The sequence below is a fragment of the Vibrio lamellibrachiae genome (assembly GCF_050337265.1).
GTDB lineage: Bacteria > Pseudomonadota > Gammaproteobacteria > Enterobacterales > Vibrionaceae > Vibrio > Vibrio kyushuensis.
This window is the reverse complement of sequence record NZ_JAKJSU010000004.1, coordinates 634,385-692,055: the sequence shown is the minus strand read 5'-3', so window position 1 is coordinate 692,055 and position 57,671 is coordinate 634,385. Positions and strand designations below refer to the sequence as shown.

Sequence of the window (57,671 nt, the reverse complement as noted above, 5' to 3'; positions counted from 1 at the left end):
AAGAACTAGGTGAAGGTGAACTGCACGATGCTTTTACCATCGTCACTCGAATGTTTGAAAGTACCGGTGAGGCGTCTGCATTTCGTGCAAACAACGCCATTAACGAACTGGTTAAACAGCGACTGATCAGCCGCTTTACTAGTGAAGTAACGGATGGAGCAAGCATATATCGCTTATCATCGCTTGCCATCGGTATTACTGATTACTATGTCCGTCACCGAGAATTCTCCAAGTTAAAATTATCGATCCAACTTTCCATGGCAGCTGATGAAATGGCTAAAGCCTCAAAGGCCGCGCATGAAGGTGGAAATTCGGCGCATTGGAAAAAAAGTGTTTACGGAGTTTTAAAATATTCTGTTGGTGAAATCTTTGATCAAATTGATCTCAACCAACGCGTAATGGATGAACAACAACAAAGTGTAAAAATCCAAATTGCAGAGCTGTTGAATAAAGATTGGCGAGAAGCTATCAACAACTGTGAATCGTTATTATCTGAAACATCCTCAACGCTTAAAGAATTGCAAGACACTCTACAAGCCGCAGGTGATGAACTTCAAACTCAGATCCTTGATATTCAAGGTCTCATATATAACGACTCAGAGCATGAAGAAGTTGAAGAGACACTGTTTAACTTACAAACAAAGTTAGATCGAATTATCAGCTGGGGACAACAAGCAATAGATCTCTGGATTGGCTATGACCGCCATGTACACAAGTTTATTCGTACCGCTATTGATATGGATAAAAACCGTGCATTTAGCCAGCGATTACGTCAGTCAGTTTCCGACTACTTCGATATGCCTTGGTATTTGACTCATGCAGACGCAGAGCGATTAAGCGATCTTCGTGATGAAGCACTTGTACTTCGTGATGACGAAGTCACCGGTCACGTGCCACTAGAGGTGGAATACGAAGAAGTTCAACAAGTTAATGATGAGCTATCGAACCGAATTAGTTCGATGCTCAAGACACATAAAGAGCAGGGCAGCAGTATCGATTTAGGTCAGGTACTAAGAGACTATCTACTCGCTCACCCACAGACTCAACATTTTGATTTAGCTCGAATGGTTATCGATCAAGCTGTCCGTTTAGGTTACTCCGAATCAGACTACAAAGCGGTTCAACCTGATTGGCAAGCAATTAACGATTTTGGCGCAAAGGTACAAGCAAATGTCATCGACCGATATTAATGAATACATGCCAGAAAATCTGGCCAAAGCGATTTCCAATCCACTGTTTCCAGAACTAGACAGTGTATTGAGAATGGGGCGCCACATATCAAGTGAAGACCTTGATAAGCACGCTCTATTAACTGATTTTGAAACAGAATTGGCGCTTTTTTATCAGCGTTATAATGTAGAACTGGTTAAAGCGCCGGAAGGCTTCTTCTACCTGCGTCCTCGCTCAACTTCTCTTATTAACCGCAGTGTATTGACTGAACTCGATATGCTGGTAGGTAAGGTTCTGTGTTTCTTATATTTAAGCCCTGAGCGTTTAGCTCATGAGGGTATTTTTACTAATCAAGAGCTATATGAAGAGCTATTAAATCTAGCTGATGAGAGCAAGCTTATGAAGCTTGTGACTAATCGCGCGACAGGTTCTGATTTAGATCGCGAGAAGCTATTTGAAAAAGTAAGAACGTCGTTGCGTCGTCTTCGTCGCTTAGGGATGGTCATAAACGTTGGCGAGTCTGGAAAATTCCAAATCAGTGAGTCTGTGTTCCGCTTTGGCGCTGATGTACGTATTGGTGATGATGTCCGTGAAGCGCAATTAAGGCTGATTCGTGATGGTGAAGCCGTCGTACATACGCAGCAACCAAGTCAGGGCGAGTTATTGCAAGATAACGAACAATTAGAAGAGACAGAACAGCAGCACGATGATGAACTCATCAGTGATGTAGAAAAAGTAAGTGATGTAGAGAAAAATGAAATGGAAGGTAATGCATGATTGAAAGAGGCAAGTATCAATCACTCACAATGATCAACTGGAACGGGTTTTTTGCACGTACCTTTGATATTGATGACTTGGTGACCACCTTATCGGGTGGCAATGGTGCGGGTAAATCAACGACGATGGCCGCATTTATTACCGCTCTTATTCCAGATCAAAGCTTACTCCACTTTAGAAATACGACAGAAGCGGGAAGTTCACAAGCCTCTCGTGATAAAGGCTTATACGGTAAATTACAGCCAGGCGCGTGCTACGCCGCTCTCGATGTCGTGAATTCAAAAAATCAACGTTTGTTGTTTGCTGTAAAGCTTCAGCAAGTGGCTGGTCGTGATAAAAAAGTTGATATCAAACCATTTGTTATTCAAGGTCTGCCAAGTCATGTGAAACCGACCGATATCCTGATTGAAAGTGTGTCAGAAAATCATGCGCGTGTTCGTCAAATCAATGAAATTAAAGACGTTACGGCTAAGCATGAAGGTGTTCATTTTAAAGCGTTTAGCTCGATAGTCGATTATCACGCACAAATGTTTGAATATGGCGTTGTCCCTAAGAAACTACGCAATACCAGTGATCGTTCTAAGTTTTATCGCTTGATTGAAGCCTCTTTGTATGGCGGCATTTCAAGTGCGATAACACGTTCACTGCGTGATTACCTACTGCCACAAAATGGTGGGGTAAAAAAAGCGTTCCAAGATATGGAATCCGCGCTACGCGAAAACCGTATGACGTTAGAGGCTATCAAGACCACTCAAGCCGATCGTGACTTGTTTAAAAATCTAATCATGGAGTCAACCAACTATGTTGCGGCTGACTACATGCGCCACGCAAATGATCGTAAGAATAAGCTAGATAGTACGTTAGCATTGCGCTCAGAGCTGTTTAGTTCCCGAAGTACCTTAATCGAGCAACATGAGTTGCTGAACAATGTACAACAAGAACTAGAAGCGATTTCAGAGAAAGAATCGGCACTAGAGCAAGATCATCAAGGAGCATCTGATCATCTTCAATTGGTGCAAACAGCGTTAAGACAACAAGAAAAAGTTGAGCGTTATCAAGGTGACTTAGAAGAGCTAAGTGAGCGCCTTGAAGAGCAGTTGATGGTTGTGGAAGAAGCACAAGAACAGTTGATGTCTGTTGAGCAGCAAACGCACTTAGCGGAAGAAGAAGTCGATAGCTTAAAAACACAACTGGCCGATTATCAGCAAGCATTGGATGTCCAGCAAACGCGCGCATTGCAGTATCAACAAGCGGTACAAGCGTTAAATAAAGCGAAACTGCTGCTGAATGATGAAGGCTTAACTGCTGAATCTGCTCCAACAGTGTTAACTCAGTTAAAGCAGCAAGAAGAGCAACAAACAACACAGTTGCTATCGGTTAAGCATAAGCTTGATATCTCTTCTGCCGCGACAGAGCAATTTGAAACCGCGTTAGCATTAGTAAAATCGATTAACGGCGATATTGATCGTAAGGATGCTGCCTCGGTAGCACGGACTACTCTAAAAACTGCACGTGATGCTGAGCAGACAACTCAAAATGAGCAGCAATGGAGGGCTCAATTCCGCGAGGTTGAGCGTCAGGTTGAGCAACAAAAGCAACTGATCGAAACCGTTGCTAACTATCAAAAGCAATATAACGTTGAACTAGTAGATGAAGTTACGTTAGAGCAAGAGCGTGAGCATCACTCTGAACAGATTGATAGTTTGGATTTTGCAATCGAAGATATTCGAGAAAAACGTAGCGAGCAGCGCAATAAAAGACAGATTGTTACTAGCGAAATTAGCAAACTTGAAAGCATTGCGCCGCGTTGGATTGCGGCCAATGATGCACTTGAGACACTTAAAGAACAAAGTGGTGCAGAGCTGCAAGATAGCCAAGCAGTTATGCAGCATATGCAGCAAGTGTTGGAGCAAGAAAAAACACTTACCCTAGAGAAAGACAAGCTCGCTGACAGACGCGCAGAATTGGACAATGAGATTGAGCGCCTTGCTTCTCCGGGGGGGTCTAATGATCCTCGATTAAAAGGTCTTGCGGATACGCTAGGCGGGGTTCTACTCTCTGAGATTTATGACGATATAACCATTGGTGATGCGCCATATTTTAGTGCCATGTATGGTCCAGCTCGTCATGCGATTGTTGTTTCTGATCTAACTGGAATTAAAGAGAAGCTGGTTGATTTAGATGATTGTCCAGAAGATCTTTATATTATTGAAGGCGACATCGATGCGTTTGATGACAGCTCGTTCAATGCGGATGAGCTGGAAGGTGCTGTTTGTGTTCTGCTGAATGAACGTCAGATGCGTTATTCTCGTCTTCCTGAAATCCCACTCTTTGGTCGAGCAGCACGTGATCAAAGATTAGAGCTGTTGCGAGAGCAACGTGAAGATGTGGTTGAAAACCATGCTAAAGCAGCGTTTGATTCTCAGAAATTAGCCCGTCTATATCAAAGCTTCAATCACTTTGTTGCCGCACATATTCAGGTGGCGTTTGAAAGTGATCCTGAAAAAGAACTTAGTAAATATCGTGATACGGATACTAAGATTGCTCGGTTGTTGTCTGAACTCGCTTCTAAAGAGCAGCAATCTAGCGCACAACGTCAGGCCAGTAAGCAAGCACTAACTGTTCTTGATAAGCTTGCCCCAATGATTGCGTTAATCGAAGATACCAACTTACAAACTCGTTTTGATGACTTAGAGACCAAAATCTCTAAGCTGTCACAAGCGAAGGTATTTTTGAATAGCCATAGCAAAGATGTTCAAACGTTATCCAACATTATCAACGCACTTGATAGTGACCCAGAGCAGTTTGATGCGCTGACACAAGAGTACCAATTGGCTGATCATAAACTTCAGCAGCTCAAAAAAGAGATCTTCGCGGTCTCAGATCTTGTGGAACGTAAGCACTACTTTAGTTATTCAGATTCAGTTGATCTGCTTAATAAAAGTAGCGAACTGAGCGAACAACTTAAAGCAAAACTGGTTGATGCTGAGCGAATGCGCAGTCGTCATCGCGAAGAGTACAAACAAGTTCAAGGTCAAATGAGTCAGTATCAACAGGTATTGGCTTCACTAAAAAGCTCACATCAAGCCAAGCAAGAGACAGTGCAGGAATTTAAGCAAGAGCTTAAAGAGTACGGTGTAACAGCTGACGAGGGTGCGTTAGAGCGCTCTCAACGTCGTAAAGACGAACTTCACGAGCAACTGCACGCGACTCGAAATAGAAAGAGTGAGTGCGACAGAACCATCACCGCGACTGAGCTTGAAATGAAAGGTCTTGCTAAGAGACTTAGAAAGGTTCAGAAAGAGTACATCGAACTGCGTACTTTCGTTGTCGCTGCAAAAGCGGGTTGGTGCTCTGTACTTCGTTTGGCTCGTGAAAACGATGTTGAACGCCGCTTACATAAACGCGAACTGGCCTATTTATCGGCAGGTGAACTCCGTTCAATGTCAGATAAGTCATTAGGTGCGCTTCGTTTAGCCGTCGCCAATAATGATGACTTACGTGACGCTCTGCGTTTGTCTGAAGATAATGCGCACCCAGAGCGTAAAGTTCTATTCTACATTGCGGTTTATCAACATCTACGCGAGCGAATTCGTCAGGACATTATCCGTACGGATGATCCGGTTGAAGCTATTGAAGAGATGGAAGTTGAGCTTGCTCGATTAACCGAAGAGCTTACGCTACGCGAAAACCGCTTGGCGATCAGTTCTGACTCCGTTGCGAACATCATTAAGAAAACCATTCTACGCGAACAAAACCGAATTCGAATGCTCAACCAAGGTTTATCGAATATAGGCTTTGGGCAAGTGAAAGGCGTACGCCTTAACGTTAAGGTTAGAGAGAGCCATGAGATTCTTCTCGCGGGTCTATCCGAGCAACAGGCTACGCATAAAGACCTGTTTGAAAGCATGCGATTTACTTTCTCAGAAGCAATGGCGAAGTTATTCCAACGTGTAAACCCGCACATTGATATGGGGCAACGTTCACCGCAAGTATTAGGTGAAGAGCTGCTTGATTATCGTAACTACCTTGAGCTTAGCGTTGAAGTAAACCGTGGGTCTGATGGTTGGTTACAAGCAGAGTCTGGTGCGTTGTCGACAGGTGAAGCGATTGGTACGGGTCAGTCAATCCTGCTGATGGTAATTCAGAGCTGGGAAGAAGAATCACGACGTCTTCGCAGTAAAGATATTGTTCCTTGTCGATTGCTGTTCTTGGATGAAGCAGCTCGTCTTGATACCAAATCAATCAATACCTTGTTTGAGTTGTGTGATCGTCTGGATATGCAGCTATTGATCGCCGCTCCAGAGAATATTAGCCCAGAGAAGGGGACAACCTATAAGCTTGTACGTAAGATCTTTAAAGATCATGAGCATGTACATGTTGTTGGCCTAAGAGGGTTTGGTTCTGAACCTAAGAAGGTGCCCACTGCGGATGATTTTCTTGATTCCGTTGAAGCCAATACTTCAGAAAACCTTGAACAAGAAATCGAAAGAATTGATTAGTTAACTCAAGGTAGACGTATTTCTTCTTCTAAAAACGCTCACAAATTTGTGAGCGTTTTTTATTGCTTAAGATTCCTTCGTCGCCCCCTTCCTATACTGCGAAGGGGAGGTTTGGCTCCACTTACGAAACGCATGTCGGAAGTTGGCATCGTCTGAAAATCCAAGCCGTTCAGATATCTCCTCAACGCTCATTTGAGTCGTTGATAAATAGCGACAGGCGAGGTTATAGCGAACATGATTTAACAGTGCTTGAAAGCTTGTATCTTCAGCCCGTAAGTGTCGGCGTAATGTCCTTGATGACATATTCAGTTGGCTTGAAAGATCTTCAATTGAAGGGAAGCGCCCGGTACATTCAAATAACATTCGAGTGATTTTATTAGACAGCGGTGAGCTTAACTCGGCACTTTGAATCATTTCATCACACGACTTTAAACACATCTTCAATGTCATAGGGTTAGCGGTTGGCAATGGCTTAACGAGATCTTTGGTATTAAATTGCCACTCCATACGATCGCTATCAAAGAATACCGGGCAGCGGAATGTTTCTTCATATAACTTCCAATAGTCAGGCTTGCTATAAGGTAAGTGGATAGCGGTTGAAGGAAAAGGCTGCTGTAACACTTCAGTGCATAGACTTTGAATCGCTGAGAACCAGTATTCCGCACAGAACGGAAGTAATTCGTCTAAGTTGACAATCTGTTCGGCACGAAAATAGCCAGTATCATCATCAACCCACATCTTTTTCCTTAAAACCGGCCCTGCCAAGCGAAGGTATTTGAAGCCAAGAAGAAGGGCATCCAAGAGAGTATTGCTACTCAATACGCCATAGCCGAGTACACCAAAATCACTAAATTTTGCCTGCTGGCCTATTTTTAACCCTAGGCCCGGCTCTGAAGCTTTGCGCAGTGCATTAGTGAATATTGTCGCCTTTTGGGCGAAAGTAATATGAGTTTCAGGCGTTTGTAATTGTTCAAATGACACGCCACTATCGCTAAGTAAGTCTTCTATAGGAAGTCGTTGATCCATATAACGAAATAAAAGCTGTAGGTCGAGAATGCCAAAGACACGGGAGTCTGGTTCATAGCTCGCTTTATATTCCATTATTCCTCCATAAAGCCGGTTCGGTACTGGCTGCAATATAATGAGTTTTGATAATGGTAACGTACTATTGTCCGAATATCACCGGAATGTGTCTATTTTCAACCTTCTTCAGACTCTTTGCCAATGGTGAAATACAGAGAGTTAAATAATGGAGAACACGATATGGGCGCTTCCCAATCTATAGACCTAATGAAACAGCAAGAAGAGAAACAATATTCCGATTTAGAAACAAGATTTGAAGCATTAAAAGTCGCTTCAATGGCTGAACCTTATCCGAGTTTTTCTACACGACAAGTTCAATTGAAACGGTTGAAACATCAACTTCGTCGTTACCAAGATGTCTTATGTGATGCGATGAATGAAGATTTTTCCGGTAGGGCTCATACCGAGTCTATGCTGGCCGATATTCTTGCACCGACTTTAGATATCACCCATGTGCTCAGTAAGCTTCGTAAGTGGATGAAGCCTCAGCGACGAGCAACTGAGTGGCTATTCAAAACAAATAAGCTCGAAGTTCGCTACCAGCCAAAAGGTGTTGTAGGCATTATTTGCCCGTGGAATTTCCCACTTTATTTGTCGTTAGGCCCGATGATTACCGCTATCGCTGCTGGTAATCGATGCATGATCAAAATGCCACCAAACTGTCCATCGACAACGTCAGAGTTAAAGCGCATGTTATCGGAAGTTTTTACTGAAAATCAGGTGTGTGTCATTTCAGGTGATCACCCCGAAGCGATGGAAATATCGAATTTACCTTTTGATCATCTTGTCTTTACTGGCTCACCAACCAGTGGCAAAGCCATCATGGCTAATGCGGCCAAAAATCTAACACCGGTGACACTTGAGCTAGGTGGGAAATCACCTGCAATTGTATTGGAAGATTATGATATTGAAAAAGCTGCAACTCGTATTGCACACGGTAAAGGGTTCAACGCGGGGCAGATCTGCATTGCACCTGACTATGCGCTCGTGCCACAAGAGAGTGTTGCTCAGTTTGTCGAGGCTCTTAAGTCAGCCAGCCGCAGGATGTATTCCAACGCTGTGAAAAATGAAGACTACACAAGTCTTATTGATGATTCCCAACGCCGCCGATTCAAACAGCTTCTTCAAGATGCTCGTGATAAAGGAGCGAAGATTGTCGAATGTTCATCTCAGGGGAAAGGTAGGAGAGAGCCTTTCTACATAGCGACAAACCTAAGCGATGACATGAGGATCTGTAAAGAAGAGATTTTTGGTCCGCTGCTACCTGTGCACGGTTATAGCTCGATAGAAGAAGTTCAACGCTATGTTGTAGATAGGGCAAGACCATTAGCTTGTTATATTTTTGGTAATGATAAACATCAAGTAGAGAAGCTGTTAACAGATACCCATAGTGGTGGAGTGACGATTAATGACTGGGGTTGGCATGCACTTAACCACTCTGTTCCTTTTGGTGGAATAGGGAACTCTGGCTTTGGTAATTACCATGGAGAGGAAGGGTTTCGAGAGTTAAGTCACTCACGCTCAGTATTACGAGTCAATTCGTGGTTCCCCATTCATTTATTTGCTCCCCCGTACGGCACTAAGTTTCAACAATTCGTTATGAACACATTTGTCGGAAAAGCTGACGAAAGCTTAAGTAGAACGAAGCTTAAGTAGAAAAAGCCGTAGTGCATCATTAGGCGTGTTTACTCTTAGCTGTTCCAACCTGAAGGTTATGGTTTATCTATTTTAAGAAGTAGGGAGATATAGATGAAAGATATAAAAAAGAAGTACTTAATATTCTCGTTTTTCGCAGTAATGCCGATTGCTCTGGCGTATGGAATATCCCCTAACTGGTTTGCTTCCACTTTTCTTGGCATCAATACATTGGATATAAACATTGCACATATTTTGAGGGCCATCATGTGCCTTTATATTGGCTTAGGTGCATTCTGGTTATATGCCGCGTTCCATGAAGCGTATCGAAACCCAGCACTGGTTACGGTAATAATATTCGCTGGTGGTCTTGTTATCGGTCGTTTGATTAGTGTGTTGGTTGATGGTCAACCTAAGCCTATCTTACTATTTTACATTGGGCTCGAGTTTCTATTTGTACCGTTAACTTGTTGGGTACTTCGTTTGAAAGAGTGAATCGTCTAATGATTTACATTGATGGCTTATACAAGTGACATGCTATCAATAAAATACAGTTTAAACGCAATAAAAAAGCCCGCTTAGTGCGGGCTTTTTTGCTTAGAAGCAATTCTACTTTTTTATCTCTTTAGCGAAAATACCAAACTGCTTAGCAGCGTAGGCAACACGCTCTGCTGGTTTTGGGTATTCAGCGGGTGTCCCCAAGCTTTCAATATGTTGCAGCCTTGGTAGCAAACCCGCACCGTTGGCGATCTGAATAGCCAAACCAGGTCTTGCGTTTAGCTCTAGAACCATTGGGCCTTCTTCTTGGTCTAAGACCATGTCAGTGCCCATGTATCCAAGACCTGTCATCTCCCAAGCGCTAGAAGCGAGTGTTAGAAGCTTCTCCCAGTGAGGGACCTGAAGCTGACTCAGCTCTTGATCAGTATCTGGGTGTAGAGTAATTGGTTTATCGAACTGCACAGCGCGAACAGCTCGTCCGGTCGCAATATCAATACCAATACCTACAGCGCCTTGGTGGAGGTTCGCTTTGCCATCAGAGGCAGCTGTAGAGCAGCGCATCATCGCCATTACAGGGTAGCCTTTGAATACGATGATACGTACATCAGGCACACCTTCAAAGCTATAACCATCAAAGCATTCATCAAACTTAATGAGGTTCTCTACTACGGCAACATCATTTTTACCACCGAGAGAAAAGAGCCCTGCAAGCGCGTTACTTATGTGACGCTCTACATCTTCTTTTCCTACCGTATCTCCAGAAGGTTTGGTGTAAACACCATCCTTATGAGAAACGATAACTAAGATGCCTTTACCGCCACTGCCCTGTGCTGGCTTGATAACAAACCCAGGCCAGTTTAGAACCATTTTGTGGATGGTTTTCACTTCGGCTTGATGCCCAATAACACCGATCAAAGCTGGGGTAGTACACCCTGCTTGCTCTGCAATGATTTTGGTTTTAAGTTTGTCGTCCACCAAAGGGTATTTAGAGCGATCATTGTAACGAGCAATATAGCTATGGTTACGCTGATTCATTCCCATGATGCCTTTGTGTCGCAACTTACCCGGAGACGTAAATTGTGAAAACATATTTAGTCCTCCGCTAGTGGTTTAAAGCGACGAAGCTCTGTCAATCGGTAACCTGTGTATGTACCAAGTAATAGAATAGCGGCTAATACAATCAGCTGTAGACCGATAAAGTTAAAGGTTAAGTGCTGAATGTAGCTGTTAGTCATTGCTAAGTAGACTAGAACGGCTGTTAATAGAGAGCCACCACCTTGTAGTAGGACTTCTTTAGGACCTTCTTCTTCCCAAAGAATCGACATACGTTCGATAGTCCATGAAAGAATGATCATTGGGAAGAACGTAATAGACAGACCTTCGGTCAGGCCGATATTAAATGCGATCACGGTAAAGGCTGAAATAATCATAATAACGGTGATGATTACCGCAGATATCCGAGAGACGAGTAGTAGGTTGAGCTTCGACAGATAGCTTCGAATTACCAAGCCAGTACCCACAATCAGTAAGAAGCCTACAATACCAGTGACAAGCTGAGTCTGTACAAACGCAACGGCAATCAGTACTGGCATAAACGTACCAGATGTCTTCAGACCGACAATAACACGTAGGAAAACAACCAGTAGTGCACCAATTGGAATCAGCATGATGGTTTTAAACATCGCTTGCTCTTCCAGCGGTAAGCTATGAATAGATATATTTAGCAGCCCATCAGCTTGCACTTTATCGTTAGTTGCTTGCTTGGCTGAAACGTCTTGCGCAATCATCGAAAAGTGTACTTGGCTATTTTGGCCGCCCACAATATCGAGTAGCGATACGTTTGATTCATCCCAAATCAGAAGATTAGCTTGAGTTTCAGGCGTGCCAGACGTTGGGTTAAAGAGTTCCCATTTATTACCATTCCACACTTGGTTCATATGCTGAATGCTTTGACGTCGACGACCATCTTCTAGCTCAATAACGCCAACAACTTTACTTGGGATTTGTGCGTAGGCGAGTAACTTATCAACCGCTTCAACTTTAGAAAGTCGATTGAGAACTAAGGCTGAGTTTTGGCTTTCACTGTCGTTGAGAGTTTTGATTAACTCTCTTGTGAAGGTCACGTCATCAGCAGAACGTTTGTTTGCTCGCTCAATCAGTGCGTTTGCAGCGGCTTCCATCGGGCCATCAAATGTTGGTTTAGTGATTTCTCCGCTCGGCTCTACATCATTAAAAACTGCTTGTGGGTCGACCAAAAATTGAGTTTTGTAGTAAATGGTTTGAGAACCACTCGCTTGGCGAATAGACCATTCAGCACGACGCCCAGAATCGGTATTAATGTAAGAAACGCCATAACCAGGTGACGAAGCAGACTCGTTAATTAGAGTGTAACCAGATTGAGTTAGCGGCGCCGCTAAGGAGGCTTTTACCGGTTTATTTTGAGCCGTAAATTCAACACGGGCTTCGATATCCCAAACTTGACGGCTCTCCCCCGGGGTCCAAGGCACACCGTAAGTATCATGTCTCAATACGCTGAGTGCAATCCCTGCAACTATCAGCAGAACAACTGATAGGTAAAATGGTATTTTTGAAGTCATAAACTACCTATTATTTTTGTGTGATTTCCGTATGTATATACTTGCGGCTAATATCAACTACCGCGATGTCTCGAATGAACTCGCGTCCTAGTAAGATAGGATGACTCATTTGAGACCTGTCTGCCAAGGTAAATTGAGCTTTTTCATGGATTTTGCCAACTCTGACCCAAAGTTCTACCACAGCGCGTCTTTCAACCGTATCACTGGTCGATTGGCGAATTTTTACAAATCGGACAATAGGTAGTTCAATCCAGTTATCATCATTGAGTTCTGTTACCCCATCAGCTAGGTGAAAACGCACCCAATTGCTTCCGTTTCGTTCAAATTGCTGAATATCAATCGCATTTAGTGATGAGGTTGCGGCTCCAGTATCAATACGAGCATCAAAGGTTTGCTTGATGGCGTCAATGACAACATGTTCAATTTCACCCAATACGATGCTTTGTGTTGCAGGTACAGGTTGAACGACAAGCGGTTGAGTCTCTTCCTCTTCAGTTTCTGCTGGAGTCGATGACAATGAAATTGCCGCGTATTCAAGCTGTTCCTGCAAGGAAATAATTTCTGACTCAAGACTGTCGATATAGTCAGTCTGATTGCTAACAGATAACGCAATATTATTGAGTCTATTGGTGAGATGTGTGTTCGATTCCTCAATCGCGGAAATGGTTTCTTGGTGAAATTGTTCGCTATTGGTTTGAACACAGCCTGAAAGTAAGCCAAGGGCGAGGGCTGGGGCTAATCTTTTAAACATTGAAAACCTTAAAAAACTATTTAATCGTTATTATTTAGGTGTTTAGAATATAGGAGATAGCACTTTTGGCATTTCTCCTATATCAGCGGAAGAATATCTCATCACTTGAAATACAAGTTAGAGTATTGTCAATTATGGCTTATTTGCGATTAAAATTGCACGGCGCGGTGCAGGATGTCCTTCGCGGGTTCTACTTGGGTCATTTGGGTCCAAATAATCAGGCAACGAATTGTGCTTCATCCACTCGGTAGTACGCTGCTCGCCAGTGGTTGTAGTATTTTCATCAACGATTCGAACGTTTTCAAATCCAACTTGTTCTAGCCATACTTTAAGTGCAAGTGCAGACGGGAAGAAATAGACATTTCGCATTTGTGCGTAACGATCAACAGGTACAAGTACAGTATTCTCATCGCCCTCAATAACAAGCGTTTCCAACACGAGTTCTCCACCTGCGACAAGTTGGTCTTTTAGTTGAATTAGATGATCAAGTGGTGAACGACGATGGTAGAGAACGCCCATACTAAATACCGTATCAAACGCTTCCAGTTTAGGGAGCTGTTCAATGCCTAATGGAAGTAGATGCGTGCGTTGGTCATCCCCCATTAACTTTCTAATCGCTTCAAATTGAACCAAGAAAAGGTGAGAAGGGTCAATACCAATACATAGACGAGCTTGTTCGCCGAGCATTCGCCACATGTGATAACCATTACCGCAGCCGACATCCAGCACTGAACGGTTCTTCAGTGGTGAGATATGGGGTAAAACACGATCCCATTTCCAATCACTGCGCCATTCAGTATCAATGTGAATATCGTGGACTGTGTAGGGACCTTTACGCCACGGGTGAAACGTCATCAATAAGTTTTCTAGCTTCTTGATTTCGCCCTGAGGCAGTGCAGAGTGGTTTGATAAAGAAACAGACTCTTTTAGCTCAATATTCTCGGGTTTGCCTGATTGGATTTTTTTGAGTGCGCGCAACCAGCGTTCGAAATCGCCGTGTTCTGCATTTTGCCAATCCGTTAGCTGCTGTGGAAGCGTATTGAGCCATGGCTGAAGACGATCATCTTTAGCTATGAGTTGATAAATGTTTGCAAAATCGAACATGCATGTGTTCCTGTAAATAAATCTGGTGTTCTATAAGTAATCAATAAGCCTTTATGCTTTAGCCAAGGCGATATTGATTGAACAGAATAAGGCACGACGATGAAGATAAAGTTCCATGTCATGCCAATATAAAATTAAGCTTACTTGATGACGAACAGTTATTTTATGGCGAACATTGAGCCGAAGTTAAAGCATTGAAACCATACTTCGCTACTTGTAAAGCCAATGTCATCAAAGCGCTGCTTGTGGTCTGGAATTGAATCAGGACGCATGACATTTTCAATTGCGCTACGTTTTTGGCTGATTTCTAATTCGCTATAGCCATTTGCACGTTTAAAATCGTGGTGAAGATCGATCAATAACTCGTTTGCTGTGCTGTCATCAAAGACGTATTTCTCTGACAAAATTAATATTCCACCGGGGCGTAACCCTGCGTGGATTTTTTTAAGCAGGGTCAATCTGTCGTCAGGCGAGAGAAATTGCAGGGTAAAGTTCAGTACTACAACGGATGCATCGTTAATGTCGATTTCTCGGATATCTGCTTCCAATACTTCTACTGGTGTATCTGAACGATAAGCGTTGATATGCAGTTTACAGCGCTCAACCATCGCCGCTGAGTTATCGACCGCTATTATTTGGCAGCCTTCTTGATTGATATGACGACGCATAGATAACGTTGCAGCTCCCAATGAACAACCTAAGTCGTAGACTTTAGAGTGAGGCTTTGCAAAGCGTTCTGCTAGCATCCCAATGGCTGAGATAATATTGCTGTAACCGGGTACCGAGCGTTGAATCATGTCAGGAAAAACCTCCGCAACACGTTCATCAAAAGTAAAGTCACCCATCTTTTCAATTGGCGCTGAAAATATTGTGTCTTTGTTGCCCATAGGTTTCTCTCGTGGTTGTAAGCAATAGGGATGGCATCTGTCATACCCAATAAAAGGGGGCGTATTTTACGTAATTATTGCTCTTATGTCACGAATTCATCCGCGCTCTTATTGAGCGTCAATTGACTTGTAAATACCCGTGCTTTTAAGTGATGGCTAGAACATGGAAATCTGTTGGTTTCCGCGCATAGAAGGGAATTCAGCTAATTGGGTTAGTGATACTTTAGCGGCTAGCTCTTTGTATAAACGTACTGCAAGTTGAGGTGCTTCTACGTTGTCTGGCGTATGAATCATCAAGTAGGGCTGTTTTCCTTGGTCTATCCACAACGGTAACTTGTTCAGCCAAGGTTCGAAAAAGCCCAAGTTGGCTTCCTGAACGGGGTGTCCAATAAAACGAATCATTGGGTTATTTGCTGTTGCTATAGCGTGAACCGGAACTTTGGGTTTGTTGTGGTGAGCGTCTATCACGGCTTCTGTAGTGGGAGGTGCAGAGAAAACAGGGCGACTGTCCATGATGGTTCGGTTGATGTCGTTTTCAACGAGCCAATGATTAAATCGTTTTTCTTCGTCACCCTTATTAAAAAAGCCTAAATGACGAACTTCGACGCCAAGTTTCATCTCTTTTGGGAAATAGGTGCAAAACTTTTTCAATACGTCTAAAGATTGCGGGTCAAATTGATTAGGTAACTGGATTGTCCATTGGCCAATACGAGAGTGCAGTGGGGTCATGACGTTGAGAAAGTCTTTAAGCTCTGCTTGGCAATGACGCAATTTCTGCTGGTGGGTAATCGATCTTGGCAGCTTAAATGTGAAGCGGAAATCTTCATGGGTTGAAGCGCGCCAATTTTGTACCGTGTTTAGCGAAGGCGTCGCGTAAAATGTGGTGTTTCCCTCTACGCAATGAAATACAGACGCGTATTTTTCAAGTCGTTCAGCTGGCTTGGTGCCTTTTCCATAAAACTGAGATTGCCATTCTGAGTGCGACCACATAGTTAAACCAAGACGTAACGGTAAATTGTTCATGAAACCCCAAACGTTCATTCAAATTATTGGATGAAAAAGTACTGTACGAGACTTTTGCCGAATTAGGTACTTTCGAGATATAATTATCGCAATTTTTTTGGTTTTGCTGAATATTTACACGCTTGGTGTACTAAAAAGCAGCAAAGCTAGATAAAACACAATAAATTCGAGTGTGGAAGGTCGATTTTAAGCGAGTTTCCGCGTATAAATATTCCTTTGCTTTGTAGGTCGGAAATGTCCACCTTCAGCTTGGAAATTAGTAAATAATTAAGAGATTGGGAAATTCATTATGCGTACCCATTACTGTGGTAACCTGAACAAGTCCCTGGCGGGACAAACTGTAGAATTGTGCGGCTGGGTAAATCGTCGCCGTGATTTAGGCGGTCTTATCTTTATTGATATGCGTGATCGCGAAGGCGTTGTTCAGGTAGTTGTCGACCCAGATATGAAAGATGTCTTTGAAGTCGCTAGCCAACTGCGTAATGAGTTCTGTATCAAATTTACTGGTGAAGTACGTGTTCGTCCGGAAAGCCAAGTAAATAAAGATATGGCAACAGGTGAAGTTGAACTTCTAGCTAAAGGCCTAGAGATCATCAACCGTTCTGACGCACTTCCACTAGATTTCAATCAAACGAACTCTGAAGAGCAGCGTCTTAAATATCGTTATATCGATCTACGTCGCCCAGAAATGAGTGACCGTATCAAGCTTCGTGCTCGCGCTTCTAGCTTTGTTCGTCGTTTCCTAGATGAGAACCTGTTTCTCGATATCGAAACACCAGTACTAACTAAAGCAACACCTGAAGGTGCTCGTGATTACCTAGTGCCAAGCCGTGTTCATAAAGGTAGCTTCTACGCACTTCCTCAGTCACCACAGCTTTTCAAACAGCTTCTAATGATGTCTGGCTTTGATCGTTACTACCAAATCGTTAAATGTTTCCGTGATGAAGATTTACGTGCTGACCGTCAGCCTGAATTTACTCAAATCGATATCGAAACTTCTTTCATGTCAGCGCAAGAAGTGCGTAATGTAACAGAGCAGCTTGTTCACGATATGTGGAAAGAGCTTCTAGACGTTGAACTGGGTCAATTCCCAGTAATGCCTTTTGCTGAAGCAATTCGTCGTTTTGGTTCTGATAAGCCAGATCTACGTAACCCTCTAGAGCTTGTAGACGTAGCAGATTTAGTGAAAGACGTCGATTTCAAAGTCTTCTCTGGCCCTGCAAACGATGAAAAAGGTCGTGTTGCTGTTATCCGTGTTCCAGGTGGCGCTAAGCTTTCTCGTAAGCAAATTGACGAATACGGTAAGTATGTCGGCATTTACGGCGCGAAAGGTCTTGCTTGGATGAAAGTAAACGATCGCGCTGCTGGCTTTGAAGGCGTTCAGTCTCCAGTTGCTAAGTTCCTTAACGAAGAAGTCGTTAACGGCTTATTAGAGCGTACTGAAGCTGAAACGGGCGACATCATCCTATTCGGTGCTGATAAAGCAAACATTGTTGCTGAAGCAATGGGTGCACTACGCGTTAAACTTGGTAACGATTTAGAGCTTACAGATACATCAGCTTGGGCACCACTTTGGGTTATTGATTTCCCAATGTTTGAAGAAGATGGCGAAGGTAACCTGCACGCGATGCACCACCCATTCACATCTCCTCTAGGTGTTTCTGCTGAAGAGCTTAAAGCAAACCCAGCTGCGGCTAACTCAGACGCATACGACATGGTTATCAACGGCTATGAAGTAGGTGGTGGTTCAGTTCGTATCCACAACGCTGAAATGCAAACGGCAGTATTTGGTATTCTAGGTATCGAAGAGCAAGAGCAACAAGAGAAGTTCGGCTTCCTGCTTGACGCACTTAGATACGGTACACCACCACACGCGGGTCTTGCATTCGGTCTTGACCGTTTAGCTATGCTACTTTGCGGCACTGAGAATATCCGTGACGTTATCGCATTCCCTAAAACAACAGCAGCAGCATGTCTACTGACTAACGCGCCAAGCGTAGCGAACCCAGCTTCACTTGAAGAGCTTGCAGTAACGGTAACAGCAGCGAAGAAAGACGCTGAATAAAGACCGACGTTTAGTGAGTGAACAAAATTAAAAATGCCCCATTGAGTGGGCATTTTTTGTTTGTAGTATTAGTTGGCAGAAATGCTTAGTAGAAAGGAACATAATGACAATTATTTTAGGCATTGACCCAGGGTCACGAATCACTGGTTACGGTGTCATTTCCCAGCAAGGGCGTCATCTACAATATTTAGGCAGTGGGTGTATTCGTACTTCTGAAAAAGAGTTGCCGGGTCGCTTAAAACAGATCTATGCAGGTGTTTCTGAAATCATCACCCAGTTTCAGCCTGAAGTGTTTGCGATAGAACAGGTGTTTATGGCGAAAAACCCAGACTCAGCACTCAAACTTGGCCAAGCTCGGGGTAGTGCTATTGTTGCAGCAGTTAATGCCGACTTACCTGTATTTGAGTATTCCGCACGATCAATTAAGCAAGCGGTAGTCGGGACGGGTGGTGCAGACAAAGCACAAGTTCAACACATGGTGCAGCACATGTTGAAACTACCGGCGAAACCGCAAGCTGATGCCGCCGATGCACTCGGTGTAGCAATTTGCCATGCAAATACCAACAAAACTCTAGCGGCACTTGCCGGAAAGGCGACTGGGGCGAAAAAAGGGCGCTATCGTTAAAGCAGTTTCTTATTGTTGCTCAAAAGTGAGACATATTAAGCAGTTTCAAACTTCCAGTTTGTTGTGTAAATGTTAAATAAATATAGTGGTCGGAGGTCTAATTAGTAATTCACTAGTCAAGGATGATCTCCGATGAACCCTGCTACACTTTGGCGAAAAGCCTGCATGCCTGTAAACCCACAGTGGAACCGTAAACAAAAACGACAGGCGGACATACTGTCTCTATTCACCTTTATTGCGTTTCTTGTTGGTATATACAGCTTTATTAAATGGTCTAAGCACGGTCATGATGCCTTGATTATGACTTCAATGGCATTGATCGCTTTGGAGCTAATATCGGCTGCCACACTACGCTGGTTAAAGAATCCACTTATTGCTTTGAATATTGGGTTCACCGGTATGGCGCTACATGCACTTAATATCATTTATCAAAGTGGTGGCGTTGTTAATTCAACTCAAGCTTTTTGGGTTCCCCTGCTCATTGTTGCATTCTTCCTGTCGGGTACTCGAATTATGGCTCTGACTTGGAGTCTCGTTGTTATCTCTCTTTCGTCTGTTATGACTTATCTGCACCTTTCTGGTGTCGCATTCCCTATATTAGAGTTAAGTGAGTCTGCTCATCGAATTGAGGTTTGGTCAGGGACAGTTCTACCGTTGATTGTTATCTGTATTGCCCAATCTTTCACCGCAAAACAACGTGATGGGGCGATAGAAATTGCCGAGGCGGCCAAACAAAAGAGTGAAAGCGTTGCGGCTCAAGCGCAGACCGGATCAAATCGGTTAGCGAATGTTCTTGAGCAAGCAAGTACCAATTCGTCTGAATTACAAAATGTATCGGTAGAACTTGAATTACAGTCAAAGCAGTTAGATGGTCAGGTAAATCAACTCAATATAAATTGTGAATCGCAAGCGAGCGCTGCAGAGCAGATGAGCCAACAGGTTCACCAAATGGCGTTGGGAGTGGAAGAGTCGAGCAAATTTGTTGATGAGCTTCATTTAAGAAGCCAACAAGTTCATCAGCAGGCAGCAATGAGTTCTGAGTTGCTAGCGGCTTCAACATCGGCCATCGGGCAAATACTCAGTAGCCATGAAGAGATCACAAAAGTTGCAGATCTCATCACATCTGTGGCGGAACAAACCAATTTATTGGCACTGAATGCAGCGATTGAAGCAGCACGCGCAGGAGAGCAGGGGCGAGGCTTTGCAGTCGTTGCGGATCAAGTGCGTGAACTCTCTGCAAAAAGTAGTAATTCGGCTATCGAGATTCGTTCTCTATTAGATCGTAGCGAGAAAGAGGTGAAGCATGGTCAGGATGTCGTTACATCAAGCGCGGAGCGCATGAACGCAATCATTGATCAAGTCACTCGTATCTCTACAGACGTAAATGGATTAACCGATATAATGGCAAAACAGATGGAATCGCTCAAAGAGCTTGATGAAGCGAGCAGTGATGTGGCGAGTAGTGTTGTAAGTACAAAATCGATTTCTGAAGTTGTTGCTCAAAATGGTGACGCTTTGAATAATCAAGTTGATTCAGTTCGTCGTTTAACCCATCAGCTCGACCAAGTCGTGTCGAACATTTGATTCCAATTTGAATAAAGAACTGGATGTCTATCCAGTTCTTTATTATTCTGTCGCAAATTGTTTTCTAAAGAGATCTCACGTGATTGGACGTCTTCGCGGCTTATTGATTGAAAAGCAGCCCCCAGAATTATTAATTGAAGTAAACGGTATTGGCTATGAAGTACAAATGCCGATGAGTTGTTTTTATGAACTACCGGAGTTGGGTGAAGAAGCGATTATCTATACTCATTTTGTCGTGAGAGAAGATGCTCAACTTCTTTACGGATTCAATACCGTTAAAGAGCGTGCTCTGTTTAGAGAAGTGATAAAAGCGAACGGCGTTGGACCAAAACTTGGTTTAGGTATTTTATCTGGCATGTCAGCAAGTCAATTTGTAGCATGTGTTGAGCGAGAAGATATTTCAACGTTAGTAAAACTGCCGGGTGTTGGTAAGAAAACGGCAGAAAGACTGGTTGTAGAAATGAAGGACCGATTAAAAGGGTGGGGCGAAGGTGATCTCTTTACACCCGCTACTGATGCCGCGCCAATGGACTCATCTGCTGCTCATAACCCTAAAAATGCTCAAGATGAAGCAGTAAGTGCTTTGCTTGCGTTAGGCTATAAACCTGTTCAAGCTTCAAAGGTTGTTTCTCAGGTTGCGCGTGATGATATGACCAGTGAGCAGATCATTCGCGACTCTCTCAAGTCTATGGTTTAACGTGTTTAGTAAAATTGAATGGTTAATAGGATCTAATACTTATTATGATTGAAGCCGATCGCTTAATTGCCCCTGAGAACCCCGTATTTAAAGAAGAAGACGTCATTGATCGTGCAATACGTCCGAAAAAGCTCGCCGATTATAGAGGGCAAGACCACGTTAAAGATCAAATGGAGATCTTTATTAAGGCGGCGCAGTTAAGAAATGAAGCATTAGACCACTTACTTATTTTTGGCCCTCCGGGTCTTGGTAAAACCACATTAGCAAATATCGTTGCCAATGAAATGGAAGTGAATATACGCACAACCTCTGGCCCTGTATTAGAAAAAGCAGGCGACGTGGCCGCGTTACTGACTAACCTTGAAGAGAACGATATTCTATTTATCGATGAAATTCATCGCTTAAGCCCAATGGTTGAAGAAGTCCTTTATCCAGCAATGGAAGATTACCAGTTGGATATTATGATTGGCGAGGGGCCTGCGGCTCGTTCTATAAAAATAGACTTACCTCCGTTTACTCTTATAGGTGCTACGACGCGTGCTGGTTCATTAACGTCTCCACTGCGAGATCGCTTTGGCATCACCCAGCGTCTTGAATATTATAAAGTTGCAGATTTGAAAGATATTGTTCAGCGTAGCGCGAACTGCTTAAATTTATCGATGGAGCCAGAAGGGGCGTTAGAAGTTGCTCGTAGAGCGCGTGGTACACCCCGTATCGCTAACCGTCTATTGCGTCGAGTACGTGATTTCGCTGAAGTCAAAGGTGATGGCCACATCTGTGAAGATGTAGCAGACAAAGCACTGAATATGCTTGATGTTGATGCACAGGGCTTCGATTACATGGATAGGAAGTTACTGTTAGCTATCATGGAAAAATTTGGTGGTGGACCCGTTGGGTTAGATAATATGGCAGCGGCCATTGGTGAAGAGAAAGACACAATTGAAGACGTGTTAGAACCTTATCTCATTCAACAGGGTTATTTGCAGCGAACCCCACGTGGGAGAATTGCAACCGATCGAGCCTATCTTCATTTTGGTATCGATAAGTCATGAACATATAGCCAAGCATTGCTTGGCTTTTTTAGCATCCTTTCTTAGCACTCATATTTTCTTCGATATCTCAAAGCGCGTTTATTTAGCCTCAAAAGAGCATTCTCCTCTTCCGAACATGGGGGGTTACTCGTCCATTGTTCGCATTTCATTCAACTATTTTTTAGTCTTCTACTCAATATCTTAATGATTTACAAAATTTAACCTTTTTAATCGCGATTTAATGGGGTTAATCGCTCAAATTATTTTGATAAGTTTAATTTTCAGGAGTACTATCATGTGGCTCTACATCGTTACGGTGTAACATGGATTTAACAATAAAATAAACTTTACGCAACACCCCGAAGGCGGCCTATTAGTGCGTTGAAGGTTTTAGCGTGCAGAAGAAAGTGCCTTCAGCCGGCACAAAGGAGTTATCAATGTTTGATATCGACGTAGTCGATCTATCGCGATTGCAATTTGCACTAACTGCGATGTATCACTTCTTGTTCGTTCCATTGACTTTAGGTTTGGCGTTTATACTCGCCATCATGGAGTCTCTATATGTAATGACCGATAAACAGATCTATAAGGACATGACTAAGTTCTGGGGTAAATTATTCGCTATTAACTTTGCGTTAGGCGTTGCCACTGGACTAACTATGGAGTTTCAATTTGGTACCAACTGGTCCTACTATTCTCATTACGTAGGCGATATATTCGGTGCCCCCCTCGCTATTGAAGCGCTTGTCGCTTTCTTCCTTGAATCTACGCTTTTCGGCCTTTTCCTATTTGGTTGGGAACGACTATCAAAACGACAACACTTAACGGTTACTTGGTTGATGGCGCTTGGCTCTAGCATGTCTGCATTGTGGATCTTGGTTGCAAACGGCTGGATGCAAAACCCTGTTGGCGCAGAGTTTAACTACGAAACCATGCGTATGGAAATGATCAGCTTCTCGGAAGTTGTACTTAACCCTGTCGCCCAAGTTAAGTTCGTTCATACGGTAGCTTCTGGTTACGTAACCGGAGCAATATTTGTTCTTGCTATCAGCTCTTATTACTTGCTGAAAGGGCGTGATATTGCGTTTGCTCGTCGCTCGTTTGCTATAGCTGCTTCATTTGGTATGGCTTCAATCTTATCGGTGATCATTCTTGGTGATGAATCTGGTTATGAGTTGGGCGATGTTCAACAGGTTAAGCTAGCTGCCATCGAATCTGAATGGCACACAGAGGAAGCCCCCGCAGCATTTACTGTTTTCGGTATCCCAAATCAAGAAACCATGGAAACAGATTTCGCACTTAAGATCCCATACGTGATGGGTATTATTGCAACGCGTTCGCTTGATACGGAAGTAAAGGGCTTACGTGACCTACGTGAAGAACATATTGTACGAATCCGCAACGGTATGGTGGCTTACGAGTTACTGGAAAGAATCCGAGCGGGTGACCGTAGTGAGAAAAACTTAGCAGCGTTTGATGTCATCAAGGTTGACCTTGGTTACGGCCTTCTACTTAAGCGTTATACAGAGAATGTAGTTGACGCAACTGAAGAGCAAATTCAAGCAGCGGCCGATGACTCTATCCCAACGGTATGGCCGCTATTCTGGTCATTCCGTATCATGGTTGCGTGTGGTGTAGTTATGCTGTTTGTTTTTGCGGTGGCATTTGTTCAAACATGTCGTCAAAAAATCGAACAGAAGCGTTGGGTATTAAAAGCAGCGTTGTTTAGCCTGCCTCTACCTTGGATTGCAGTTGAAGCCGGTTGGTTTGTTGCCGAGTATGGTCGTCAGCCGTGGGCTGTTGGTGAAATACTTCCTGTGCATGTTGCTGCGTCTGCGTTAACCGCAGGTCAGATCTGGACCTCGTTGGGCCTCATCATTGCTCTGTATACGGTCTTTTTGATTGCTGAAGTTTATCTGATGCTGAAGTATGCTCGCAAAGGACCTAGCAGCCTTAAAACAGGTCGTTATCACTTTGAGCAAGGTGAGCAATCACTTGAAGATAAAGTTAACCGTCAAGTCGAAGCATAGGTAGGGAATAAGATATGTTTGATTACGAAACGTTACGTCTCATCTGGTGGATACTGATTGGTGTCCTATTTGTTGGGTTTGCAATCACAGATGGCTTCGATATGGGTGTTTGTGCAATGGTTCCTGTTATTGGTAAAACCGATACAGAGCGCCGTGTCATGATTAACTCGATCGCACCACACTGGGATGGAAACCAAGTGTGGCTAATCACTGGTGCTGGTGCTCTATTTGCAGCATGGCCACAGGTTTATGCGACATCGTTCTCTGGGTTTTACTTCGCGATGCTCCTTGCGTTAGCTGCGCTTTGGTTGAGACCTGTAGGCCTTGATTACCGCTCTAAGATTGAAGATCCAAGATGGCGCAAGACATGGGATATTTGTATCTCAATCAGTGGCTTTGTTCCGCCAATCATTTTTGGTGTTGCTTTCGGCAACTTACTGCAAGGTGTGCCATTCCAATTTAATGATTTCTTGATGTCTACGTATCATGGCTCGTTCTTTGGGTTGCTAAACCCGTTTGCGCTACTTTGTGGTGTCATCAGCTTACTGATGTTCTTGTTGCAAGGTTCTGCATGGTTGCAGATGAAAACGACTGACTCAGTGCGTCAACGAGCTCGCGGTATTGCTCAAGTCGCTGGCCTAGTATTAGTTGTGTTATTCATTGTTGGTGGTGTGTGGATTCAATCAATCGAAGGTTATGTTATTACAAGCGTTCTTGATTCAAATGCTCCATCAAACCCGTTGAATAAAGAAGTAATACGCGAAGCGGGTGCTTGGCTGAATAACTTCGAGACTTATCCTCTAATGTGGGCTGCCCCAGCTGTTGGAATTATTGGTGCGTTATGCGCATCTGTGTTCTCTCGCTTGAATAAACCTGGCTTTGGTTTTGTGTCTTCAAGCTTAGCGAACGCAGGTATCATCTTCACTGCTGGTTTAGCGATGTTCCCATTTGTTATGCCTTCAGATTTAGTTCCTAGTCATAGTTTAACCATGTGGGATTCTACGTCGAGTGAGCTTACGCTTAGCCTGATGACAGCGGTTGCATTTGTTATGGTGCCTATCATCCTTGGCTACACGTCGTGGAGCTACTATAAGATGTTTGGTCGCATTGATAACAAACATGTTGAAGACAACAAACACTCACTTTATTAAGGAGCTTTACTATGTGGTATTTTGCATGGATTCTAGGCGTATTACTCGCTTGTGCATTTGGCATCATTAACGCTCTTTGGTTAGAGCACTCAGAAATGATGGATAAAGATAGCGAATAACAAATTGATATACGTTATGGATTCACGATAGTGACATAACTCGATACAATTTTTGCTACCAAATGATGAAATAACATCCAACTTAGCGCTGCCTCTTTGAGGCAGCGCTAATTTTTTGTCTGCGAGGCTTCAAAACCATTGATAGCGCTTGTACTAATAGTGACAAGTTGCGTTATAGTACGTCTAATATTGTTTTTGATAATGGGTATTATTTTGCCTCAAGCTGCCATAGCTTTTCATTGGCCGGTCACGGTTTATTACGAAGATACTGACGCTGGTGGAGTGGTGTACCACTCTAATTATCTCAAATACTTTGAGCGAGCTAGAACAGAGATGCTACGTAGCATTGGAGTATCCCAACGCAGTTTGCTAGAGCAAAATATCGCGTTTGTGATTCGCCATGTCGACATGGACTTTCTGCAGGGCGCTCGTCTTGATGAACAACTAAATGTACTTACTACCATTTCCGAACGTAAAAAAGCGTCACTTGTCTTCTGTCAAGAGATCGTAAATCTCGACGGCAAGATATTGTGTAAAGCGTTGGTTAAGGTAGCATGTATCGACACTGTGAAAATGAGGCCAAAAGCAATGCCTCAATCTATAGCTTTGGAGTTAACTGAAAGTGACTGCTGATATTTCGTTTGTAGAACTGATACTAGAAGCCAGTATTCTAGTTCAATTGGTTATGTTGATCTTGTTGGGTATGTCAGTCGCTTCTTGGGCAATGATTATTAAACGCAGCAAAGTTTTGTCTCAAGCATCAAAAGATGCTGAAACGTTTGAAGACAAGTTCTGGTCTGGTACTGATTTAGCGGTACTTTATCAAGATGTAAAAAAGAGAAAGAACGACATCTCTGGAAGTGAAGAGATTTTCTACTCGGGCTTTACCGAATTTGCTCGTCTACGTAAATCGAATGCTGATTCACCTGGTTTTATTATGGAAGGCACTGGCCGTGCGATGCGCGTAGCGGTAGCAAGAGAAGTTGATAGCCTAGAAACTAACCTCCCATTTTTGGCCACCGTTGGTTCAATTAGCCCTTATATAGGTTTGTTTGGTACGGTTTGGGGAATCATGCACGCATTCATCGCCTTAGGTGAAGTGAAGCAAGCAACCCTCTCAATGGTTGCCCCTGGTATTGCTGAAGCACTGATTGCAACAGCAATGGGTCTATTTGCCGCGATTCCTGCAGTAATGGCGTATAACCGATTTAGTAGTAACGTTGGTAAGCTTGAACATAATTACGCAACGTTTTCAGAAGAGTTTCACAGTATTTTGCATCGCCAAGCGATGGCGGGTAGGGATTAACCATGGCTGGTTATCAACCAAAAAAACGTAAGATGACTGCTGAAATTAATGTCGTACCCTATATCGATGTTATGTTAGTTCTGCTGATCATTTTTATGGCGACATCGCCATTTGTTACGCAAGGTGTTGATGTCGAACTACCAAAAACCACCAGTGCGAAGGCTGCTTCAGAATTAGCAGGCGATACAGATAGCAGCTTCATCATCGTCGAGATCGACCGAGATGGTAATTTAGGTTTGAGTGTTAATGACGAAGAAGTTCAGCGCGGTATTTCTATTCAGGATGTCGTGATTCGTGTTAAAGCTGAATTGTCAATTAAACCAGACTCACCGGTTGCTGTTGGTGGTGATGCCGCCACTCCTTATGCAGATGTCGTGCTTGTGCTTGATGAATTAAGCCGTGCAGGAATTCCTAAGGTTGGGCTGTTAACGGATATAAGGGATTAAGATCCGCATTACTCATGAAAGAATCTAAACCTAAAAACAGTGATTACTTAAACCCCATTGTTATCTCGATAGCCATGCATGTCGCATTAGTTATCGCGCTGCTTTGGGGGACTGATTTTACAATGTCAGAGCCAGAGCCTAGTGGTAACTTGGTGCATGCCGTTGTTATCGATCCTAACTTAGTGAAACAACAAGCTCAGAAAATACGTAGCCAAAGGGAAGCAGCTGCAAAAAAAGAGCAATCTCGACTTGATAAGCTGAAACGCGAAAGTGAGCAGCTTGAGAAAAACCGTAAAGCTGAAGAAGATCGAATTCGTAGATTGAAAGAGCAGCAAGTTAAAGAGGCGAAAGCAACCCGAGAAGCAGAGAAAAAGCGTGTTCAGGTTGAGAAAGAACGTAAAGCGGAAGAAGCGCGTGTTAAAAAAGAGCGCGAAAAAGCCAAAAAGCTAGAAGCTGAACGCAAAGTCAAAGAAGCTGAAATCAAGCGAGCGGAAGAACAGCGCGTAGCGAAACAAGCAGCTGTTGCTAAAGCAGAAAAAGAACGAATCGCTCAAGAGAAAGCTGCCAAAGAGGCAAAAGAGGCGACAGAGCGAGCTGAAAAAGCACGAATTGCAGAAGAAAAAGCAGCGAAAGAGGCAGCCGAAAAAGCGCGTCAAGAAAAGGCTCGTTTAGAGCAGCTTGAACGTGAGCGAAAACAACAAGAAGCCGCATTGAACGATATCTTTGCTGGTATGGAATCAGAAAACGAGCGTAACTCCTCTGCTCAATCAAAATTTGCTCAATCAGAAGCCGCTCGTTATGGTGAGATTTATAAGCAAATGATCAAACAAAACTTATTGGTTGAGGAGAGTTTTAAGGGAAAGTCTTGTCGAGTTAATCTTCGCTTGATACCCGCAGGCGATACTGCGCTGTTAGGGAAACTCTCGATAATCAATGGCGATAATCGTTTATGTTCCGCAACAAAACGTGCGGTTGCGCAAGTTAACTCATTTCCATTACCTGCAGAACAACCTAGTGTTGTTGAGCAGTTAAAAAGTATTAATCTAACCGTCGAACTGTAACAGTAATAAGGAAAAGCGAGTGTTTAAGCGAATAATTTTAGGATGTTTGTTGTTACTATCGAGCACTGTTCAATTTGCCAATGCGGCACTTGAGCTTGTTATTACTGATGGTATTAATTCTGCAAGACCCATCGCAATTGTGCCTTTTAAATGGCAAGGCGATAAACCACTACCTCACGATGTTTCTGCGGTGATCGCTTCAGATTTACAACGTAGCGGGAAGTTTAGCCCAGTGGCGACAAGTAATATGCCGCAAACACCTTACTCTGAATCTGAGATCAATTTTGATGCTTGGACTGGATTAGGCGTTGACTCTTTACTTACAGGCACGATCTCTAAAGGTGAAGGCGACAACTACATTGTTAATTATCAGTTAGTCGATGTTATCCGTGGCCAGCTAACACAAGGTCAAAGTAAAGCACTAAGCTCAGATGGCCAGCTAGTGTTGTCTAAAGATCATGTCCTGTTTAATAAGAAAGCGACGGTACCTGGTCATCGCTTACGTGAATACGCACATCGCATTTCCGATTTAGTTTACAAAGAATTGACGGGTGAACGTGGTGCATTTTTAACGCGTATCGCTTATGTTGTTGTGCAAGATAAAGACCCGTACCCATATCAACTAAGAGTGGCTGATTACGACGGGTACAATGAGCGTTTAGTGTTACGTTCTAAGCAGCCATTGATGTCACCAGCTTGGTCTCCAGATGCGAAAAAGCTTGCGTATGTAAGCTTTCAAAATGGACAAGCTGAAATCTTTATCATGAATATATATACAGGCGAGCGTGAGAAAGTAACGTCATATCCTCGTCACAATGGTGCGCCAAGATTCTCGCCGGATGGAAGTAAATTAGCCTTAGTATTGTCGAAAACAGGGAGTCTACAAGTTTACACTTTGGACTTGAGATCAAAGAAACTGACTCAAATTACCCGCGGCAGATCAAATAATACAGAACCGTATTGGCATCCGGATGGAAAATCATTAATCTTTACCTCTGATAGAGGTGGTAGACCACAGATTTATAACGTAAATTTGGCAGATGGCGCGACCAACCGTCTGACTTGGCAAGGTAGCCAAAACTTAGGTGGACAAATTACACCGGACGGCCGATTCCTCGTAATGGTGAATCGTAGCAACACAGGGTTTAATTTGGCCAAACAAGATTTAGAAACTGGTGCGATGCAAGTATTAACAAGTACATTGCTTGACGAGTCTCCAAGTATTGCACCTAATGGCGGTATGGTCATTTACAGTTCTATCTACAACGAAACGAATGTACTTTCGATGGTGTCGATAGATGGACGTTTTAAAGCTAGATTACCGGCGACAAATGGGCGTGTAAGAGCTCCCGCTTGGTCTCCGTTTCTATAGCAAAAAAATAAGTATTAATTAGTAAGGAAAATATAATGCAGCTTAATAAAGTTCTTAAAGGTCTATTGATTGCTCTTCCAGTATTAGCAGTGACAGCATGTAGCTCTAGCGACGAAGCAACAAGTGCTTCAGGTACTGAGACTAACCAAACAACTTCTGGTACAGAGAACACTGTAGACACTACAGTTGTAACGCCAGTTGATTCATACGGTGAGCTAACAGAGCAAGAGCTTAAAGAACAAGCTCTACGTGAAACTCAAACAATTTACTTCGCATTCGATAACGCAACTATCGCTGGCGACTACGAAGAAATGCTTGCAGCTCACGCAGCTTACCTAAGCAAAGATACTAGCCTTAACGTTACTATCGAAGGTCACGCAGACGAGCGCGGTACTCCTGAGTACAACATCGCACTTGGCGAGCGTCGTGCACAAGCTGTAGCAAACTACCTACAAGCTCTTGGTGTACAAGCTGAGCAAATCTCTATCGTTAGCTACGGCGAAGAGAAACCTCTTCTGCTAGGTCAGTCTGACGAAGTATACGCTAAGAACCGTCGTTCGGTTTTAGTATACTAATTCTGTTATACGTACAGTAGAGGAATAGCCTCATGTTCAGTAACTCAAAGCGAGTATTAACGCTTATGTTACTGGCAAGTGCAGCGAACACATCGTTCGCTGCACCAGCTCCAGTATCGGACTTAAGCAGTACTACTCCAGCGACAACTTCTACATCAGCGTCTTCTACACGCTCAGTGAACTCATCTGAGACTGATATTCAACGTTTAGAGCGATTACTAGAAAATAGAAATCGTGTTCAATTGAATATGCAGCAACAGATTGATGACATGTCGATGGAGATCAGTGAACTTCGCGGACAGCTGGAAAAAAACAGTTATGACATGCAGCAGATGTTGCAACGCCAGCGTGAACTTTTTATCGAATTGGATAAGGTTCGTGGTGAAATCAGAATTGCCGAAACCCCAGTTGTTGATAAAACAGATACCCAGCCATCAGGCACGTTTAGTAGCAATGTTGATGAGCAAACCGCTTATCAGAATGCTGTTGACCTCGTTCTTAAAGAGCGTGATTACGCTGGTGCTATCGTTGCGCTAAAACAGTTTCAAGTAGATTTCCCAGATTCCTCTTTCTCCTCAAATGCTCACTACTGGTTAGGCCAGCTTTATTTTGCTAAGAAACAAGATAAAGATGCAGTGAAAAGCTTTGCGGCTGTTGTGAGTTATAAAGACTCAAACAAACGCGCAGATGCATTAGTTAAGCTTGGTGATATCGCAAAACGTAATAACAATGAAGCGGCTGCACAGAAGTATTATCAACAAGTTGTTGATGAATACCCAAATAGTGCTTCAGCAAAACTAGCAGAAAAAAATCTATAAATTACGTGGTTGTCTATCGTGAATCACTTTAAAAGAGGCACATTTGTTGCCTCTTTTTTCATTTGTAATCCAAGTTTTGTTAGGTCAGATTAAACACCTTTGATCCTACCTATCGTTAGGGTGTACAATGCTCGGATTCATGGAAGTTGCATAGAGCATGAGCAATGAGCCACATATTAGATACCGTTGACACAATTTACCCATTTCCCCCAAAACCAGTCCCTTTGAACGATGTTGAAAAGCAAACTTATATTGCTAACATTAAGTCACTGCTGATTGAAAAAGACGCGGTTTTGATCGCGCATTATTATACTGATCCTGAGATCCAAGCCCTTGCCGAAGATACTGGCGGTTTCGTCGGTGATTCACTGGAAATGGCAAAGTTTGGTAATCGCCACCCTGCGAGCACTTTGATCATTGCTGGTGTGCGTTTTATGGGGGAGTCTGCCAAGATTCTAACCCCAGAAAAAACAATCTTAATGCCTACACTCGACGCTGAATGTTCGTTAGATTTAGGTTGTCCTGCTGACGAATTCTCAGCTTTCTGCGATGCTCATCCAGATCATACTGTCGTGGTATATGCTAATACTTCTGCCGCTGTGAAAGCTCGTGCGGACTGGGTAGTGACTTCAAGTATTGCTCTTGAGATTGTTGAGCAGCTCGATAGTGAAGATAAGCCTATTCTTTGGGGCCCAGATCGACACCTAGGCTCTTACATCGCGAATAAAACAGGCGCTGACATGTTGCTTTGGCAAGGTGAGTGCGTTGTACATGATGAATTCTCAGCCGATGCATTACGTAAAATGAAATCGTTGTATCCAGATACCGCGATTTTAGTGCACCCAGAGTCTCCAGCCAGCGTTGTAGAGCTAGCTGATGCGGTTGGTTCTACTAGTCAATTGATCAAAGCTGCGAAAGAATTACCGCAGCAAAAATTGATTGTTGCGACTGATAAAGGCATTTTCTTTAAGATGCAGCAGCTTGTGCCAGAGAAAGAGCTTATTGAAGCTCCTACCGCAGGGGCGGGTGCAACTTGTCGTAGTTGTGCTCATTGTCCTTGGATGGCAATGAACGGACTAAAAGCGATCGATCAAGCATTACGTGAGGGCGGCGAAGAACATGAGATTTTTGTTGAAGAAACTATGCGCGTTAAGTCTTTAGTTCCGCTAAATCGTATGCTCGACTTTGCAGAACAATTGAATATAAAAGTGAAGGGCAACGCTTAATTATCAAATAGATAAATTGAGCTCTATCACACTATTGAAGCCAGTCCTTGTGACTGGCTTTTTACTATCTGTTATACCTAACGTTATCAGATTTAATTTGGGATGAATGATGACCCTTTGGTTACATCTAAAGAAATGGATCAATTCTAGTCTGTTCAAAATCAACAACCGAAACCTACTCGTGTTGTCATTGGTTTATGTCGGTACTTCTTGGCTGCTTTTTTTCTTTGCGGGAGAAACCGCACTGACGGAGAGCTTTACTACGTTCGCCTATTACTTAATGGTGACGGCTTCAACTGTCGGCTATGGTGATTTTTCACCTCAAACAGAAGTAGGAAAGTGGGCAGTCGTACTGTTTATAATCCCTGGTGGATTAAGTCTTTTTGCGGCGATGTTGGGCCGCGTAGCAGGTTCAGCTATTGAATACTGGCGAGCTGGTATATTAGGAAAACGGAGAATGCGAGTGGAAAACCATATTTTGTTGCTGGGCTGGAATGGTCAACGAACCATGCACTTAATCAGAATGCTGCAACACGAAGAACACGGAAAGAGACCGATTATTTTATGCAGTCGCTCTGAGATAGAAAACCCGCTACCTGGCGAGATAGGTTTTGTTAGAGTCACCAGTTACACTGATGGACAAGAGATGGAAAAAGTGAACCTCGATAAGGCCAGCTGCATCATCGTTGATAATCTAGAAGATGATGTCACGCTATCAGCAGCTCTGTACAGCGCGAATACTAATCCTGATGCTCATCTGCTCGCTTATTTTAAAGACGAGGCTCTGAGTCACTTGTTGAGCCAGCATTGCCCAAATGCTGAGTGCATTCCTGCTGTTGGTGCTGAAATGTTGGCAAAGGCTGCTGTGGACCCGGGTTCAAGTGTATTACATCAAGAGTTGCTAGCTTCTACGCGGGGAATGACCCAGTATTCTACTGTTTACCCAAGCGATGCGACTAAGACTGATGTGAATAGGGTATTTACATTTATGAAAGCGGCGCATGACGCTACGCTTATTGCGATGGATTCCGGTAACGGTATTGAGTTGAATCCTCAGCTGAGCCGAGATATTCCATCAGGGGCGCAACTTTTTTATATTGCAGATGAACGAATTGATAGCTTTAACTGGAAAGAAATGAACCAGTAGAGAGTTCAATCAGTAGCATAGTGAATACTGGCCTAGCTCGTTGCAATTCGTGTTATATACACAAAGTGAGAAGGCCAGTTTATTTAGAGTTATATTTTATAACTACAACTCTAAATCTAAACGATTACTGTTGTTCGACTAGAGCAACACCGCGCTGGGTTAGTCCACAGAGCATGACTGGAATAGCATTAAAAATTTCTTCAAACTGCTCCATACCTTCAATACCCTGTTCTGATAATGTTGCTATCGACGTTGCTGGGTCATAAAGCATACTAAGCGAAAGCAAAACACCACCAAGCAGGGCATTATCTTCACTCTGCTCTGGCATGATCGTTTCCCAATCATCACGTGCTAGCTGCCAGCCTTGCAACATACCTTCGCAAAAATCGCGAGTTTGTTCAGACACAATGTCTTCATCGTCTAATGTACAAAGCATTGGCCATTCCCAGTTTCCCTCAAGTAGAGCAGGGCGGAATGCGTTCCACATTTGAATAACAAGCTCAATATAGCTTTCTAGTTGTTCTCCGTCGCTAAATGGTGCAACTTCCTCACCACCCCATAGAAACGGTAGCCACTCTTCGGGTGGAAGTATATGTGGTGCTGCTGCCATTGAAGCGACAAAGCCTTGTGTTTTAGCTTCATTCAGAAGCTTCCCTTCAAACTCAGGCAAAGAGAGGATATTTTCTAAAGTCAAAGTAGGTACCATTGCTTGGTATTAATGTTATTCCTATAGTAACAACTCACATACTAACGAAAAAGACTTGATGCTAGATAATATTCACTATAATTTTTAATAAACGGAAAATAATTCAAGTAATTATATGGAAATAAGCTCCTCCTTAAAAAGGAAAAGTATTTTAGCCCTTGGGGTCTACCTATGCTTTTTCATCGCAACGATAGGCACTGTGAGTTATCTCGTGGTTGAACCGCCTGTACGCGCAAAGCTAGAGCAGAACTTGGATTTAAAAACTCAGTTACTTTCTGCACAACTAGAAGAGCCACTTAACAGTTCAATCGGTGTTCTCCAAAGTATCGCCAGTCTTGGTGAAGCTAATCACTCCCAAGCCGTTCAAGCCAGTATTCTATTGTCTTTATTCAGTAACCTTGATGGCGTTGCTGTTAGTGGGGGGGTATGGCCTGAACCACATACTATCGACCCTAACATCGCGTATATGAGCTTATTTTACAATCGAGCTAGCGATGGAAAAGTAGATAAAATCCAGTCTTGGAATAACCCTAAGGCCGGCGGTTATGATAACGAAGCTTGGTATACCGTGGCGGTAGACCAGCCTCCGGGAAGTGTTTTTTGGTCAGAAGTTTATATTGATGCATACACTCATGTTCAAATGATCACAGCCACATCGCCGTATTACATCGATCAGAAGTTTGCAGGGGTCGCGACGGTTGATTTATCGCTCGTTGATTTGATTGATTTTGTCCAAGAAAATGCAGAGCAGTATGATCTAGGTGTGATTCTTCGAGACAGCTTTAATGAAGTCATTACCGAGTATAATTTTAAAAAATCTAAGACTATCTATATCAGTACACATCAATTCGGTGGTTTTAATTGGACGGTTGATGTTGTGAATGCAAAACGAACGGTCAATGATGACGTGTACGACTTGGTGTCTAAAGTAGAACTAGGCATCATTCCCATTTTGTTGCTCTGTGTTATGGCGGGCTATTACCTACTTAATCAATACCTAATTAAACCGATCATTCTGATTGCTAAGAAAGTCGACGACTCAAAAGAGGGCGGCATCATAGAGGTCAGTTACAAAAGTAACGATGAAATACGCCGGCTTATTACAACCATTAACCAAAAAACACTTAATATAGAGGCCGAGAAAGTAAAAGCTCAAGCTTCAACGAAAGCGAAGAGTGCCTTTTTAGCTACCTTATCACACGAAATCCGTACGCCAATGAATGGTGTACTCGGTACCGCGCAAATCTTGTTAAAAGACAATCTCACCATAGATCAGCGTAAACATATGAATAGTCTGTACGATTCAGGCGATCACATGATGACGTTGCTTAACGAGATTCTCGATTTCTCTAAAATTGAGCAAGGTCACTTAGAGTTCGATCGAACGGCTTTCCCACTTGAATCCATAATTGGCAGTATTAACAGTGTCTATCACACATTGTGTACTGAAAAAGGGCTTCAATTTAAAGTCTATTCAGAAATACCTGCAGGGCGCTGGTACATCGCGGACAAAGCAAGGCTCAGACAAATACTATTTAACCTTATTAACAATGCAGTGAAATTCACCTCTCGAGGGTTTGTTGAAGTCTACTTGAAAGAGCAAGTCATCAATGATCAACTTCAACTTATTATTAAGGTAAGAGACACCGGAATAGGGATCTCTAAAGAAGCGCAGACCCGAATCTTTAAACCGTTTGAACAGGCTGAATCGAGTACCACGCGTCGCTTTGGTGGAACCGGACTAGGTTTGGCTATTGTTAGTCAGATTGTAGAATTAAATGGCGGTTATATAGAAGTGACGAGTGAAGTAGGAATAGGCACTAGCTTTGATGTGGGCTTGTCTATTGAATCCACAACGGCCGGTTCGGTAGAGATGCAGGTACACCGAAAACTGAACTATGAGGGTTTGAAAGTCCTAATCGTTGAAGACAATAGAACCAATACAATTATTATCGAAACTTTCATGAAGGCTAAAGGTTTCGAATGTGATTGTGTAGAGAATGGTGAGCAAGCTCTGCAGTCAGTAGCCAGTACCCAATATGACTTGGTACTGATGGACAATCACATGCCTGTGATGGATGGCGTTGAAGCCTCATCGGGAATTAGATCAATGAGTGGGGCCAGTTCTCAGATACTGATATTTGGCTGTACTGCTGATGTATTTAAAGATACTCGAGAGCGAATGTTAGGTGCAGGCGTTGATTACATCATTTCGAAACCGATTGATGAATCTGAATTAGACGATGCACTTTATCGGTACGCAGGGAAGCTCTATCAATTCCACGCAGAATCAAAAGTTATTACTGATAGGTCGTTATCAGAAGAGATGTTGGTACGGCTTTATATCGATCTCGACAATAACCAGTATTTAAGGGCTAAAGATGCTATTGATAGCATCATTGAAGTGCTTAATGACTGTGAAAATGAGGTACTGATGAATAAGCTCGCTGATATCCGCCATAAGTTAAATTTAGAGCAGTTGCCTGAAACCACGGATATTGATGTTGTTACTGTCATGCTGGCTGAATACTGTAAGTAACTTTCAGTTTGTAGCCCTGATTTGTTCAAAACATGCGCGATCGCACGTTTTCTAGTTTGAACCTCTAGTTTTTATCTGAATATTAGTTATTTATTTACCAATATTAAAGATGTTTGAAATGTACCACTACAAAACTTGTGTTTTAATAGTCATATAAACCAGTCATCATGAATTGACTGGTTTATTTCATTGTTAACATGTCAGTTAGGCAGTTTATTGTTTTGTAGAGGAAGGTAATGAAAGCTCGTGCTCCTTTTTGTATTCGCCATGCAGCGGCAGATACATTCGCGATGGTCGTTTTTTGTTTTGTATCGGGTATGATCATTGAGATCTTTATTTCGGGTATGACTTTTGAGCAATCGTTAGCTTCCAGAACACTTTCTATTCCTGTGAACATAGCAATTGCATGGCCTTATGGGATGTTTAGAGATTTTGTATTAAGACAAGGGCGCCGTATTTCAGATACAGGAGTCGCTAAGAATGTTGCTGACCTTTTAGCTTACGTACTCTTTCAATCGCCAGTATACGCTGCAATTTTATTTGTAGTTGGCGCATCAAGCGACCAAATCGTTACGGCCGTGACTAGTAATGCAGTTGTTTCTTGTGGAATGGGTGTTTTGTACGGCTACTTCTTAGATATGTGTCGCAAGTGGTTTAAAGTGCCGGGTTATTGCCAACAAGCTTAACTGTTTGTAGAAAAAATGCGCTTTCGTGTCAATTAGTAAGCACTTGATCAATGATGATGGTTTTTTTTATCAATACCGCTTGACCAAGTCGCACAGAATCATTAAATTAGCGCCTCGTTAACGCACAACGTTAACAACAATACGGTGAGTTGTCCGAGTGGCTGAAGGAGCACGCCTGGAAAGCGTGTATACGGCAACGTATCGAGGGTTCGAATCCCTCACTCACCGCCACATTTTAAAGCCTTGCTTTTGCAGGGCTTTTTCACATCTGATCATTTGGTTCTATCATCAAAATGACCCAAGGGTTGAATCCCACAGCAGGGTTACCTTTTTCAACAACTTCAAATGTCCAACTTAAAGGTCGTTCACTACCCTGCTTCCAAGTCGATATACATAAACTTAGCTGCCATGAGTGTTATTTAAGCTGTCGACTCTAAATGGTTTCTGTCTATAACGTGGCTTCGACCGTATCACCAGTTTGTGTTTTCGCACGTAACCCTACATTCGTTAGTTGCATTGGCACAAAACCAGGCAGTGCTTCTATTCGTAGAATCCAAGCTTGTAAGGCTGGGTAGTTGGCTAAACTTACGCCACCCTCTGGGGCTAGCTTTATGTAACTGTATAGTGCTAAGTCAGCAATGCTAGGTTCCTTTCCCACCAACCATTGGCGGTTTTTCTGGTAACCTTGTAACTGCTCAAATAGTTTATTGGCTTCCTTAGTTAACGTGTCACTGTCAATACTGCGATTGAATAGGTTAGCTGCACGTAGTTTGGCTACTGAGCCAGCTAACCGGAAAGCGGCTAGCGAGAGAAACTGCTCTACATGTGCACGTTCTTTAGGCGTATGAGGAAGCCATTTCTGTTGTTTATCATACATACTGGCTAGGTAAACCAATATCGCATTAGAATCAGAAATCACCGTTTCGCCATCTACCAACACCGGGACCTGCCCGAAGGGGTTAAGCGTCAAAAACTCTGGCTGTTGCTGCTCGCCTGCTGGCAAGTCAACCATAATCAACTCAAAATCCAATTTGAGCATACTCAATAGCATATGTGCACGGTGGGCGTGTCCTGAGATAGGGTGCCAATATAGCTTGATCATTGTTTTCTCCTAAGTGTTTGTCTTGTTACCATTTAAGAACAACTTGCGAAGAAGAAAAACCCCGTTAACATGGAATGATAATCTTCAATATGTTGACAATTAATGGACACTATCGATGGAATGAGAACAGTTGTCGCGGTGGTAGAAACTGGATCATTTACTGCTGCTTCCGAGCGTTTAGGCATATCAAAGTCTCTGGCCTCAAAATACGTTAATCAAGTTGAGAAGCAGCTCGGAGTTAAACTGTTTAATCGAACTACTCGCAAGTTGTCAGTAGAACAAGCTGGACGGCAATATTACTTGCAAGCACAACAGGTTTTGTTACAAGTCGACAAACTCTACAATCAACTCCATTCAAGTAATAAAGTCATATCTGGGCCGCTACGTGTGACGGCTTCACAGGGCTTTGCCGAAGAGTTATTAAGTCCGTTGATTCCAGAGTTTCATACTCGTTATCCAGATATTCAGATCGATATGATAGTCACCAATCAAAAACTCGATTTAGTAGAGCAGGGTATCGACATCGCCTTTCGAGCAAGTGAACTCAATGACTCAAGCTTGAACCAACGTAAGATTATGTCTCTTCAAAGCTCTGTGTATGCTGCTCCTGCGCTAGCGAAACAGTACCAGCAGGGTCTTGAACTTGATTGCGTCCCCTGTCTCATTGATAGCAACTTGCACCCTACGGCACGATGGCCTGTGGCTCGTTCTCTAGACCAGAGGGTGGATAGTGCCAATATCGCGGTACGAGGTGTATTTAAAAGTAATAGTCCAAGGCTGCTCCGACAATTAACACTATCCGGCGTTGGAGTAAGCTATCAACCAGATATTATCGCCGCACAGTATGTAAAAAATGGCCTGCTGAAAAAGCTCGATGTCGGTTTTAAACCGCTGAGATTTCCCTTAAGTGCTCTATTTCGTGGGGGAGACTATCAACCTGAGAGAGTAAGAGTATTTCTGGATTTTGTTATCGATAAGCTCGGCGCGACTACCTGACATAGGTTTACTCCATTATGAGCCTCGTCGATTGGGCGAGTGGTCATATTGAGCCCCCTTTTTTCTAATCAATACAGCCAGGTTTATAGGAGCCTAGCTGGCTATGTCTTTATTACTGGCTATTCCTCCCTCCTTAAGCAACTCTTCTAGCCATTCTGTGAACTTAAAATTATGTCGAGAAAGGCGCTTTTCTTTGTTAGCTATGTAATAACAAAGCTGAGAGCCGATGACTAGGGTGTTCAATTCAGTTAATACACCTGCCTTTAAATAGCCTTGCGTGAGCGTTCTTGAACAAAACACATAAGCGTTTTCTAATAAAGCTTGCTGTATACCAAATAACTCCTGATCGAAATGTTTAATTTGAATTTGTTTATTTAGTAAGCCGTTGAGTTCCAACCATGAACGCAATGGCACGTTGGGTAAGCTGTTGTTTTTCCAATCAGTGGTGTAAATAGTTATTTGCTCAGTCTGGTGGAACTGAGCAGCAGCATGGGCTGTGCAAAATAGATTAAACTCTTCGAGTTTGACAATATCCCTGCTTGATTGTTTGTCCGCTTCCCCGAGCCGGATGGGCAAGGTGAAGTTATTAGCATCAATGCTTTCACCACTTGTAATATTCACCTGAATCTCGGGATATTGCGTATAAAACTCTTGAAGAGCGGGGATTAAAACCAAAGCAGCGAATGACGATGTAGTTGTTACATTGATTTGTTTATCTTTTGTCGTGATTTTTTCGATTGCCGTTTCAATAGATTGAAATCCATGGCTGGTAGCGGCGGCGAGTTCTTTACCAAGTTCAGTAAGCGTCACTTTTCTCGCGGTACGTGTGAATAAAGTAACGTTGAGTCTCTGCTCAAGCTTATTTATGTGATGAGATACCGCTGTTGGGGAAATGGATAACTCAGCTGAAGCGGCCTTAAAACTGCCTAGTCTGGCAGCCGATTCAAATGCCTTAAGCGCAGGTAATGATACTTGCATGATTGCTAACCTTCTATTCAATGAATATCAAAATTAGATGACTTTTACTCATCTGTAAATGCATTTTACTCGTTTGTGATTTACCCAATGAAATACAAAAATGGTAGACAGGTTAAACAAGAAAAGGCACCTAAGATGAGTATTATTCTACATGTAGACTCTAGTGTTAGAGCAATCGAGAATGCAAACCCACAACACGACTCTATTTCAAAAAATCTAGCAAAAAGGTTTATAACACAGTTTAAAGAGCAAGCTGAGATAGATGAGTACATCTATCGTGACGTCGGAGTAAATCCTCCTCAGTTTATTACCCAAGACTGGATAGGCGCGGTGTTTACACCAGAGCTAGAAAAAACAGAGCAGCAGCAACAGATTTTGGCGCAGTCAGATGAGCTTATTGCTGAGGTCGAAAAAGCGAATATCATCGTCATTTCGTCGCCTATGTATAATTACGGAATGCCAGCGCAATTAAAGGCTTGGTTTGATCAAATCGTACGTATCAATAAAACGTTTGATTTTGATTTGGCGCGTGGTGATCAGCCCTTATCGCCTCTCTTGTCAGGTAAGATTTTAGTCATAGTTACATCAAGTGGTGAGTTTGGCTTCGAAAAAGGCGGAGTAAACGAAACATCTAGTCATTTGGTGCCGCATTTACGCACTTTGAGTAAATATTTAGGTGCGGCTGAGATTTACGAAATAGCATCCGAGTATCAGGAGTTTTCTGGTAATAGGCATGAAAAATCATTGCAAATGGCAGAATTTAAAGCCGATGAACTTGCGTCTAAGTTAGCCGAAAACGAGATGTGGGGGCTTAAAACATGTTAGATACAATGAAAATCACCTATTTTGCTAAACAGACGGTTGTGCTCGCTCAGCAGCAAGTCGAAAAAGGCGGCCTACCTTTTTCATCAGTCATTGTTAATCAGCAGGGGGACTGTATAGCGGAGGGGGTAAATCAAGTTAATGAGCTAAATGATTGTACGGCTCATGCTGAAATACAAGCGATTAGAGCGGCTAGTGAAAGGTTAGGGCGTACTTCTCTGGCTGGTTCAACCTTGTTCGCTTCTGGTGAACCATGCGGTCTATGCTATATGGCTATACGTCTAGCTGAAATCAGTCAGGTTGTGATTTTGCTAGATAGAAATGAAGTCAAGCAAGTCGGGTTTGATTATTTATGGACCTATGTACCACAACATGAAGTGATACCTAGCTTGAAGATTGAGAATCTACCCAATGAGTTTAAATTAGCTCCATTCATCCAGTACCAAAAAGCGTAGACCGATTGATCTTTGATTAAAGCGTTGGGTTCAAGGAGGACCTCATGTTTCTTGAGCCTATGCGCCCACCATACTAACTAGCCACTTACCTCGTTGTGTGCCAGAGGAGCGGTAATTGAGCTTATTTTAGGCTTGGAATAGGCCCTAGTTTTCTTATGTATGACCTTGTGCGCATGATAGTATGATTCTTTGTTTTTACTGTTTTGGTATAAGTTAAATAATGAGTGATGTAAGGGTGGCTTTAGCTCAATACGGAGCAGTGAGAGGAAATATCTCAGAGAATATTGAAGCGCACAATAAGCTATGTACAAGTGCAGTATGCTTGGGCGCAAAAATAATCATGTTCCCTGAGTTGTCATTGACTGGTTATGAACCAGAACTATTGGCGGAACTAGCTATAAATCAATCCTCACCACTAATCGACTCGCTTTCCAACACAGCGGTTACAAATGGTTTAACGATTATAGCTGGATGCCCTTTAATAAGTGGGCAAGCAAAGCCTTATATAGGCGCAGTTATTTTACATCCTAACGGAGATGTTGATTACTATCAAAAGCAGTATCTTCATCAAGGAGAAAATGAATACTGCGTAGCAGGCAATGAAAATTACTGCTTTAGCATTGATCAAGTAAAGTTCTCACTCGCTGTTTGTGCTGATTTTACAGATCCTCGCCATTACAATGATGCTAAAGCGTCAAATGTAGATGCATATCTTGTAAGTGCCTTGATTTCAAAAAGTGGCTTCTCAAATGATAGTGGTTTGCTATCAAGCATTGCGAATAAGCTTAATGTGCCAGTACTGTTATCAAATTTTGTCGGAGAAACTGGTGGATGGGATGCTGCGGGACAATGTACCGTATGGGATAGTGACGGCGAAATTGTTATTCAAGGCAGTAAAAATCGTGAGGGGATTACGTTTTGCACAATTACCAGCAGTAATATCCACAATGTGAAATTCCAGCCATTGGGTTGCGCTATTTAGCCTAGCTAGCTCAAAGCTGCCCCGTTAATAAGCGCAACGCTTGCGGATGAACGGCTAGGGATGCCAATTCGCCGATTTCAACTTACTGAATGATTTTCAGTCCAATCGGGTAATAAAGGTTTGCTCGTCATCCACAAAAGCCACAAAGCCGCCGTGATAGATAAAAACACGACCGCGCCCTTCAACTAAGCAGGCAAGCTGTGGGTTCAAATCTTCTTCATTATCCTCGCTTTGAAAAGTTCCGGTATCAGTGATTACGCCGCTGAGTGCAGGCAAATATCCATAAGTACGCTTGGCTTGATCAATCAGGCTCAATTCGCTAGCGGTAGAGAAGCAACGGGGGATCGTACTGGCGTCTTCGATGAACATTGTTTTCAGCTCTTCAAAAGCTGTAATCACCAGCCAGTCGATGCCGTTAACATGATGGATAAACATAGAGTTTCTCGATAATTCTGATGTGGAGATTCTATCATTATCAGGGAAAGAACGTAGTAGAGATTTAGTTTCTAAAGACGGTAATTCGGTTCCATTTCCGGACATTCACTAGGCCAATTTGAAACTCATTTTTGTCCAGAGGTGTGCTGATGGGGCATGAAACACGAAAATCCCCCACTCTATGGTAGAGTAAATGCTCATTACCATACTATTAATGTATGTTTCTCCAAACAAAACTTATCTAAATTCAATGCAATTTAGCAATGCTTACTAAACACAATCTTAAGAGCGGAGGTTATACTTCTGGGCGTTACGATATAAATTTAAGAAGAACTGAGATGGTCTTTTTATGGCAGAAAAAAAGCCACTAAATGTAAAAAAGTGGCTTTTCTATTTTTCTATAATGTACATACTATTTCTTTCTTTTACAGTGTTACGGTTTACGTTGAAACTTGTTCATTTAACCACTGATGATGTTCTACCAGTTCTTAAAGCGTAGTCTAATTGCTAGTCTTGTCAATTAGCGGGCGTGAATCTCGTAATGCGCACAAAAATCAAGCCTTCTAGCTAGCGCTAGTTTTCCACAAATCACTGAGCAATACCTGTGTTTATTGATAGCTCTCTAAATTAGCAAAAGCGCTGGCAAACTTTTGTCCATATTCGAGTTAGTCGACATAGCTAGCTCAAATGTGCCCGGCACTTGTCCTGAGTATAAAACCACCTCTTGATTCACTTAGTCGAGCTTATTAATTTTACCTAATCTATTTAGTTATGATGGCTCTAGGGCCTACTTAGCCCATTTTCAACAGTTGGCTTCTTGTTCTACGCCTTTTTTATTAGAGTCGCACTGATTATCTGAAATCGGAACTATCATGGCTATTATTGCTTAGTTGCACACAAATATAGTGTGCTGGCTAGGCTGGATATACATATCGTTTATTCCCTTGGTGAGTAGTAGGATGGTTGTAGTCGCCTATCCATTAGCCTAGTTATTTTTGTAATGCCTTCATGCAAGCGTGCAGTCTTTTTAGAGCGTTACTTTATTATTCTTGAAATGAATAGTTGTTAATGAAGTGATAAATATCGTCTGCAGTTTCTCATACTAGTCTCTGGCCTGTACGACTAATGTCTAATTATTAACAGCTGTTTGTTTTTTAAAGGTTGGTATAGAGTATTAGTGACTGAATTCTAATGGTTATTATTAGTGATGGGTTGATGGCTTATTTTTACATAATAGTAGCTATTAAGGTTATTAATAGTAATTATAACTTATAAATAATATAGGATCATCTCGTTCTTTGCAGTAGAGAATATATAGATAACGACTCCGCTAAACCTTCGTGTCGTGAGTAAATAATGTTTGTTGGAATAACACACCTTAGAGTGTGAACGAAAGGAATCAAAATGAGTAGTACTTTAGAGTCCGCAGATATACGAACAGAAAATTCTCAAGTCAATGAGGATGAACTCACGTATGAACAACAACATAAACCAAGGTCGGAATTTGGTTCCCGAGAACAATATTTAGAGAACGAATTACAAATCATGGCGCCTAAACGCTGGCGTCCCAATTTACCGTTTAAAGATTATCGATTTGAGCTAGAAGATACCATTCCCGCTATGGCGGCTACCATTGGTAAGGTTGTTATGGTGGGAGCCATTGCAGCAACCTTTGCCGGGGCTCTAGGGCTAAATGAAGGCTTCATTTTAGAAAATGTGCGTTATGAATTACTCATAGCCTCTATTTTCATCATTCTTTTCTCTGGATTTTTATTGCCGACCGCAAACCTAGCAGGCACACACGGCCCACTCATCCCTTTAATTCCGATTGTCGTTGCAGCAGGCGGCCATCCTATGGCATTTGGGTTACTGATCGGTGCTTTTGGCCTGATATTAGCCATCAGTAAGGGGGGAAGTATGTTGGCAAACCTCACTAGTAAAGGTGTGTGTGGCGGTTTATTGCTCTACCTTGGCTTTGTTGGAACGGCTTCTCAAGTTAAAAATCTATTCGCTTGGGCTGAGGGAATAGGTATGAGTCATATTGCTTTTGTCGTGATCTTTTGCACTATTATTTTATATGCCTTACTGGAACATTTTGGTAAGCGTTGGTTAGCAGTACCTCTTAGTTGCTTGCTGGGTGGTACTTTGGCTTTTGCTATGGGTGCCCCGTTTTCTTTTCAAACCGAGCCCGGCTTGCCAAATATGAATCCAATGTATTGGTGGGGGGAAGATACAGGCTGGATGATAGGCTTACCTACGATTGAACATTTCATGGTGGTATTGCCCTTTGCTATTCTCGCTGTGGCTATGTGGTCGCCAGATTTTTTAGGGCATAAAGTGTTTCAAAAAATCAGCTATCCAGAGCGTACAGAAAAAGTACATATGAACATTGACGATACCATGACCACGGCATCAATTCGTCAAACGTTCGGTTCTCTACTCGGTGGTGCGAATTTTACTTCTTCATGGGGTACTTATATCGTACCGGCGGCTATTGCTAAACGTCCTATTCCTGCAGGCGCTCTGCTGACGGCTCTGTTCTGTATTATAGCTGCGGTTTGGGGATACCCAATGGATTTAGCGATATGGCAACCTGTACTTTGTGTCGCTTTGGTTGTTGGTGTCTTTATCCCACTGCTAGAAGCTGGAATGGAGATGACGCGTGAAGGGAAAACTACACAATCGGCAGCGATTGTTGTATTTTCGTCTGCGCTAGTTAACCCTGCATTTGGCTGGTCTCTTACCATGCTGTTAGATAACTTAGGCTTAGTAGGCTGTAAAGAACGTAGCGGTGAACTTAGTAAAATGAGCCGCTGGGTGTTGCCTGGTATTATGTTTATTGTACTAAGTGGTGTGATGGCGTTGGTTGGTCTTCTACCAGGGATACCGGCGATTATCCCAAGTTTTCGTTGACCTTTAAATAGAGTTATTGAACGTTTGGCCTTTACCCTTATTGAGTTTAATTACATGGTGAGTTGACGTTTTATTAAATTATCTTTAGTAAAAGTTTTTTCACACGCTTTAATTGAGTGAAAACTGTATTTATTATTTTAGATAGCGTTAATAGTTGCTTATTTTTTTTGGCTATGTTTAATGGCTGGAGACTATGTTCTTAATAGGGGCCGTGATGTTATTATTAGCTTTAATGAATAAAAATTAAAAAATAATAGTGGTCGGGGATTTGGAGTTATATCGATAAGGAAACCTGAACCCAATTTCTAAGTACGATATCCTCTAATATCGAAGGTATCCATCCGTATTTGAGAGCCCTGTTTTAGTGGTTATGTGTAAACCTTGTCGGTATCATTGATTTACAAAAGAAGAGAAAAACAGCTAAAGAAATGCACCGAGAAGCTATACAATGATCAATTTGCGATACCGCAACATGGATCATTTACCGAAAACGTTAAAGCAGCCACCTATGTCTAAAGATTTCGAATTCACCACAGAGTACACCCTCGACAAGACCTTTTTTGCAGAGTGTTATGATCAAACTAGCCTTCCTGTTACCTTTCCAAAAGCCTATTTAAAAGGAGTGATTTTTTTCCTTTTTGGTTCGGTTTTAATACTATTGGAGCTATTACCCAATAGTTATGTTGGTTGGTTCTTTATCGTTTTGAGTGTTATTGAGGCGCTCAGTCTTTATTACAAAAGAGCCTGGTGGCTATGGCGACAAAAATTCAGTAGGAGAGCAGGCAGCAAAGTGATATTTCAGCTTGGATTTGACGGTGTGAGTTATAAAAGCGGTAAAAATGCACGTAGTATCGCCTGGAGTGAGATTGACCAACTTCAACAAACCGATTTAGGGTTTATCCTTCATATGGGTAAACAGCGCCAATATGTTAGTAAATCTTGCTTAAATGACGAATCAATCGCGTTCATTATTGATCAACACGCCATATCTAAAATGAACTAAAGCCCATTAGTGCACAATAGAGCTAATAAAACTGATACGGTTAGGTCTTTCATTTGTTTAGATAAAATTGGCTTAGCTTTTAGCTATGGCGAATGAATGACTAAATTTGCCTCTGCCTTTGAACTATCGAGTCAGCCAGTTCTGCGCTGACTCAGTTTTAGCGTGCTACTACAACGGTTTTGTTTTAAATACCCAACGTTCACTCAACATAAAGTTGCTCAGCATCCCAACAAGCACGCCCATAACTAACGCGATGTAAACTGTAATTGTACCTTCACCTAATACATTAAGAACACTTCTAAACGTAATGAAATTGGGAATAGCTGACATTGACGCAGAGCCTATAAACTTGGCCCATTGCAGAAATTTAGGCTGCTTATTCGAATGGACGAATGTATAACAACGATTCCCAAACCACGTAACGCAAGCAGCGCCGAAAAAGGCGATAACGCGAGATAAATAGACATCGAGTTCGCACAAGTAAAGCGCCATTGAAAAGAGTACAGCATCGGCAATAAAGCCGATGCTGCCTATCAGTGCAAATTTGAACAATGCTTTGTGCTGGTTCATTTTGCTTTGCACGTGTACAAGGTTCGTTCGCTTTGCGCGGTATAATTGACGACGCAGGTAAGTTGCCTCTCCTCGCCAAGATCTTCAATAGCGGACTTCTCTCCAACTAATTGAAATGGAACGTCAGTTTTGAGATCGTGACCATCTTTCAGAAGCTTTGCTTGGCCTTGGCTGTAAAATTGCCCAGAAAAAGGACGCTTGCCTAAATAGAATGTGGGTAGCGTGTGATCGGCGTGAGTGAAAATACCTTTGTCGCTGCGTTTATCTGCAACAAACAGGTGGATGTAAACAACGGCAGCAATCAGTATCAACGGCATAATCGCAGCAGAGAGTCGAAACCACTTTTTGTGATGGTCAGTGCCTTTCGTCAATATGGTGATTAATAAACCCAACGCGGGAATGCCTGGTAGAACATACGCGGGTAGTATGTTTCCCGATAACGTGAAAAGCAGTAACGGAGACAACATCCACAGTGCGAGAAAACTCAGCAGCCCATGGCTTTCCGTCGAAAGAGATTTGATTTGATATCTTTTTTTCCAAACAAGAATAGGTAAAACGATTGACCACGGAAGGGCTGCATAGAGGAAAAACAGCCAAATCATGCCTCTTGGTTCATCGTGAGCGCTGCCGTACAGATCACCTTCCCAGCCACTGACAATAAAACGATTAAAGTGCTCGCCAACAAGAAAATAGTTCAAGAAACCGGGTGTAGCTTGCTCTGCTAACAGATACCAAGGAGCAGAGATAACGAGCATCAGTAGTGAGCCGGTAATGATAGGAAAGCGAGACCAAAGCTCTTTAAACGCGCCCAAAAAGCCATGCTGAAAAATGAGCCAAGGCGCAACCGCTAGGCCGACTAGTACGATGATCAAAGGCCCTTTAGCAAGCAAGCTAATAGCTAAGCCGACAAAGCCGACATAACCCCATGTTTTGTTACCACGCCAGCAGAAGTAGAGACCAAGCATCGCAATGGTCATACCCAAGGTCAGTGCCATATCGGTCATTACTGCACCAGCAGAAACGGCAAATACAGCGCATGTTGAAATGACTAAAGCTGTGACAAGTGCACTGTATCCAGACTTTCTAGCGAGAAAAGCCATTAAACCAATCACTACGAGACCCGCGAACCAATGTGGAGCACGGACTGCGAATTCATTTATGCCAAACAGTTCAATACCCGTGGCGCTCATCCAAGTAAATAGGGGAGGCTTGCCCCAAAAGGGCACACCGTAATCAAATTGTGGGGTAAGCCAATTATCCGTTTCGACCATTAACCTTGCCATTTCTCCGTAACGCGCTTCCGTGGTATCCATTAATGGATAGGCTCCTAGAGAGAGCAAACGTATTAGAAGAACAGAGATTAATATGGCCCATAGGTAGACGTGATTAAGCCTCATGCTCTTTTCTCCATCGAACGGTTTTTGTTTTGTCCGGAGCGTTCGACCACGGATTGAATGAGGTAGAGCGGTCGGTTTTTAACTTCAATGAATATTCGACCGATGTATTCACCCAATACGCCAATACTTAATAGTTGAATCCCCCCCAATGCCAATTGAACGACCATCATGGATGGGTAGCCTGATACCAACTCACCAAACAGCAAAGTTTTTGAAATGATGATTAAACCGAATACAAAGGCAGCGAATGCAATAAGCCCACCTACGATAGTCGCTAAGCGAAGGGGGCGAATAGAGAAGGAGGTGATACCGTCGACGGCTAAACCAAGCAGCTTGAGGTAGTTCCACTTTGTCTCACCGCAATAGCGAGCATCTCGGTCAAACGGTAGGGTTGTTTGACGAAACCCCGGCCATGCGAAGATGCCTTTCATATAACGATTGGATTCGGTCAGGCTACAAATATGATCGACGACTTCACGGCTTAATAGACGAAAGTCACCAACGTTTTCGGGTATGTCACTTTTAACTAACAGATTTAGAAGGCGATAAAATGTCGATGCTGAGAATTGTTTGAACCAACTTTCACCGTGTCGATTTCTACGCTGCATGTTGACAACGTCGAACCCCTTACGCCACGCCTTTAGCATGCTTGGAATCAATTCAGGTGGGTCTTGTAAGTCGGCATCAAGCAAGATAACCGCGAGGCCTTTACTGTGCTCGAGCCCCGCAGTTACTGCGTACTCCTTTCCAAAGTTTCGGCTTAAACAGATGTTCACAACGTTGCTAGAAGTAATCGGTAGTATATCAACGAGGCAATTACTGTCGTCGGTACTGCCATCGTCGATATAAACTATTTCGCAAGACTCTTCTATCGAGTCTAAGACCTTATTTAAACGAGCGTGGAATTCACCTAATACTTCTCGCTCATTATAATAAGGTACAATGATAGACAGGGTAACGGGCGGTTTCGGCTGGTGAGTAACGAGTGATATCGGGCTCATACGATTTGCCTTATTCGGGTTAACTGGGCCAGTGGCGTCAATCAAATCGGCTCTGGCAATGTATGAGCGTTATATCAATAGGCATGTGAAAACTATGTCATCCACGTTTTTTTCACATCCGATCTGGATGCTTATGCGTTATATAGAGAGTGCAGCTTCAAACCGTATTCAGAATCTAGGTCATTTGGGTATTCATAGTGACGACGAACGATAGGGCAAAATAACCATGAAAAAAATTCTACTGGTGGAAGATAACCGCGAGGTGGCGGGGATTTTGTTTGATTACTTTGAGTATCTCGGAATGGACCTTGATTATGCAGACAATGGTGAGCTTGGATTGCAACTGGCATTGGAAGGGCGCTTTGACGTGATATTACTTGATCTGATGCTACCAAGAATGGATGGATTAACGGTTTGTAATAAGCTGAGAGAAGCGGGTAATAATACGCCCGTGTTAATGCTGACGGCACTAGATAACAGAGACGATATGCTGAATGGCTTTCAGCATGGTGCGGATGACTACCTGACTAAGCCATTTGATCTTGAAATTCTAGAAGCCAGAATGAAGGCTTTAGTGAGGCGTTATAAGGGAGAAGTCGCCAGCGCTAGCGTACAATTCGGCCAAATAAGAATTGATCAAAAGAAGAGGCAAGCGTACCGACAAGATAAGCCACTAGCGTTAAACCCCACGACTTACACCATTCTGGAATTACTGTGTAATAAGGCTCCCGATGTGGTAAGCCGTGAAGAAATAGCAGAGAAGCTATGGCAAGAAAATGAGCCAAATAACGATGTATTAAGAAGCCATATTTACCAGTTACGTAACCAGCTTGATAAGCCTTTTCCTACGCCAATGCTCATTACCGTACCCAAAATAGGCTTCCGCCTAGAGGAGCAGTAATGGTCGACCGATTTTTTACCAATACAAAGTCACTGACGAGCCGATTAGCACTCTTTTTTACCTTGGTTTCCACCGTTGTGGGTGTCGTTACGTTTCTAGTTTTTATTGCTGCACTTCAGTGGTCTGAAGATAGAGTTGGTGAGCGACGTATTTTGATTGACCGTGATGAAGCCGTTCAACGCTATGTTGCAGGAGAGAGCGGTAGATTGCGTATTGACGCACTTACTACAGCCTATAATGACTTAAGTTTACTTCCTGAGCCTTATCGTGAGTTCGCTAAAGGAAAAGAGAGCTTTGTCGGGGAAATTGGCGACACGTTAGACCCTCTATCACAGATGCTTTTTGTTGGGCATTACTGGTTTGAAGGTCAAAAAATACCAATTGTGCTGTTAACCCAGATAGACAGAGTAGAGTTTGGGCTTGATGAGCTGATTTATTCAACCAGTCTTGTTATTGGTTTCGTTGCTGCGCTTATGTTTATGTTTGGTGCGTTACTGTATCGTCTTTCTCAACGTTTGATAGAGCCAGTGAATAGCCTTGCTAATCAATTAGGTGAGCTGTCTGGTGATGCTCAGCAACCGTTTGAAATTGGTGGAAATGCAGCCATTGAATTCCAAACATTGACGAATAGACTTAACAAGTACCGTACCGATATTCATTCTTTGATTAAACGAGAACAAGCCTTTTCACGCTATGCAAGCCACGAGCTGAGAACGCCTTTAACGATTATTAGAGGCGCTAATGGGCTGCTAACAAAAAGCCAACCAAGTGATTTTCAACATAAGCAGGTTGAACGAATAGGTAATGCCAGCTACCAGATGGGGACAATGATTGACGCCCTTTTAAGTTTAGTTCGGTATGAAAAGGAACAGGATGAGGCCGACGTACGAGCTTTAACTGAGCGAGAACTTAAAACGGTCATTGAGCAAAATTCAGTTCAAGCGTCGAGTAAAGATTTGGAGCTTAAGTTAGTTGTTGAATCAGAGCCGATGATAAAAGCCTCTAGCGCCGTGGTTAATATGATTTTGGGTAACTTGGTACGTAATGCCATTGCAGCGACGAATAACGGTTCGGTTACCGTCACTCTCTCTGATTCAATATTGTTGGTGGAGGATGAAGGAGAGGGGATGATAGAAACACCTAACCGTGATGGACACGGGCTAGGTTTACTCATCGTGGACGATTTCTGTCAGCGTTATGGTTGGCAATTTAACCTAGCCAATAGAGAACAACGTGGATGCAGAGCTGAAATACGCTTTGAACGTTTTACTTAACAAACGTTAGATTGATAATCCTAACCTTACTTTACTTGTTAAGTAAGGTTAGTCTGCTAAGCCTTGGCATTGATGTCCCCTTCGATGATAAGTATATTGCCATCTGTAAAGTAATCGTGTTCCTCATCGTGCTTTATTGGTGAGGTGGCGAGCTTAAAACGAATTGAATGATCTGGCAGTTGTTGTATTTGCTGAGCGAGTAGGTCACGCTCGTAATCTACGTTGGGTTCAATGCTATGTAAAACAGTGACAATCCCAGAGTACGGAGTTAGCTGGAGGCCATTGTCATAACTTAAAGCGCCAACCCATACCTTCTTTCCTGTTGATGGTTCTTTGCCGCCACCTTCCCACGTACCGACACTCCACCACCTGATATGGCTGCGTTTCATCAAATCTCCGGGCAACTGAAAGGCCATGTTTTGTGGCTTACCATTCCAAAAAAGATCCGATACTGGTGGTGTTTTACTGTTTAACAGATTCAGGTAATCCTTCCATTCAATGTTATTTCTCGAAAAGGTTTTATTTTCTATCCAACCTAAACTGAGCATGGCGGGTCGAGGTGTTTCGCCAATGTATATAACGTTGATCGCCTGTGCATCATAAACGGCAGAACGACCGGGAAATGCTTTGAGTGAAAGCCCCTGTACTGAAGAAACTTCGGCTTGAGGCGAGGTAAGATCAAGCTTAGCAACAAGATCATCAGCACGTAAGAAAAAATGACTGTAGTTTGCGAGCAGTGCAGCAATGGTAAAGATAACGCCGGTCTTTAAGCCTAGCCAGCGCCACTTTTTATAAAGGCCGATGAATACAAATATAAGCGTCGAAGCAACGACTAATAGACTATACAAGTGCTCGTGAGCAAACAGGAGAATGTCACTAATAAAAGGGATGGATTCAACACCGTAACTCAGTAAGTAGCCCCAAATGATAAACTGCCCTACGCCGAGAATAAGCCCAATGCTAGATAGAAGAGTAAAGCGTTGATAAGGTATTCGGTTTACTCCTGCCAAAAATGGAACAACCCAAGCTATCGGTCCTAGAAGGCGCGAAAATATCAAGACGGAACGTTCTTTTTTAAGCATGAATAATTTAGCTCTAGCCAAGGGCTTTCGCGATTTCGGTTGCCACCGAGTAAGCTTCCGTTGAGCATCTTTTCCGATCGTTCTTCCTATCCAATAGCTGGCCTGATCACCAATCCAGCCTCCAGTTAATACAAGAACGACGCCGAGCCATGTTCCTTGGTGTAATTGATAGCCAGCAGCAATCAAAAACGGCTCTCCAGGAACAAAAAGGTTTGGACCAATCAGTGCATCCAACATAGCGCCCATAAATAGGCTTATCGACCCTAAACTCGATGCATCAAAAGTCATCTAAATTAATTCCCATATACTCGTTCCTATAAATGACTTTTCACAGAAATAGCCGCTTACATGTTTACTATTTGATCGTGTCTAATAAAAACAATTATGTGTAGATAGCAGGCGCTACTATTGTTCGTAAGCTAAATTAATGTTCGTCGCTCTATTAATGCTCGTTATAGTGGCCAAATTTGTATTCCATCTCATTTTTTTTCATTTCACCCAAAAAGAAACGGCGAAGGTTGGCTTTTAAATAGGTGAATCCTGTTCTTACTATTCCATCTTGATCTAAACGTCTTGGGTCAAAACCAAAGGTCGAATTTAGGAAACGAAATCGCCACGTTTTACTTGCTCTTTTAACGTAATCACAGTCTTCACACAGCACTATCTCTTCGTCAAAACCATTCAGCTCTTTGTGAGCACGCTGGGTGGAAAAAATGCAGGCGCCAACAGCGGTAGGGTAAAAAAACTGTGTGGTGAATAGGCCGATGTTAAATAGCGTATAACCTAATTTATGTATTAAAGGGAGCGCTTGTGAACCCATATAGACGCCAGCAACTTCCAGTTTTTTATTGTCTAATTGGTTCAAGGTATCACTTAGAAAATCAGCCCTAAGCCTTACATCGGCGTCTAAGAATAACAGGCGTTCATTATTTGCCAGTGAGGCCCCTTGATTACGGCCTAAGCTAACCCCTCGGTTCTTCATTTTATGAACGATCAAATTCGGTAGTTTCGATTCAAACGTTTGAGCAATCTCACAGGTGGTATCGTCACTGTTTGAATCGACGAGAATAACTTCGAAATCACGGAAGTATTGGTGGCTTAGATCGTCCATCAAGCGAGCGATACGTTTTTCTTCATTTAGGGTGATAACAACAATACTTAATTTGCTCATAACGTGCTCCAAAGTTATATCTACAATTGTGTTAGGGATATCTTGTTCTCCCTTGGGGATAGGGGACGTAGAAACTTTATCTGATGAGCTGTGGAAAAAATGTATAAACGAAGGGCGGTTCGATTCAACGAGTAAGGGGTTAGTAAAATAGCGTTCTGCACTAGCAAAACTGAATATTTCGCTAAGCAACATATTATCTTTCAAAGTTAACAGGGCTTTGGCACCAGAGATCACAATGCCTTTTATTCGGCTATATGTTAATTCTCGATAATCTTTCGTCCAATCAAGGCCCTTGTCGAAAATTAGAGGCAATTGGAATCTTAATCTCAACGCTTTGATTAGCTTGGATTAATCATTGTTGGCTGTTATATGGATATTTGTGATGTAGCTAAAGTATTTCCAATTTGTTTACAGTATTAACATCAATCAATTGCTAACCTTCTAATAGAAGAGTTTTCACTGATCAAAACCTGTGATCTTACAGGTATAGGCTTGGTTATATAATGGATGTTGTTACGAACAGTAGGCTGGTAAAAGTCGTACGCTATTTTCCTTTTGCATTAGTGTGTGTATTTATCAGTATCTTAGTTGTAATGCTTGTCCATGGGAACCAAAAAGAGACTAAACGACTTGTTGGTAGCTTAGAGTCAGAATATATTGAAAATCAAAAGAATACCGTTCAACAACGAGTCGATGCCGCGGTTAAAAAGTTAGACTATGAGCGTAATCTGACGGTTGATGTGCTTAAAAATAGCATTCACACTCGAATACTGGAAGCTCATCAAATCGCAACCAATATCTACGCCAAAAACACTAATCAAGCTCCCTCTGTAGTTCAAAAAAACATTTATGATGCGCTTTCAGCTATTCGATTTAATGAGGATCGAGGCTATTTTTTTATGTTCACAATGGAAGGCATTAATGTACTTCACCCCTTACTTCCTCAAATAGAAGGCCAATCAAAAATTGGCCTTAAAGATGTAAAAGGGAAGTTCATTTTAAAAGAACATATCGATCTCATTGCTCAGGCCGAATCGGGAGAAGCTTTTTATCGCTGGTGGTTTAAAAAGCCGGGTCACGGTGATGAAGAGTTTGAGAAAATCGGCTTTGGTAAATACTTTGCGCCCTATGATTGGTTCATTGGAACTGGCGAATATGTTGCAGATGTTGAGTCTGATATTCAAAAAGGACTGCTTGAGTGGTTTTCAGGCTATCGCTTTGAAAACGACAGTTATGTCGCGGTGATTGATTCCGAAGGCCTAGTTCTTTCTCATCGAGAGACAAAGAAAATTGGTAAGACTTGGCGTTATTGGCAAACAATGAAAGTAGGAGAAGCTAATGCTAGTCGTCTGGGCTTTTTCTTTAACAGTGATGATGAGAAAGGTAATCAAGATAGGCTGTTTTACATCAATCAATATGAACGTTGGGGTTGGACATTAGTGTCTGAAGTTCCTCTAGCTCTGTTAGATCCATTGTTAGCGGTTAAGGAGAAAGAACTGCTTAGTAAAGGGAAGATTGCGTTATACCAACTACTTATTACCTGTTTTATTTTCGCACTGCTCCTTGGTGGGCTTTCACTTTGGGCTGGCAATTACGTTAATCGACGTTTTTTTGAATTTCAAAATAGAATTCAGGATAGTTTTTTAAAGCTGAAAGAGAGTCAGCAGGAGCTCCAATATCTCGCCCATCACGATTCGCTCACAGGTTTAGCGAACAGAATAAAGCTGAGTCAGGAGATAGACAATTCAATCTCTCGATGTCATAGAGAGCATACGATGCTTGCCGTTATGTTTGTCGATCTCGATGATTTTAAGAAGGTCAACGACCAGTATGGTCATAAGATTGGCGATCTTCTACTCATTGTCATTAGCGAGAAAATACAAGCGATTCTGGGTAAGAATGACATCGCGGCAAGGTTTGGTGGTGACGAGTTCATAGTGTGTTTTAGTGGGTTAACAACCAGAGAAGAAATCGAAGCAAAGTCGAGAGAAGTTCAAGCTCTATTTGACAGTGCCACTATCTTGAATGGTGTGAAGCTCAAAGTCTCTAGTAGTGTAGGGGTTGCTATCTATCCTTTAGATGGCGATAACGAAACCGATCTAATTAGTAAAGCCGACTTAGTTCTTTATCGCACTAAAGAGGTCAATAAAGGGGCTGTGCTGTTTTATAGCGAAGATATAAATGAGCAAATCCAATATCAGTTCTCTATTGAAGATGAGCTTGTTTATGCCCTTTCAAATAGTGAGATTGATGTTGTCTATCAGCCACAGTTAGACGCGAAAACGGAAGAGATCAAATCTGTTGAAGCGTTATGTCGATGGAATAACGCTAAACTCGGCAATATTCCTCCAGATCAGTTTATTCCAATTGCTGAATTGAAAGGGTTGATAGAGCCGATAGGTGAATATGTTTTTGTAAAAGCGTGCACTGATATCTTAAGATTGAATAGGGGATTAATTAAGCCGGTTGGTCTGTCGGTGAACATCTCACCAGTTCAGCTGTTAGCTTCTGACTTTGCGTTATATTTAAAGCGGTTAACTGAAAAAGTCGGCATTGAAAGTCATTTTATCACGCTAGAGATTACTGAAAATATACTCATAGAAGATGTAGAGTTAATAAAGACGATATTGGAGGAGTTAAAGCAGTTTGGTTTTGGTATCTCTTTGGATGATTTTGGAACCGGCTACTGTTCTATGAACTACTTAAGCCAATTGCCGATTACAGAGATAAAAATTGATCGTACCTTTGTTGATCTTATTGGTAAGGATGACCAAGTTGATAACGTTGTTCATTCAATACTCGCAGTTGCAGAGGTGTCTGAGCTAATTGTTGTTGCTGAAGGGGTAGAAACTGACTCCCAAAGAGAGTGGCTAACGAAAAGCGGTTGCCAACTACTCCAAGGTTACTATTACAGCAAGCCAATAGGCCTTGATGATTTAATACGAAAATACTCAAACAAGAGCCAACCAATGAATGGCACTTAATAGTATGGATTATTCGCTCCTCACTTCTGCTCACAAATGCTACGAACGATTCTCACGCACGAACCACTATTTTCCTCGCAACCAATTCCACCCCTGGGTTATAACGCTTTTGTGAGGCATTGAGTGCAAGCTCTAAGGCGCTATCACAGATCAAATCGAACTGTTGAGGCAGAGAGTTTATTTTGAACGGTAAAAAGTCGAGCAGGCGATTATCACCAAAGGTAGCGAGTTTTACCTGTTCCATTAATTCTGGTCGTTCAGAGAACATATCTAACACGCCTTCAAGTAATGTATATGACGTAGTCACTATCGCATCTGGAAGGGTATCTGACTCAACCCAGTGGGCTATCTGTGCGTAACCATCTTGTCGATTAAAGTGATCGCCATAACCGAT

50 protein-coding genes and 1 tRNA gene (2 of these 51 running past the window's edge) are annotated in these 57,671 nt (G+C 42.6%); 34 read left to right on the top strand and 17 right to left on the bottom strand.

The window, feature by feature from the left end; genetic code table 11:
* The 3 genes in view from mukF to mukB are tightly spaced (each overlapping or abutting the next) and all read left to right on the top strand, a layout consistent with a single transcriptional unit that may run on beyond the window.
* Positions 1-1,190, top strand: partial view of a chromosome partition protein MukF gene (mukF, locus tag L4C54_RS03340; RefSeq protein WP_428801498.1) — the 3' portion only. Its footprint begins 148 nt before the window's first position; only the last 1,190 of its 1,338 coding nucleotides appear in the window; its start codon lies beyond the left edge, outside the window; it ends in the stop codon at positions 1,188-1,190.
* Entirely contained in the window at positions 1,171-1,947 is a 777-nt protein-coding gene (mukE, locus tag L4C54_RS03335; protein ID WP_428807079.1) for a chromosome partition protein MukE, read from the top strand. Before mukF ends, mukE begins: the two co-directional genes overlap by 20 nt.
* Complete coding sequence (gene mukB / locus L4C54_RS03330) at positions 1,944-6,449, top strand: chromosome partition protein MukB (protein WP_428807078.1); 4,506 nt, start codon at positions 1,944-1,946, stop codon at positions 6,447-6,449. The genes mukE and mukB overlap by 4 nt, the downstream gene beginning before the upstream one ends.
* Positions 6,450-6,515: 66 nt before the next feature.
* On the opposite strand, the gene L4C54_RS03325 is transcribed toward mukB, so the two are convergent.
* Entirely contained in the window at positions 6,516-7,550 is a 1,035-nt protein-coding gene (locus L4C54_RS03325; RefSeq protein WP_428807077.1) for an AraC family transcriptional regulator, read from the bottom strand.
* A 162-nt stretch (positions 7,551-7,712) separates the two neighbouring features.
* Here L4C54_RS03325 and L4C54_RS03320 point away from each other — a divergent pair, with 162 nt between their 5' ends.
* Both L4C54_RS03320 and L4C54_RS03315 read left to right on the top strand, forming a co-directional pair.
* Positions 7,713-9,188, top strand: a complete 1,476-nt coding sequence (locus L4C54_RS03320; protein WP_428807076.1) for a coniferyl aldehyde dehydrogenase — start codon at positions 7,713-7,715, stop codon at positions 9,186-9,188.
* 93 nt (positions 9,189-9,281) lie between these two features.
* A complete protein-coding gene (locus L4C54_RS03315) occupies positions 9,282-9,662 on the top strand; it encodes a DUF4345 domain-containing protein (protein WP_428807075.1) in 381 nt (126 codons plus the stop codon).
* A gap of 114 nt (positions 9,663-9,776) precedes the next feature.
* On the opposite strand, the gene L4C54_RS03310 is transcribed toward L4C54_RS03315, so the two are convergent.
* The 6 genes from L4C54_RS03310 to L4C54_RS03285 all read right to left on the bottom strand — a co-directional run bounded on the left by L4C54_RS03310 (position 9,777) and on the right by L4C54_RS03285 (position 16,027).
* Positions 9,777-10,754, bottom strand: coding sequence for an alpha-L-glutamate ligase-like protein (locus L4C54_RS03310; protein ID WP_428807074.1), 978 nt, complete (start codon positions 10,752-10,754; stop codon positions 9,777-9,779).
* 2 nt (positions 10,755-10,756) lie between these two features.
* Positions 10,757-12,262: an inactive transglutaminase family protein gene (locus L4C54_RS03305; RefSeq protein WP_428801502.1), complete on the bottom strand. Its 1,506-nt coding sequence runs from the start codon at positions 12,260-12,262 to the stop codon at positions 10,757-10,759.
* A 10-nt stretch (positions 12,263-12,272) separates the two neighbouring features.
* A complete protein-coding gene (locus tag L4C54_RS03300; protein WP_428807073.1) occupies positions 12,273-13,013 on the bottom strand; it encodes an ATP-dependent zinc protease family protein in 741 nt (246 codons plus the stop codon).
* 132 nt (positions 13,014-13,145) lie between these two features.
* Positions 13,146-14,117: a tRNA 5-methoxyuridine(34)/uridine 5-oxyacetic acid(34) synthase CmoB gene (gene cmoB / locus L4C54_RS03295; protein ID WP_428801504.1), complete on the bottom strand. Its 972-nt coding sequence runs from the start codon at positions 14,115-14,117 to the stop codon at positions 13,146-13,148.
* Positions 14,118-14,275: 158 nt separating this feature from the next.
* Entirely contained in the window at positions 14,276-15,004 is a 729-nt protein-coding gene (cmoA, locus tag L4C54_RS03290; RefSeq protein WP_428807072.1) for a carboxy-S-adenosyl-L-methionine synthase CmoA, read from the bottom strand.
* A gap of 156 nt (positions 15,005-15,160) precedes the next feature.
* Positions 15,161-16,027: a DUF72 domain-containing protein gene (locus L4C54_RS03285; protein WP_428807071.1), complete on the bottom strand. Its 867-nt coding sequence runs from the start codon at positions 16,025-16,027 to the stop codon at positions 15,161-15,163.
* Between the two features lie 289 nt (positions 16,028-16,316).
* On the opposite strand from L4C54_RS03285, the gene aspS reads away from it, so the two are divergent.
* The 17 genes from aspS to L4C54_RS03200 all read left to right on the top strand — a co-directional run bounded on the left by aspS (position 16,317) and on the right by L4C54_RS03200 (position 33,280).
* Positions 16,317-18,092, top strand: a complete 1,776-nt coding sequence (aspS, locus tag L4C54_RS03280; protein ID WP_428807070.1) for an aspartate--tRNA ligase — start codon at positions 16,317-16,319, stop codon at positions 18,090-18,092.
* A gap of 103 nt (positions 18,093-18,195) precedes the next feature.
* Positions 18,196-18,717, top strand: a complete 522-nt coding sequence (gene ruvC, locus L4C54_RS03275) for a crossover junction endodeoxyribonuclease RuvC (RefSeq protein WP_428801508.1) — start codon at positions 18,196-18,198, stop codon at positions 18,715-18,717.
* Between the two features lie 132 nt (positions 18,718-18,849).
* Complete coding sequence (locus tag L4C54_RS03270; RefSeq protein ID WP_428801509.1) at positions 18,850-20,301, top strand: methyl-accepting chemotaxis protein; 1,452 nt, start codon at positions 18,850-18,852, stop codon at positions 20,299-20,301.
* A gap of 79 nt (positions 20,302-20,380) precedes the next feature.
* Positions 20,381-20,998, top strand: coding sequence for a Holliday junction branch migration protein RuvA (ruvA, locus tag L4C54_RS03265; RefSeq protein WP_428801510.1), 618 nt, complete (start codon positions 20,381-20,383; stop codon positions 20,996-20,998).
* 44 nt (positions 20,999-21,042) lie between these two features.
* A complete protein-coding gene (gene ruvB / locus L4C54_RS03260; RefSeq protein WP_428801511.1) occupies positions 21,043-22,050 on the top strand; it encodes a Holliday junction branch migration DNA helicase RuvB in 1,008 nt (335 codons plus the stop codon).
* Between the two features lie 416 nt (positions 22,051-22,466).
* The gene (locus tag L4C54_RS03255) at positions 22,467-24,059 is read left to right on the top strand and encodes a cytochrome ubiquinol oxidase subunit I (protein ID WP_428801512.1); all 1,593 of its coding nucleotides are present in this window, start codon (positions 22,467-22,469) and stop codon (positions 24,057-24,059) included.
* A 14-nt stretch (positions 24,060-24,073) separates the two neighbouring features.
* On the top strand, positions 24,074-25,210 hold the full coding sequence (gene cydB, locus L4C54_RS03250) for a cytochrome d ubiquinol oxidase subunit II (protein WP_428801513.1): 1,137 nt from the start codon (positions 24,074-24,076) through the stop codon (positions 25,208-25,210).
* A gap of 11 nt (positions 25,211-25,221) precedes the next feature.
* Positions 25,222-25,329 (top strand): cytochrome bd-I oxidase subunit CydX, encoded by a 108-nt coding sequence (gene cydX, locus L4C54_RS03245; RefSeq protein WP_000270284.1) that lies wholly within the window; start codon positions 25,222-25,224, stop codon positions 25,327-25,329.
* 201 nt (positions 25,330-25,530) lie between these two features.
* A complete protein-coding gene (gene ybgC, locus L4C54_RS03240) occupies positions 25,531-25,962 on the top strand; it encodes a tol-pal system-associated acyl-CoA thioesterase (protein ID WP_428807069.1) in 432 nt (143 codons plus the stop codon).
* A complete protein-coding gene (tolQ, locus tag L4C54_RS03235) occupies positions 25,952-26,635 on the top strand; it encodes a protein TolQ (RefSeq protein ID WP_428801515.1) in 684 nt (227 codons plus the stop codon). The genes ybgC and tolQ overlap by 11 nt, the downstream gene beginning before the upstream one ends.
* Positions 26,636-26,637: 2 nt before the next feature.
* Positions 26,638-27,081 carry an ExbD/TolR family protein gene (locus tag L4C54_RS03230; RefSeq protein WP_428801516.1) on the top strand — a complete coding sequence of 148 codons (444 nt, stop codon included), beginning with the start codon at positions 26,638-26,640 and terminating at the stop codon, positions 27,079-27,081.
* Between the two features lie 14 nt (positions 27,082-27,095).
* Positions 27,096-28,142, top strand: coding sequence for a cell envelope integrity protein TolA (gene tolA / locus L4C54_RS03225; protein WP_428807068.1), 1,047 nt, complete (start codon positions 27,096-27,098; stop codon positions 28,140-28,142).
* Between the two features lie 19 nt (positions 28,143-28,161).
* Entirely contained in the window at positions 28,162-29,514 is a 1,353-nt protein-coding gene (gene tolB, locus L4C54_RS03220) for a Tol-Pal system beta propeller repeat protein TolB (protein WP_428801518.1), read from the top strand.
* Between the two features lie 35 nt (positions 29,515-29,549).
* On the top strand, positions 29,550-30,089 hold the full coding sequence (pal, locus tag L4C54_RS03215) for a peptidoglycan-associated lipoprotein Pal (RefSeq protein ID WP_428801519.1): 540 nt from the start codon (positions 29,550-29,552) through the stop codon (positions 30,087-30,089).
* Between the two features lie 32 nt (positions 30,090-30,121).
* On the top strand, positions 30,122-30,907 hold the full coding sequence (ybgF, locus tag L4C54_RS03210) for a tol-pal system protein YbgF (RefSeq protein WP_428807067.1): 786 nt from the start codon (positions 30,122-30,124) through the stop codon (positions 30,905-30,907).
* A gap of 164 nt (positions 30,908-31,071) precedes the next feature.
* Positions 31,072-32,133, top strand: a complete 1,062-nt coding sequence (gene nadA, locus L4C54_RS03205) for a quinolinate synthase NadA (protein ID WP_428807066.1) — start codon at positions 31,072-31,074, stop codon at positions 32,131-32,133.
* 109 nt (positions 32,134-32,242) lie between these two features.
* Positions 32,243-33,280, top strand: a complete 1,038-nt coding sequence (locus L4C54_RS03200) for a potassium channel family protein (RefSeq protein ID WP_428807394.1) — start codon at positions 32,243-32,245, stop codon at positions 33,278-33,280.
* Between the two features lie 124 nt (positions 33,281-33,404).
* On the opposite strand, the gene L4C54_RS03195 is transcribed toward L4C54_RS03200, so the two are convergent.
* Positions 33,405-33,974: a UPF0149 family protein gene (locus L4C54_RS03195; RefSeq protein WP_428801522.1), complete on the bottom strand. Its 570-nt coding sequence runs from the start codon at positions 33,972-33,974 to the stop codon at positions 33,405-33,407.
* A 127-nt stretch (positions 33,975-34,101) separates the two neighbouring features.
* Between L4C54_RS03195 and L4C54_RS03190 the strand changes: the two genes are divergently transcribed.
* The 3 genes from L4C54_RS03190 to L4C54_RS03180 all read left to right on the top strand — a co-directional run bounded on the left by L4C54_RS03190 (position 34,102) and on the right by L4C54_RS03180 (position 37,442).
* On the top strand, positions 34,102-36,525 hold the full coding sequence (locus tag L4C54_RS03190; protein ID WP_428807065.1) for a hybrid sensor histidine kinase/response regulator: 2,424 nt from the start codon (positions 34,102-34,104) through the stop codon (positions 36,523-36,525).
* Between the two features lie 236 nt (positions 36,526-36,761).
* Positions 36,762-37,211, top strand: coding sequence for an L-alanine exporter AlaE (locus L4C54_RS03185; protein ID WP_428807064.1), 450 nt, complete (start codon positions 36,762-36,764; stop codon positions 37,209-37,211).
* A gap of 143 nt (positions 37,212-37,354) precedes the next feature.
* Positions 37,355-37,442, top strand: a tRNA-Ser gene (locus L4C54_RS03180).
* Between the two features lie 217 nt (positions 37,443-37,659).
* Here L4C54_RS03180 and L4C54_RS03175 read toward each other — a convergent pair.
* Entirely contained in the window at positions 37,660-38,313 is a 654-nt protein-coding gene (locus tag L4C54_RS03175) for a glutathione S-transferase family protein (RefSeq protein WP_428807063.1), read from the bottom strand.
* Positions 38,314-38,415: 102 nt separating this feature from the next.
* Between L4C54_RS03175 and L4C54_RS03170 the strand changes: the two genes are divergently transcribed.
* A complete protein-coding gene (locus L4C54_RS03170) occupies positions 38,416-39,309 on the top strand; it encodes a LysR family transcriptional regulator (protein WP_428807062.1) in 894 nt (297 codons plus the stop codon).
* Between the two features lie 93 nt (positions 39,310-39,402).
* Here the strand turns inward: L4C54_RS03170 and L4C54_RS03165 are convergent, their stop codons facing one another.
* Positions 39,403-40,287, bottom strand: coding sequence for a LysR family transcriptional regulator (locus L4C54_RS03165; protein WP_428807061.1), 885 nt, complete (start codon positions 40,285-40,287; stop codon positions 39,403-39,405).
* Positions 40,288-40,422: 135 nt separating this feature from the next.
* On the opposite strand from L4C54_RS03165, the gene L4C54_RS03160 reads away from it, so the two are divergent.
* The 3 genes from L4C54_RS03160 to L4C54_RS03150 all read left to right on the top strand — a co-directional run bounded on the left by L4C54_RS03160 (position 40,423) and on the right by L4C54_RS03150 (position 42,546).
* On the top strand, positions 40,423-41,112 hold the full coding sequence (locus L4C54_RS03160; RefSeq protein ID WP_428807060.1) for an FMN-dependent NADH-azoreductase: 690 nt from the start codon (positions 40,423-40,425) through the stop codon (positions 41,110-41,112).
* On the top strand, positions 41,106-41,564 hold the full coding sequence (locus tag L4C54_RS03155; RefSeq protein WP_428807059.1) for a nucleoside deaminase: 459 nt from the start codon (positions 41,106-41,108) through the stop codon (positions 41,562-41,564). The genes L4C54_RS03160 and L4C54_RS03155 overlap by 7 nt, the downstream gene beginning before the upstream one ends.
* A gap of 220 nt (positions 41,565-41,784) precedes the next feature.
* On the top strand, positions 41,785-42,546 hold the full coding sequence (locus L4C54_RS03150) for a carbon-nitrogen hydrolase family protein (protein WP_428801542.1): 762 nt from the start codon (positions 41,785-41,787) through the stop codon (positions 42,544-42,546).
* A gap of 96 nt (positions 42,547-42,642) precedes the next feature.
* On the opposite strand, the gene L4C54_RS03145 is transcribed toward L4C54_RS03150, so the two are convergent.
* Positions 42,643-42,981 (bottom strand): cytosolic protein, encoded by a 339-nt coding sequence (locus tag L4C54_RS03145; RefSeq protein WP_428807393.1) that lies wholly within the window; start codon positions 42,979-42,981, stop codon positions 42,643-42,645.
* Positions 42,982-44,385: 1,404 nt separating this feature from the next.
* Here L4C54_RS03145 and L4C54_RS03140 point away from each other — a divergent pair.
* Positions 44,386-45,894, top strand: coding sequence for a DUF3360 domain-containing protein (locus tag L4C54_RS03140; protein ID WP_428801552.1), 1,509 nt, complete (start codon positions 44,386-44,388; stop codon positions 45,892-45,894).
* A 508-nt stretch (positions 45,895-46,402) separates the two neighbouring features.
* Positions 46,403-46,897: a YcxB family protein gene (locus tag L4C54_RS03135; RefSeq protein WP_428807058.1), complete on the top strand. Its 495-nt coding sequence runs from the start codon at positions 46,403-46,405 to the stop codon at positions 46,895-46,897.
* Positions 46,898-47,065: 168 nt separating this feature from the next.
* Here L4C54_RS03135 and L4C54_RS03130 read toward each other — a convergent pair whose 3' ends face one another.
* The 3 genes from L4C54_RS03130 to L4C54_RS03120 are packed head-to-tail and all read right to left on the bottom strand — an operon-like array spanning position 47,066 to position 49,865.
* Positions 47,066-47,467: a GtrA family protein gene (locus L4C54_RS03130; protein ID WP_428807057.1), complete on the bottom strand. Its 402-nt coding sequence runs from the start codon at positions 47,465-47,467 to the stop codon at positions 47,066-47,068.
* Positions 47,464-48,864, bottom strand: a complete 1,401-nt coding sequence (locus L4C54_RS03125) for an ArnT family glycosyltransferase (protein ID WP_428807056.1) — start codon at positions 48,862-48,864, stop codon at positions 47,464-47,466. The genes L4C54_RS03130 and L4C54_RS03125 overlap by 4 nt, the downstream gene beginning before the upstream one ends.
* A complete protein-coding gene (locus L4C54_RS03120) occupies positions 48,861-49,865 on the bottom strand; it encodes a glycosyltransferase family 2 protein (RefSeq protein WP_428807055.1) in 1,005 nt (334 codons plus the stop codon). The genes L4C54_RS03125 and L4C54_RS03120 overlap by 4 nt, the downstream gene beginning before the upstream one ends.
* Before the next feature lie 226 nt (positions 49,866-50,091).
* Between L4C54_RS03120 and L4C54_RS03115 the strand changes: the two genes are divergently transcribed.
* Positions 50,092-50,766, top strand: coding sequence for a response regulator transcription factor (locus L4C54_RS03115; RefSeq protein WP_428807054.1), 675 nt, complete (start codon positions 50,092-50,094; stop codon positions 50,764-50,766).
* On the top strand, positions 50,766-52,040 hold the full coding sequence (locus L4C54_RS03110; RefSeq protein ID WP_428807053.1) for a sensor histidine kinase: 1,275 nt from the start codon (positions 50,766-50,768) through the stop codon (positions 52,038-52,040). The genes L4C54_RS03115 and L4C54_RS03110 overlap by 1 nt, the downstream gene beginning before the upstream one ends.
* Positions 52,041-52,096: 56 nt before the next feature.
* Here L4C54_RS03110 and L4C54_RS03105 read toward each other — a convergent pair whose 3' ends face one another.
* Both L4C54_RS03105 and L4C54_RS03100 read right to left on the bottom strand, forming a co-directional pair.
* Positions 52,097-53,410, bottom strand: coding sequence for an LssY C-terminal domain-containing protein (locus L4C54_RS03105; protein ID WP_428807052.1), 1,314 nt, complete (start codon positions 53,408-53,410; stop codon positions 52,097-52,099).
* 154 nt (positions 53,411-53,564) lie between these two features.
* Positions 53,565-54,293, bottom strand: coding sequence for a glycosyltransferase family 2 protein (locus tag L4C54_RS03100; RefSeq protein WP_428807051.1), 729 nt, complete (start codon positions 54,291-54,293; stop codon positions 53,565-53,567).
* A gap of 503 nt (positions 54,294-54,796) precedes the next feature.
* Here L4C54_RS03100 and L4C54_RS03095 point away from each other — a divergent pair.
* The gene (locus L4C54_RS03095) at positions 54,797-57,277 is read left to right on the top strand and encodes a bifunctional diguanylate cyclase/phosphodiesterase (protein WP_428807050.1); all 2,481 of its coding nucleotides are present in this window, start codon (positions 54,797-54,799) and stop codon (positions 57,275-57,277) included.
* Positions 57,278-57,329: 52 nt separating this feature from the next.
* Here the strand turns inward: L4C54_RS03095 and cra are convergent, their stop codons facing one another.
* A protein-coding gene (gene cra, locus L4C54_RS03090; RefSeq protein WP_428801561.1) for a catabolite repressor/activator crosses the window boundary here: on the bottom strand, positions 57,330-57,671 show its final stretch. It continues 639 nt past the right edge of the window; 342 of the gene's 981 nt are visible here — the last part of the coding sequence; its start codon lies beyond the right edge, outside the window; it ends in the stop codon at positions 57,330-57,332.

What these genes read in the sequence shown, in the direction of transcription:
- L4C54_RS03175 (WP_428807063.1), bottom strand. Translation starts at nt 38,313, where the DNA reads ATGATCAAGCTATATTGGCACCCTATCTCAGGACACGCCCACCGTGCA.
- ybgF (WP_428807067.1), top strand. Translation starts at nt 30,122, where the DNA reads ATGTTCAGTAACTCAAAGCGAGTATTAACGCTTATGTTACTGGCAAGT.
- cmoA (WP_428807072.1), bottom strand. Translation starts at nt 15,004, where the DNA reads ATGGGCAACAAAGACACAATATTTTCAGCGCCAATTGAAAAGATGGGT.
- L4C54_RS03155 (WP_428807059.1), top strand. Translation starts at nt 41,106, where the DNA reads ATGTTAGATACAATGAAAATCACCTATTTTGCTAAACAGACGGTTGTG.
- L4C54_RS03100 (WP_428807051.1), bottom strand. Translation starts at nt 54,293, where the DNA reads ATGAGCAAATTAAGTATTGTTGTTATCACCCTAAATGAAGAAAAACGT.
- L4C54_RS03145 (WP_428807393.1), bottom strand. Translation starts at nt 42,981, where the DNA reads ATGTTTATCCATCATGTTAACGGCATCGACTGGCTGGTGATTACAGCT.
- L4C54_RS03200 (WP_428807394.1), top strand. Translation starts at nt 32,243, where the DNA reads ATGACCCTTTGGTTACATCTAAAGAAATGGATCAATTCTAGTCTGTTC.
- L4C54_RS03115 (WP_428807054.1), top strand. Translation starts at nt 50,092, where the DNA reads ATGAAAAAAATTCTACTGGTGGAAGATAACCGCGAGGTGGCGGGGATT.
- ybgC (WP_428807069.1), top strand. Translation starts at nt 25,531, where the DNA reads ATGGGTATTATTTTGCCTCAAGCTGCCATAGCTTTTCATTGGCCGGTC.
- L4C54_RS03165 (WP_428807061.1), bottom strand. Translation starts at nt 40,287, where the DNA reads ATGCAAGTATCATTACCTGCGCTTAAGGCATTTGAATCGGCTGCCAGA.
- L4C54_RS03105 (WP_428807052.1), bottom strand. Translation starts at nt 53,410, where the DNA reads ATGACTTTTGATGCATCGAGTTTAGGGTCGATAAGCCTATTTATGGGC.
- L4C54_RS03315 (WP_428807075.1), top strand. Translation starts at nt 9,282, where the DNA reads ATGAAAGATATAAAAAAGAAGTACTTAATATTCTCGTTTTTCGCAGTA.
- nadA (WP_428807066.1), top strand. Translation starts at nt 31,072, where the DNA reads ATGAGCCACATATTAGATACCGTTGACACAATTTACCCATTTCCCCCA.
- ruvC (WP_428801508.1), top strand. Translation starts at nt 18,196, where the DNA reads ATGACAATTATTTTAGGCATTGACCCAGGGTCACGAATCACTGGTTAC.
- L4C54_RS03255 (WP_428801512.1), top strand. Translation starts at nt 22,467, where the DNA reads ATGTTTGATATCGACGTAGTCGATCTATCGCGATTGCAATTTGCACTA.
- L4C54_RS03140 (WP_428801552.1), top strand. Translation starts at nt 44,386, where the DNA reads ATGAGTAGTACTTTAGAGTCCGCAGATATACGAACAGAAAATTCTCAA.
- L4C54_RS03130 (WP_428807057.1), bottom strand. Translation starts at nt 47,467, where the DNA reads ATGAACCAGCACAAAGCATTGTTCAAATTTGCACTGATAGGCAGCATC.
- L4C54_RS03230 (WP_428801516.1), top strand. Translation starts at nt 26,638, where the DNA reads ATGGCTGGTTATCAACCAAAAAAACGTAAGATGACTGCTGAAATTAAT.
- L4C54_RS03170 (WP_428807062.1), top strand. Translation starts at nt 38,416, where the DNA reads ATGGACACTATCGATGGAATGAGAACAGTTGTCGCGGTGGTAGAAACT.
- L4C54_RS03270 (WP_428801509.1), top strand. Translation starts at nt 18,850, where the DNA reads ATGAACCCTGCTACACTTTGGCGAAAAGCCTGCATGCCTGTAAACCCA.
- L4C54_RS03110 (WP_428807053.1), top strand. Translation starts at nt 50,766, where the DNA reads ATGGTCGACCGATTTTTTACCAATACAAAGTCACTGACGAGCCGATTA.
- aspS (WP_428807070.1), top strand. Translation starts at nt 16,317, where the DNA reads ATGCGTACCCATTACTGTGGTAACCTGAACAAGTCCCTGGCGGGACAA.
- tolA (WP_428807068.1), top strand. Translation starts at nt 27,096, where the DNA reads ATGAAAGAATCTAAACCTAAAAACAGTGATTACTTAAACCCCATTGTT.
- cmoB (WP_428801504.1), bottom strand. Translation starts at nt 14,117, where the DNA reads ATGTTCGATTTTGCAAACATTTATCAACTCATAGCTAAAGATGATCGT.
- L4C54_RS03160 (WP_428807060.1), top strand. Translation starts at nt 40,423, where the DNA reads ATGAGTATTATTCTACATGTAGACTCTAGTGTTAGAGCAATCGAGAAT.
- cydB (WP_428801513.1), top strand. Translation starts at nt 24,074, where the DNA reads ATGTTTGATTACGAAACGTTACGTCTCATCTGGTGGATACTGATTGGT.
- L4C54_RS03305 (WP_428801502.1), bottom strand. Translation starts at nt 12,262, where the DNA reads ATGACTTCAAAAATACCATTTTACCTATCAGTTGTTCTGCTGATAGTT.
- mukE (WP_428807079.1), top strand. Translation starts at nt 1,171, where the DNA reads ATGTCATCGACCGATATTAATGAATACATGCCAGAAAATCTGGCCAAA.
- L4C54_RS03285 (WP_428807071.1), bottom strand. Translation starts at nt 16,027, where the DNA reads ATGAACAATTTACCGTTACGTCTTGGTTTAACTATGTGGTCGCACTCA.
- mukB (WP_428807078.1), top strand. Translation starts at nt 1,944, where the DNA reads ATGATTGAAAGAGGCAAGTATCAATCACTCACAATGATCAACTGGAAC.
- L4C54_RS03300 (WP_428807073.1), bottom strand. Translation starts at nt 13,013, where the DNA reads ATGTTTAAAAGATTAGCCCCAGCCCTCGCCCTTGGCTTACTTTCAGGC.
- L4C54_RS03185 (WP_428807064.1), top strand. Translation starts at nt 36,762, where the DNA reads ATGAAAGCTCGTGCTCCTTTTTGTATTCGCCATGCAGCGGCAGATACA.
- pal (WP_428801519.1), top strand. Translation starts at nt 29,550, where the DNA reads ATGCAGCTTAATAAAGTTCTTAAAGGTCTATTGATTGCTCTTCCAGTA.
- L4C54_RS03135 (WP_428807058.1), top strand. Translation starts at nt 46,403, where the DNA reads ATGTCTAAAGATTTCGAATTCACCACAGAGTACACCCTCGACAAGACC.
- L4C54_RS03325 (WP_428807077.1), bottom strand. Translation starts at nt 7,550, where the DNA reads ATGGAATATAAAGCGAGCTATGAACCAGACTCCCGTGTCTTTGGCATT.
- cydX (WP_000270284.1), top strand. Translation starts at nt 25,222, where the DNA reads ATGTGGTATTTTGCATGGATTCTAGGCGTATTACTCGCTTGTGCATTT.
- L4C54_RS03125 (WP_428807056.1), bottom strand. Translation starts at nt 48,864, where the DNA reads ATGAGGCTTAATCACGTCTACCTATGGGCCATATTAATCTCTGTTCTT.
- L4C54_RS03320 (WP_428807076.1), top strand. Translation starts at nt 7,713, where the DNA reads ATGGGCGCTTCCCAATCTATAGACCTAATGAAACAGCAAGAAGAGAAA.
- L4C54_RS03150 (WP_428801542.1), top strand. Translation starts at nt 41,785, where the DNA reads ATGAGTGATGTAAGGGTGGCTTTAGCTCAATACGGAGCAGTGAGAGGA.
- L4C54_RS03120 (WP_428807055.1), bottom strand. Translation starts at nt 49,865, where the DNA reads ATGAGCCCGATATCACTCGTTACTCACCAGCCGAAACCGCCCGTTACC.
- L4C54_RS03095 (WP_428807050.1), top strand. Translation starts at nt 54,797, where the DNA reads ATGGATGTTGTTACGAACAGTAGGCTGGTAAAAGTCGTACGCTATTTT.
- L4C54_RS03310 (WP_428807074.1), bottom strand. Translation starts at nt 10,754, where the DNA reads ATGTTTTCACAATTTACGTCTCCGGGTAAGTTGCGACACAAAGGCATC.
- ruvB (WP_428801511.1), top strand. Translation starts at nt 21,043, where the DNA reads ATGATTGAAGCCGATCGCTTAATTGCCCCTGAGAACCCCGTATTTAAA.
- L4C54_RS03190 (WP_428807065.1), top strand. Translation starts at nt 34,102, where the DNA reads ATGGAAATAAGCTCCTCCTTAAAAAGGAAAAGTATTTTAGCCCTTGGG.